The 57671-nt window shown below is 49.6% G+C and carries 59 protein-coding genes (2 of these 59 only partly in view); 43 read left to right on the top strand and 16 right to left on the bottom strand.

The features are described 5' to 3' along the window. The 9 genes from prfB to G006_RS0106595 all read left to right on the top strand — a co-directional run. Window positions 1-355 carry the end of a peptide chain release factor 2 gene (gene prfB, locus G006_RS0106635; RefSeq protein ID WP_026146899.1) on the top strand. Its footprint begins 743 nt before the window's first position, so 355 of the gene's 1098 nt are visible here — the last part of the coding sequence; its start codon lies beyond the left edge, outside the window; the stop codon is at window positions 353-355. Between the two features lie 36 nt (window positions 356-391). Next, window positions 392-622, top strand: coding sequence for a DUF433 domain-containing protein (locus G006_RS0106630; protein WP_020482395.1), 231 nt, complete (start codon window positions 392-394; stop codon window positions 620-622). Continuing rightward, entirely contained in the window at window positions 619-987 is a 369-nt protein-coding gene (locus G006_RS0106625; RefSeq protein ID WP_020482394.1) for a DUF5615 family PIN-like protein, read from the top strand. The genes G006_RS0106630 and G006_RS0106625 overlap by 4 nt, the downstream gene beginning before the upstream one ends. 88 nt (window positions 988-1075) lie before the next feature. Then, on the top strand, window positions 1076-2572 hold the full coding sequence (gene lysS, locus G006_RS0106620) for a lysine--tRNA ligase (protein ID WP_026146898.1): 1497 nt from the start codon (window positions 1076-1078) through the stop codon (window positions 2570-2572). A 54-nt stretch (window positions 2573-2626) separates the two neighbouring features. Next, on the top strand, window positions 2627-3115 hold the full coding sequence (locus tag G006_RS0106615) for a flavin reductase family protein (RefSeq protein WP_020482392.1): 489 nt from the start codon (window positions 2627-2629) through the stop codon (window positions 3113-3115). A gap of 219 nt (window positions 3116-3334) precedes the next feature. Further along, window positions 3335-3553: a Nif11-like leader peptide family natural product precursor gene (locus G006_RS0106610; protein ID WP_020482391.1), complete on the top strand. Its 219-nt coding sequence runs from the start codon at window positions 3335-3337 to the stop codon at window positions 3551-3553. 135 nt (window positions 3554-3688) lie between these two features. Then, window positions 3689-4507: a dihydropteroate synthase gene (gene folP, locus G006_RS0106605; protein ID WP_020482390.1), complete on the top strand. Its 819-nt coding sequence runs from the start codon at window positions 3689-3691 to the stop codon at window positions 4505-4507. After that, window positions 4483-5418, top strand: a complete 936-nt coding sequence (locus tag G006_RS0106600) for a 1-aminocyclopropane-1-carboxylate deaminase/D-cysteine desulfhydrase (RefSeq protein ID WP_020482389.1) — start codon at window positions 4483-4485, stop codon at window positions 5416-5418. The genes folP and G006_RS0106600 overlap by 25 nt, the downstream gene beginning before the upstream one ends. A 101-nt stretch (window positions 5419-5519) precedes the next feature. Continuing rightward, window positions 5520-6572, top strand: coding sequence for a hypothetical protein (locus tag G006_RS0106595; RefSeq protein ID WP_020482388.1), 1053 nt, complete (start codon window positions 5520-5522; stop codon window positions 6570-6572). A 1-nt stretch (window position 6573) separates the two neighbouring features. Here the strand turns inward: G006_RS0106595 and G006_RS0106590 are convergent, their stop codons facing one another. The 5 genes from G006_RS0106590 to G006_RS0106570 all read right to left on the bottom strand — a co-directional run bounded on the left by G006_RS0106590 (window position 6574) and on the right by G006_RS0106570 (window position 10879). Next, on the bottom strand, window positions 6574-6783 hold the full coding sequence (locus tag G006_RS0106590; RefSeq protein ID WP_020482387.1) for a dodecin: 210 nt from the start codon (window positions 6781-6783) through the stop codon (window positions 6574-6576). Between the two features lie 5 nt (window positions 6784-6788). Beyond that, on the bottom strand, window positions 6789-7415 hold the full coding sequence (gene thiE / locus G006_RS0106585; RefSeq protein WP_020482386.1) for a thiamine phosphate synthase: 627 nt from the start codon (window positions 7413-7415) through the stop codon (window positions 6789-6791). Further along, window positions 7412-8197: a bifunctional hydroxymethylpyrimidine kinase/phosphomethylpyrimidine kinase gene (gene thiD, locus G006_RS0106580; RefSeq protein ID WP_020482385.1), complete on the bottom strand. Its 786-nt coding sequence runs from the start codon at window positions 8195-8197 to the stop codon at window positions 7412-7414. Before thiD ends, thiE begins: the two co-directional genes overlap by 4 nt. Next, window positions 8194-10149: a BRCT domain-containing protein gene (locus tag G006_RS0106575; protein ID WP_020482384.1), complete on the bottom strand. Its 1956-nt coding sequence runs from the start codon at window positions 10147-10149 to the stop codon at window positions 8194-8196. The genes thiD and G006_RS0106575 overlap by 4 nt, the downstream gene beginning before the upstream one ends. A gap of 193 nt (window positions 10150-10342) precedes the next feature. After that, the gene (locus tag G006_RS0106570) at window positions 10343-10879 is read right to left on the bottom strand and encodes a transcriptional repressor (RefSeq protein WP_020482383.1); all 537 of its coding nucleotides are present in this window, start codon (window positions 10877-10879) and stop codon (window positions 10343-10345) included. A gap of 180 nt (window positions 10880-11059) precedes the next feature. Here G006_RS0106570 and G006_RS0106565 point away from each other — a divergent pair, with 180 nt between their 5' ends. Further along, entirely contained in the window at window positions 11060-12295 is a 1236-nt protein-coding gene (locus tag G006_RS0106565) for a diguanylate cyclase (RefSeq protein WP_033193912.1), read from the top strand. A gap of 42 nt (window positions 12296-12337) precedes the next feature. On the opposite strand, the gene ppdK is transcribed toward G006_RS0106565, so the two are convergent. Continuing rightward, a complete protein-coding gene (gene ppdK / locus G006_RS0106560; RefSeq protein ID WP_020482381.1) occupies window positions 12338-15076 on the bottom strand; it encodes a pyruvate, phosphate dikinase in 2739 nt (912 codons plus the stop codon). 143 nt (window positions 15077-15219) lie between these two features. Here ppdK and G006_RS0106555 point away from each other — a divergent pair, with 143 nt between their 5' ends. Together G006_RS0106555 and G006_RS0106550 are read left to right on the top strand one after the other, a co-directional pair. Then, window positions 15220-16401 carry an NAD(P)/FAD-dependent oxidoreductase gene (locus G006_RS0106555; protein WP_026146897.1) on the top strand — a complete coding sequence of 394 codons (1182 nt, stop codon included), beginning with the start codon at window positions 15220-15222 and terminating at the stop codon, window positions 16399-16401. 441 nt (window positions 16402-16842) lie between these two features. After that, window positions 16843-18096, top strand: a complete 1254-nt coding sequence (locus G006_RS0106550) for a hypothetical protein (protein ID WP_152428817.1) — start codon at window positions 16843-16845, stop codon at window positions 18094-18096. Between the two features lie 173 nt (window positions 18097-18269). Here the strand turns inward: G006_RS0106550 and G006_RS0106545 are convergent, their stop codons facing one another. From G006_RS0106545 to G006_RS0106535, 3 genes are all read right to left on the bottom strand, one after another. Then, window positions 18270-18533 (bottom strand): Txe/YoeB family addiction module toxin, encoded by a 264-nt coding sequence (locus tag G006_RS0106545; protein ID WP_020482378.1) that lies wholly within the window; start codon window positions 18531-18533, stop codon window positions 18270-18272. Then, a complete protein-coding gene (locus tag G006_RS0106540; RefSeq protein ID WP_020482377.1) occupies window positions 18530-18772 on the bottom strand; it encodes a type II toxin-antitoxin system Phd/YefM family antitoxin in 243 nt (80 codons plus the stop codon). The genes G006_RS0106545 and G006_RS0106540 overlap by 4 nt, the downstream gene beginning before the upstream one ends. Window positions 18773-18951: 179 nt before the next feature. Then, window positions 18952-19497 (bottom strand): flavodoxin, encoded by a 546-nt coding sequence (locus G006_RS0106535; protein ID WP_020482376.1) that lies wholly within the window; start codon window positions 19495-19497, stop codon window positions 18952-18954. Window positions 19498-19928: 431 nt separating this feature from the next. Between G006_RS0106535 and G006_RS0106530 the strand changes: the two genes are divergently transcribed. The 8 genes from G006_RS0106530 to queA all read left to right on the top strand — a co-directional run bounded on the left by G006_RS0106530 (window position 19929) and on the right by queA (window position 26251). Next, window positions 19929-21236: a citrate synthase gene (locus G006_RS0106530; protein ID WP_020482375.1), complete on the top strand. Its 1308-nt coding sequence runs from the start codon at window positions 19929-19931 to the stop codon at window positions 21234-21236. A gap of 18 nt (window positions 21237-21254) precedes the next feature. Continuing rightward, window positions 21255-21431 (top strand): DUF1674 domain-containing protein, encoded by a 177-nt coding sequence (locus tag G006_RS0106525; RefSeq protein WP_152428816.1) that lies wholly within the window; start codon window positions 21255-21257, stop codon window positions 21429-21431. A 39-nt stretch (window positions 21432-21470) separates the two neighbouring features. Beyond that, window positions 21471-21842, top strand: a complete 372-nt coding sequence (sdhC, locus tag G006_RS0106520) for a succinate dehydrogenase, cytochrome b556 subunit (protein ID WP_033193911.1) — start codon at window positions 21471-21473, stop codon at window positions 21840-21842. Window positions 21843-21855: 13 nt separating this feature from the next. Beyond that, window positions 21856-22236, top strand: a complete 381-nt coding sequence (gene sdhD / locus G006_RS0106515; protein WP_020482372.1) for a succinate dehydrogenase, hydrophobic membrane anchor protein — start codon at window positions 21856-21858, stop codon at window positions 22234-22236. 3 nt (window positions 22237-22239) lie between these two features. Next, the gene (gene sdhA, locus G006_RS0106510; RefSeq protein ID WP_020482371.1) at window positions 22240-24024 is read left to right on the top strand and encodes a succinate dehydrogenase flavoprotein subunit; all 1785 of its coding nucleotides are present in this window, start codon (window positions 22240-22242) and stop codon (window positions 24022-24024) included. After that, a complete protein-coding gene (locus G006_RS0106505; protein ID WP_020482370.1) occupies window positions 24024-24806 on the top strand; it encodes a succinate dehydrogenase iron-sulfur subunit in 783 nt (260 codons plus the stop codon). Before sdhA ends, G006_RS0106505 begins: the two co-directional genes overlap by 1 nt. After that, a complete protein-coding gene (locus G006_RS0106500) occupies window positions 24803-25045 on the top strand; it encodes an FAD assembly factor SdhE (protein ID WP_020482369.1) in 243 nt (80 codons plus the stop codon). The genes G006_RS0106505 and G006_RS0106500 overlap by 4 nt, the downstream gene beginning before the upstream one ends. 186 nt (window positions 25046-25231) lie before the next feature. Further along, window positions 25232-26251: a tRNA preQ1(34) S-adenosylmethionine ribosyltransferase-isomerase QueA gene (gene queA / locus G006_RS0106495; protein ID WP_020482368.1), complete on the top strand. Its 1020-nt coding sequence runs from the start codon at window positions 25232-25234 to the stop codon at window positions 26249-26251. Window positions 26252-26271: 20 nt separating this feature from the next. Here the strand turns inward: queA and G006_RS0106490 are convergent, their stop codons facing one another. From G006_RS0106490 to G006_RS27605, 6 genes are all read right to left on the bottom strand, one after another. Further along, on the bottom strand, window positions 26272-26733 hold the full coding sequence (locus G006_RS0106490) for a type IV pilin protein (RefSeq protein ID WP_026146895.1): 462 nt from the start codon (window positions 26731-26733) through the stop codon (window positions 26272-26274). A 183-nt stretch (window positions 26734-26916) separates the two neighbouring features. Further along, window positions 26917-31962: a PilC/PilY family type IV pilus protein gene (locus G006_RS25085; RefSeq protein WP_020482366.1), complete on the bottom strand. Its 5046-nt coding sequence runs from the start codon at window positions 31960-31962 to the stop codon at window positions 26917-26919. Window positions 31963-32014: 52 nt separating this feature from the next. Next, entirely contained in the window at window positions 32015-32515 is a 501-nt protein-coding gene (locus G006_RS28605; protein ID WP_020482365.1) for a pilus assembly PilX family protein, read from the bottom strand. Window positions 32516-32523: 8 nt separating this feature from the next. After that, window positions 32524-33564, bottom strand: coding sequence for a PilW family protein (locus G006_RS0106475; RefSeq protein WP_020482364.1), 1041 nt, complete (start codon window positions 33562-33564; stop codon window positions 32524-32526). Beyond that, a complete protein-coding gene (gene pilV / locus G006_RS0106470; RefSeq protein WP_033194084.1) occupies window positions 33561-34061 on the bottom strand; it encodes a type IV pilus modification protein PilV in 501 nt (166 codons plus the stop codon). Before pilV ends, G006_RS0106475 begins: the two co-directional genes overlap by 4 nt. Next, the gene (locus G006_RS27605; protein WP_026146893.1) at window positions 34052-34612 is read right to left on the bottom strand and encodes a GspH/FimT family pseudopilin; all 561 of its coding nucleotides are present in this window, start codon (window positions 34610-34612) and stop codon (window positions 34052-34054) included. The genes pilV and G006_RS27605 overlap by 10 nt, the downstream gene beginning before the upstream one ends. Window positions 34613-35026: 414 nt before the next feature. Here G006_RS27605 and G006_RS0106460 point away from each other — a divergent pair, with 414 nt between their 5' ends. From G006_RS0106460 to G006_RS0106400, 13 genes are all read left to right on the top strand, one after another. Then, window positions 35027-35389 (top strand): response regulator, encoded by a 363-nt coding sequence (locus tag G006_RS0106460; protein WP_026146892.1) that lies wholly within the window; start codon window positions 35027-35029, stop codon window positions 35387-35389. A 39-nt stretch (window positions 35390-35428) separates the two neighbouring features. Continuing rightward, a complete protein-coding gene (locus G006_RS0106455; protein ID WP_020482361.1) occupies window positions 35429-37507 on the top strand; it encodes a chemotaxis protein CheA in 2079 nt (692 codons plus the stop codon). Window positions 37508-37526: 19 nt separating this feature from the next. After that, window positions 37527-38042 carry a chemotaxis protein CheW gene (locus G006_RS0106450; RefSeq protein ID WP_020482360.1) on the top strand — a complete coding sequence of 172 codons (516 nt, stop codon included), beginning with the start codon at window positions 37527-37529 and terminating at the stop codon, window positions 38040-38042. A 42-nt stretch (window positions 38043-38084) separates the two neighbouring features. Beyond that, on the top strand, window positions 38085-40430 hold the full coding sequence (locus G006_RS0106445) for a methyl-accepting chemotaxis protein (protein ID WP_020482359.1): 2346 nt from the start codon (window positions 38085-38087) through the stop codon (window positions 40428-40430). Window positions 40431-40475: 45 nt separating this feature from the next. Then, the gene (locus tag G006_RS0106440) at window positions 40476-40982 is read left to right on the top strand and encodes a chemotaxis protein CheW (protein ID WP_020482358.1); all 507 of its coding nucleotides are present in this window, start codon (window positions 40476-40478) and stop codon (window positions 40980-40982) included. After that, a complete protein-coding gene (locus tag G006_RS0106435; RefSeq protein ID WP_020482357.1) occupies window positions 40979-41740 on the top strand; it encodes a ParA family protein in 762 nt (253 codons plus the stop codon). Before G006_RS0106440 ends, G006_RS0106435 begins: the two co-directional genes overlap by 4 nt. Next, window positions 41740-42249, top strand: a complete 510-nt coding sequence (locus G006_RS0106430; RefSeq protein WP_020482356.1) for an STAS domain-containing protein — start codon at window positions 41740-41742, stop codon at window positions 42247-42249. Before G006_RS0106435 ends, G006_RS0106430 begins: the two co-directional genes overlap by 1 nt. 24 nt (window positions 42250-42273) lie before the next feature. After that, window positions 42274-43110 (top strand): CheR family methyltransferase, encoded by an 837-nt coding sequence (locus G006_RS0106425; protein WP_020482355.1) that lies wholly within the window; start codon window positions 42274-42276, stop codon window positions 43108-43110. Further along, window positions 43107-43745 (top strand): chemoreceptor glutamine deamidase CheD, encoded by a 639-nt coding sequence (cheD, locus tag G006_RS0106420; RefSeq protein WP_020482354.1) that lies wholly within the window; start codon window positions 43107-43109, stop codon window positions 43743-43745. The genes G006_RS0106425 and cheD overlap by 4 nt, the downstream gene beginning before the upstream one ends. Before the next feature lie 9 nt (window positions 43746-43754). Then, the gene (locus tag G006_RS0106415; RefSeq protein ID WP_020482353.1) at window positions 43755-44816 is read left to right on the top strand and encodes a protein-glutamate methylesterase/protein-glutamine glutaminase; all 1062 of its coding nucleotides are present in this window, start codon (window positions 43755-43757) and stop codon (window positions 44814-44816) included. A gap of 4 nt (window positions 44817-44820) precedes the next feature. After that, complete coding sequence (locus tag G006_RS0106410) at window positions 44821-46023, top strand: methyl-accepting chemotaxis protein (RefSeq protein ID WP_020482352.1); 1203 nt, start codon at window positions 44821-44823, stop codon at window positions 46021-46023. A 45-nt stretch (window positions 46024-46068) separates the two neighbouring features. Further along, the gene (locus G006_RS0106405; RefSeq protein WP_020482351.1) at window positions 46069-46368 is read left to right on the top strand and encodes an STAS domain-containing protein; all 300 of its coding nucleotides are present in this window, start codon (window positions 46069-46071) and stop codon (window positions 46366-46368) included. 72 nt (window positions 46369-46440) lie between these two features. Further along, window positions 46441-47538 carry an AI-2E family transporter gene (locus G006_RS0106400; RefSeq protein ID WP_020482350.1) on the top strand — a complete coding sequence of 366 codons (1098 nt, stop codon included), beginning with the start codon at window positions 46441-46443 and terminating at the stop codon, window positions 47536-47538. A gap of 5 nt (window positions 47539-47543) precedes the next feature. On the opposite strand, the gene G006_RS0106395 is transcribed toward G006_RS0106400, so the two are convergent. Next, window positions 47544-48956 carry a PhoH family protein gene (locus G006_RS0106395; RefSeq protein ID WP_020482349.1) on the bottom strand — a complete coding sequence of 471 codons (1413 nt, stop codon included), beginning with the start codon at window positions 48954-48956 and terminating at the stop codon, window positions 47544-47546. Between the two features lie 322 nt (window positions 48957-49278). Here G006_RS0106395 and G006_RS0106390 point away from each other — a divergent pair, with 322 nt between their 5' ends. The 10 genes from G006_RS0106390 to G006_RS28230 form a co-directional block, all read left to right on the top strand. Further along, window positions 49279-49818 (top strand): hypothetical protein, encoded by a 540-nt coding sequence (locus G006_RS0106390; protein ID WP_026146890.1) that lies wholly within the window; start codon window positions 49279-49281, stop codon window positions 49816-49818. A gap of 25 nt (window positions 49819-49843) precedes the next feature. Continuing rightward, the gene (locus G006_RS0106385) at window positions 49844-50566 is read left to right on the top strand and encodes a tetratricopeptide repeat protein (protein WP_020482347.1); all 723 of its coding nucleotides are present in this window, start codon (window positions 49844-49846) and stop codon (window positions 50564-50566) included. Then, window positions 50566-52524: an ATP-dependent DNA helicase gene (locus tag G006_RS0106380; RefSeq protein WP_020482346.1), complete on the top strand. Its 1959-nt coding sequence runs from the start codon at window positions 50566-50568 to the stop codon at window positions 52522-52524. The genes G006_RS0106385 and G006_RS0106380 overlap by 1 nt, the downstream gene beginning before the upstream one ends. Before the next feature lie 61 nt (window positions 52525-52585). Then, the gene (gene tsaB / locus G006_RS0106375; protein WP_020482345.1) at window positions 52586-53272 is read left to right on the top strand and encodes a tRNA (adenosine(37)-N6)-threonylcarbamoyltransferase complex dimerization subunit type 1 TsaB; all 687 of its coding nucleotides are present in this window, start codon (window positions 52586-52588) and stop codon (window positions 53270-53272) included. Window positions 53273-53373: 101 nt separating this feature from the next. After that, complete coding sequence (locus tag G006_RS0106370; RefSeq protein WP_020482344.1) at window positions 53374-53994, top strand: L-threonylcarbamoyladenylate synthase; 621 nt, start codon at window positions 53374-53376, stop codon at window positions 53992-53994. Between the two features lie 7 nt (window positions 53995-54001). Next, a complete protein-coding gene (locus tag G006_RS0106365) occupies window positions 54002-54655 on the top strand; it encodes a site-2 protease family protein (protein ID WP_020482343.1) in 654 nt (217 codons plus the stop codon). Window positions 54656-54657: 2 nt separating this feature from the next. After that, window positions 54658-55479: a segregation and condensation protein A gene (locus G006_RS0106360; protein ID WP_020482342.1), complete on the top strand. Its 822-nt coding sequence runs from the start codon at window positions 54658-54660 to the stop codon at window positions 55477-55479. A 409-nt stretch (window positions 55480-55888) separates the two neighbouring features. Beyond that, window positions 55889-56587, top strand: coding sequence for an SMC-Scp complex subunit ScpB (scpB, locus tag G006_RS29075; protein WP_051067705.1), 699 nt, complete (start codon window positions 55889-55891; stop codon window positions 56585-56587). Between the two features lie 25 nt (window positions 56588-56612). Next, window positions 56613-57335: a 23S rRNA pseudouridine(2605) synthase RluB gene (gene rluB / locus G006_RS0106350; protein ID WP_081607954.1), complete on the top strand. Its 723-nt coding sequence runs from the start codon at window positions 56613-56615 to the stop codon at window positions 57333-57335. Window positions 57336-57427: 92 nt separating this feature from the next. Further along, a protein-coding gene (locus G006_RS28230) for a hypothetical protein (RefSeq protein ID WP_152428814.1) crosses the window boundary here: on the top strand, window positions 57428-57671 show its 5' portion. 41 nt of this gene lie beyond the right edge of the window; 244 of the gene's 285 nt are visible here — the first part of the coding sequence; its start codon is at window positions 57428-57430; the stop codon falls past the right edge of the window.

The following is a 57671-nucleotide window of genomic DNA, read 5'->3' as shown; positions in this document are numbered from 1 at the left end:
CGCCGGCGGTCAGCACGTCAATAGAACGGAATCGGCGGTGCGGATTACGCACGGTCCCAGCGGCATCGTGACCCAATGCCAGAGCGACAGATCACAGCATAAAAACAAAGATACCGCCATGAAGCAGCTCAAAGCCAAGCTCTATGAGATGGAAATGCTGAAACGCAGCGAAGGTTTGCAAGCGATTGAAGACTCTAAATCCGACATCGGTTGGGGCAGCCAGATTCGTTCCTACGTGTTAGATCAATCCCGCATCAAAGATCTGCGTACTAACGTCGAAACCGGCAATACTCAGGCCGTTTTGGACGGGGCGCTGGATCAGTTTATCGAGGCTAGTTTGAAGAGTGGGCTGTAAATTACCCGCGTATGAGAAAGAGACTGTGAGGTCGACATGAAAAATTTTGATCGTATCACCTTCAACCCGGCTGTCATGGGTGGAAAACCTTGCTTGCGGGGGCTTCGAGTTACTGCCGGTACTATTGTCGGTCTGATAGCCAGCGGTTATACCTTTAAAGACGTCCTCGATCTATACCCGTATTTAGAAGCGGAAGATATAACCGAAGCTTTACGTTATGCTGCTTGGCGATCAGAAGAAGTTGAGTTGCCGCTTGTGGCGGCATGAAGGTTTTATTAGATATGAATCTTTCGCCAGCTTGGGTGCCACTGCTGGTGGAGGCTGGTTTCGACGCCGTGCACTGGATTGAAGTGGGGGCAGTTGATGCTTTAGACACGGAATTATTTGACTGGGCGCGTTCTCAGAATGCTATCGTTTTTACACACGATCTCGATTTTGGCACTTTACTGGCCTTGACCAATGCTGAATCCCCCAGCGTTTTTCAAATACGTACGCATGATGTTTCACCTAATGTTCTCGGATTGCGAGCAATTGGCCTATTGCGTCGCTTTGAAAGAGAGCTAAGCGACGGGGCGCTGATCGTTGCCGATGAACTGCGCGAGAGGGTACGTTTGTTGCCATTGGCGAGATAGTTAGTGTTGTTAATTGATTTTCGGCAAGGCCCATCATCAACTTGAATTCCATAAACCCGATCCATATTTGATTTTACCGATTACCAAAATGTCAGAACTCGAACACGACGAACAAGAACAGATCAAACAACGCCGCGAAAAACTTAATTCTTTGCGTGAAGAAGGTATCGCATTTCCGACCGATTTTCGGCGGAATGTAGTAGCCGGTGAATTGTTGGCCGAATACGGCGAGAAAACGGAAGAAGAGCTGTTGGCTGAGCCGATTCGGGTGAAGATCGCCGGGCGAATGATGACACGGCGCATCATGGGCAAGGCCAGCTTCTGTCATTTGCAGGATATGTCCGGGCAAATTCAAGTTTACGTGGCCCGCGATAATCTGCCGGAAGGCGTATACAACGACCAGTTTAAAAAATGGGACATTGGCGATATCGTTGGTGCCGAGGGCACGTTGTTTAAAACTAAAGTTGGCGAGTTGAGTGTCAGACTGGACGATATTCGTTTGCTGACCAAAGCTCTGCGCCCTTTGCCGGAAAAATTCCACGGCATCGCCGATCAAGAAATCAAATATCGCCAGCGCTATTTGGACTTGATCATGAGCGACGAGACGCGCAAGACCTTTTTGATGCGCTCGAAGATCGTCAATTACATTCGCGAATTTCTGATTGCGCGGGACTTTTTAGAAGTTGAAACACCGATGATGCAAGTCATCCCCGGTGGAGCGACCGCTAGGCCGTTTACCACCTTCCACAACGCGCTGGACATGGAATTGTATCTACGCATCGCGCCGGAGTTGTATTTGAAACGGCTGGTAGTGGGCGGTTTTGAGCGGGTGTTCGAGATCAACCGTAACTTTCGCAACGAAGGTTTGTCGACCCGGCATAATCCCGAGTTTACGATGATGGAGTTCTACCAAGCCTACGCGGAATACGGCGACTTGATGGATTTGACCGAAGCCATGCTGAAAGGCATAGCCGAAGACGTGGTTGGCAATAGCGTTATCGAATATCAAGGCGACCAATACGATTTCGGCAAACCTTTCGCGCGGATGACGGTGTTAGAGTCCATCCTGCATTTCAACCCTGAATTGACGCTGGCTGATCTGACGGCTCGCGAAGCAGCCGTGAAAGTTGCCGAAAAGCTGAAAATTCCGGTTAAAGATAGTTATGGCTTGGGCAAGGTACAAATCGAAATTTTCGAAAAAACCGTCGAACATCGCTTGATGAACCCGACTTTCATTACCGCATATCCTGTGGAAGTCTCACCACTAGCGCGTCGGAACGACAACGATCCGCATGTCACTGACCGTTTTGAGTTTTTCGTCGGCGGCCGCGAAATCGCCAACGGCTTTACCGAGTTGAACGATGCTGAGGACCAAGCCGAGCGCTTCCAGAAACAGGTAGAAGAAAAGGAAGCCGGCGACAACGAAGCGATGCATTTCGATGCCGATTACATCACCGCGCTGGAGCACGGTATGCCACCGACCGCAGGGGAGGGCATCGGTATCGACCGTTTGGTGATGTTGTTCACCAACTCGCCAAGTATTCGCGATGTGTTGCTGTTCCCGCATATGCGTCCTAAAAACTGATTGCACAATCAGACATCTATGCTGTGTTATCGCTATTGGATCTAAGAGAAAATTATGAGCGTTGAAGCCAAACAATTTAAAAATGCCCTTAAATTATGGGCCAGCGGCGTAACGGTGGTTACGACTCAGGGCCGTGACAACCAGCCCAGAGGCATGACCGCGACCGCGTTTAGCAGCGTGTCCTTGGATCCGCCGCAAATTCTGGTCTGTCTGAATCAAGCGACCGATACCGGCGCGGCCTTGCTGGAAAGCCGCCGCTTTGCAGTCAATATTCTTAATAGCGCGCAAGAAGACGTATCCAATCAATTTGCCGGTAGTACCACCCAAGAACAGCGCTTTGCCAGTATCGCCTGGCAAGTGGGCGAAAACGGGGCGCCGATTTTGAGCGAAGCCTTGGCGGTACTGGAGTGCCGGGTAGTGCAACAAGTTCAGGCCGGTAGCCATTGGGTGATTATTGGTGAAGTTGATAGTGTGGTGTGCCGTGAAGGGGATCCATTACTGTATTACCATTCTGCGTATCGCACGGTTGCTACACAAGGCTAAAGATTTACTGTCGTTGGCTATGTCTATACGCTCCGACAATTGTTGTATTTGCTACAAATGCCGCATGAATTGTAGGTGAATAGCTGTCGTTTTTGGCGACACTTTTTTGGTAATACCTTGAACTGCAAACGAAATAACGGCTTTTAAAAAAACTGGCCGTTATTTTGCTTAGATAACTTTGAGTTTTATCCAACCTTCAGAGTTATCACGGAGTTATCAATGTCAATTAAGGTCATCAAAGAATTTTCTGAAAAAGCCAAAGGCGATGAGGGGCTGAAAGAAAAACTGAAAGCCTGCGTCAAGATTAAGGAAATGCTGTTATTGGCTAAGGAAAGCGGGTTCGAAATCGAAGAAGACGAACTGTATCCACCCAACGAACCACAATTTGTTGAAGAGCAGCTTTCAGAAAAACTGGCTAAAGCGCTACTAAGAGTTTAACGATTGAGCGCCATCCCGCCGCCCGGCGGGATGGCAGCCTGCTATCGGCATAGCGTAAAACGGTAGCCGGTAAATTCTAAAAACGACTCGACAACGGTAAACTACGCGTTTGCTGCTATCGAGGAGTTTTCAAATATGTTCAATGCTGTCAATAGTCCCCAACTGATGGGGATACTCAACGTCACTCCCGATAGTTTTTCCGATGGCGGTAAATTTACCGGCGTGGCTGCAGCCATAGCGCAAGCTGAAAAAATGATAACCGAAGGTGCCGATATTATCGATGTCGGCGGTGAGTCGACTCGGCCCGGTTCCGATCCAGTTGCCGCGGATGAGCAAATTCGCCGGGTGGTGCCGGTGATTACTGCGATCCGTGCTGGCTATCCTCAAGTGCAAATCAGCATAGATACCACGTTAAGCCAGGTTGCTTCAGCAGCGGTGGTGGCGGGGGCGAATATCATCAACGACGTCTCGGCCGGTCAGGGCGATCCCAATATGTTGGCTTTTGCGGCATCCGCTCAAGTTCCCATCATACTGATGCATATGCAGGGTACGCCGAAAACCATGCAGGACCAGCCGTATTACGACGATGTACTAGCCGATGTGACCGCCGTGTTGCAACAGCGTATCGCCGAAGCGTTGGCGGCTGGAGTATTGGCAGAAAATATCGCTATAGATCCCGGCATTGGTTTTGGCAAAGGTAAGCAAGACAATATCGATCTTTTGGCGCATTTGCGCAGTTTTGTCGATTTGGGTTACCCGGTGTTGCTGGGCACCAGCCGCAAGCGTTTCATGGGCAGTATCTGCAATGTCAGCGAACCTGCCGAATTAGTCACTGCGACCGCGGTGACCACTGCGTTGGGCGTGATGGCGGGGGTTCAGATGTTCCGGGTTCATGATGTCAAAGCCAACCGCCAGGCTGCGGATGTGGCGTGGGCCATCAAGCAAGCGCAGTGATCGCTCTACATCCGCGTCTGAAGGCTTTGCAGCGCAGTTTGGCCGCAGCGCCGCTGACCAAGATTAACGACCCGGAATTAGCAGACCGGCAGTTGGAATTGTGGATCAAGCGCGACGACTTGCTGCATCCGATTATCTCCGGCAATAAATGGCGCAAACTCAAATATATCCTCAATCATGCCTTATACGCTGGCGCCGATTGCATTGTCAGCATGGGCGGTGCCTATTCGAATCACCTACATGCCCTGGCTTTTAGCGGTAAAGCTTTGGGGCTGAAAACCATAGGCTTTATTCGCGGTGAGAGGCCGCCGCAACTCAACCCGACGTTAAATGATCTGCTTGACTGGGGCATGGAGCTGCGTTTTGTGTCACGTAGCCACTATCGTCAGTTGCGTGGCTATCAAGGCCACGACAGTTTACCGGAACTCCAGCCCGGCCAATATTGGTTGCCGGAAGGTGGAGCCACATACTTGGCTTTGCAAGGCGTTGCCGAGCTGGTCGATGAAATCGAAATCGATTTCGACATACTGGCCGTAGCATGCGGTACCGGCACCACTCTAGCAGGCTTGCTGGCCTCGCCGTTAGCTCAACACGCTATCGGCGTAGCCGCGATGAAGGGTGGCGACTTTCTAATTAACGATGTTGAGCAATTACTGGAAATGCAGAGAATGACCAGTCATGCAGACCGGCGAATTCTAGTGGATTACCATTTCGGCGGTTTCGCCAAAACGACGCCGGTTTTGTTGGCGTTTATGCAGGATTTTCAACGGCGGCACGGCATCGAGCTGGAGCCGATTTACACCGGAAAGCTGTTGTTTGCGCTCTACGATTTAATCCGACGGGACTATTTCCCCGCCGGGCAGCGGATAGTGGCAATCCATACCGGCGGTTTGCAAGGCAAGCGAAATTAATATTCCCGCTCGCTTTACCGGTTAAAAATCAAATAGATATTGAGTCATTACTCAAAATGGTGATAATAGCCGCTGCCTAAAAATAATAAAAAGGTGGCACCGTGGTTGCGCAGATCATTTCATTTCCCGAACAAAAAAGTAGCAATAAACTGGCGGTGTCTTTCCGCTTTTTACTGAGTTTGTACGCAATTGTGCCGCTGTGTTTAGTGGTGCTTTGGTTAGACAAATTCGGCTTTAATTTCGCGCTACGCAATATGCTGCCCAGTAGCCCAACGCATTTTTTATTGTTTCAAATTTTATTCGGTACCCCGCATATCATCGCTAGCAATCTCTTGTTGGTCAGCCACCATGACTATTTGCATGCCTTTAAGAGCAAACTAATCGGCATGACTTTGTTCATCATGGTTTTTTTCGGCATCGGCAGTCTGTTTATTCCTTACCGCGCGCTATACATTATCACTGCCTGCTGGACGGTCTACCATGTTTTGAAACAACAGCACGGCATCGCCAAGGCGGTATGTCGCTTGCCGAGTTGGGCGTTTTACTTGCAGTTGTGGCTCAGCGTCAGTGCCGGGGTTTTTATCTATATGGGCATTTTTCTAAAAAATAGCCTGGAGCCAGCGCAAGCCGCGCTGGTGTTACAGGTTGCCAGCGTGCTGACCGTTGGATTGTTGATTAGCACCTTGGCGTGTCAACGCTATGTGCCCAGCCGGTTTGGGCTGTATTTTCTGTGGGCAAATACCCTGTTAGTCGCTAGCAGTTGGTATGTGTACAGCCAGCAGTATTATTTTCTGGCGATCTTGATGCCGCGCTTGGTGCACGACATTACCGCGTATAGTTTTTACGTGACACACGATGTGAACCGTCACGGCGAACAGCCGCAGAATAGTTTGTTCCGAGCGGCAGCGGTATGTCGATTACCTGTTTGGCTAGTATTGCCCTTGCTGTCTTTTGTTTTGACTTATTTGTTGCAGGCTTATGGCGACGATTTAGTGAATGTATTGTTGCAAACCCTGTTTTCCACACAAATCTACAAAGCCGTAACCTTGGGTTTTCTGGGTTATTTGGCCCTGATGCATTACTACTCCGAGGCCTTTGTGTGGGCCGCCAGCTCGCCGCTAAGACGTTATATTCGCTTTAGCGGCGTCTCATGATCTAATGCGGCAGCGTGTAACCCACTTTAATGGTCACCTGCCAATGCGCTACTTTGCCATTGTCGATATGACCGCGGGTTTCTACCACTTCAAACCAACGCATATTCTGGATAGTCTCGCCGGCTTTGGCGACGGCGTTCTCGATGGCTTGCTGGATGCCTAGGCTGGATGAGCCGGTTAGTTCGATTTTTTGATAGACATGTTCTGGCATGCGGTTTACTCCGGTTGATGGTTGAATAAGGCTTGGTAGGCGCGCGCGGCGCTTTCCGGTTCATGATCGAATATGCCGCCTATCACCGCTAATAAGTCTGCGCCAGCGGCCAATAGCTGTCCACCGTTTTCCGGCAGAATCCCGCCGATAGCGACTATGGGCACACCTATCGATTGTTTGGCGCGTTGCAGACTGACAATCTCGGCGGGTGCAGCCAGAGGTTTCGATCCGGACGGGAAGAAGCGGCCAAATGCCACGTAATCCGCGCCGGCCTGCGCGACACTCAGCGCTTTTTCCACATCGTTGTAACAGGATACGCCGATGATCGCATTGGGTCCAAGCAAGCGTCGTGCTTCGGCAACTTCGCCGTCGTTGCGGCCCAGATGCACACCGTCCGCACCAACTGCCAATGCCAGCTCGATGCTGTCATTGATTAACAGGGGAACATGGTAGGTGCGACATATTGTCAATAATTGACCCGCAAGTTGCTTTGCATCCACCGGATTTTTATCGCGGTATTGAATCACGCTTGCGCCTCCGCGCAAGGCTGCTTCCACGTCTTTTACCACTTGGTTGATCGTTCTGTTTTCGGGCTGGGTGATGGCGTACAGACCACGGCGGGGCATTTTCATCCTTCTACCCAAAATAAGCGATCAGGATTGTATTGGCCTTGACCCGGTCGGTAGGCTGCGGCCAACGATTGCCAAGTGAATTCCTGGGCTTCGCTAACGGCAGTAAACACATCCAGGCCTTGAGCCAGCAGCGCGGCGCTGGCGCTGGCCAGTGTGCAACCCGAGCCGTGATAGCTGTGTGGTAAGCGCTCCCAGTTGAAGGTTTCTTGAAGATTTTCTGGCATGTACAAGCGGTTATGCACCAGCTCCGAGCTTTCGTGCGTGCCAGTGATCAGCACGTATTCGGCCCCCTTACCTTGCAATACACGGCCGCAGTCGCCTAGATCGTCTTGCCCGGATAGGCGGCGAGCTTCTTCGCTGTTGGGGGTTAATAAGGTGGTCAACGGCAGTAGTTGCTCTACGATGATGTCAATCAATTGCTGGCTGGCCAATTCCGTACCACCACCTGCCGTCAGCACCGGGTCCAGTACGACCGGGATGGCTGGGTGTTGCCGCAAAATCTGCGTAATCGCTTCGGCTACGCTTTTGTCGCCGATCAGACCTATTTTGAATGCACTGACTTTAAAGTCAGATAACAGCGTTTGGGCCTGATTGATAATGTCCGCAGGCTGTTGTGGAATCAGCTTCTTGACGTTGCGGCTGTCTTGTTCGGTTAAGGCGGTGATGATGCTCGTTGCGTGACATTGATGGCCGATGATGGCTTCGATATCGGCTTGCACGCCGGCCCCCCCGCTAGGATCGTGGCCGGAAAAACACAGTACCACTGGGCGGTTGCGGCTCATGCGTCTGCTCCTTCCAGTAATTTTAGAAATTCCTGCTCGGTAATCACACTGACGCCTTTTTCGCGAGCGGCGTTGGTTTTGTTGGCGCCCACATTGTCGCCGGCTACCAAATAGTCGGTTTTTGCCGAGACCGAACTACCGACCTTAGCACCTTTGGCTTTGGCTTGTTTGCTCAAGTCGTCGCGGCTGCCTGTGTGCAGGGTGCCGGTGAACACTAAGGTTTTGCCGGCTAGCGGATGGGCGTTGTCGGTAGCCTGGTTTTGCGTCGGGGTGAGATTAAAACCCAGTGACATCAGGCTGTCGAACAAGGGTTTGATCTTGGCAAAGCCTTCCGTGATGACCGCTGCGGTTTTTTCCGCGAAACCTTCGATAGCGACGATGTCGGCTTCGCTTAGATTGAAAATCTCCGCCAAGTTGTAATGCGCCAACAGCCGTTCGCAGTTGCCCAAGCCCATCCGAAACACGCCGAATGCGGATAGGAAGCGCCAGTCTTCTATGGCTTCATTGCGGCTACGGACTAATTGATCAACTAGGTTTTGTGATTGCTTGGGACCAAAGCCCATGCTTTCGAATTCTGCGGCGGTTAAGGCGTAGATTTTGTCGACGCTTCGGATTTCGTTTTCGTAAAGCTTCTTGATGGTCGCAGCCCCGAAGCCGTCGTTGTTTTTCAGCACCCGAAAGAAATGTTCCATGCTATTGCTGATTTGCGCGGGGCATTCCAGGTTGTTGGGGCAGATCAGATAGTCGTTATCCCAAATCAGTTCGTGGCCGCAGCTGGGGCAAACGCTGGGTAATTCCGGCTTGGCGGGACGCAGAACTTCTTCGATTTTGGGTATCACTTCCCCTGAGCGAGCCAAGCGGATCAGCGCACCGGGGCCGATGCCTTTATCCAGCACCATTTTGTAATGATGGGCGGTAGCTCTGGAAAGCATGGCGCCGCTAAGGCGCACCGGTTCCAACTCGGCGACCGGGGTGATACGGCCGGAGCGCGAGGTTTGCGGGGTGACGCCAATGACGTTGACTTCGGCGGTTTCCAGATTTTCTTTGTAAGCCAGTTGCCAGCGGTGATGGTGGCGGGTGGCGCCCATCGCTTGTTTGAGCTGCTCGTCGACGATTTCCAGAATCACGCCGTCGACGTCGTAATCCAGCTTATGCCAGATGTCTTTGACGATGGTTTCGAAGTTGTCGATCAGATCCTGCCAGACGCCGTTCCAGCAGGGCAGGATCGCAAACGGATAAAACACCGCCGCATGATCGGCGATGGCGCGTTCGGCGTGCTCGTCAAGTTCCTTTTCCTTGATGACGCTGGCCTGGAAGTTACGGGCATTGTCGAAAAACTCGGCCAGATTGGCGTCGAAATAACTGCGGCTGACGACGATTTCGCCGGCGCCCAGGCCGCGTTGGCCTTGGTTAGCGACTTGCAAGCCGCGCTCGAATACGCGGGTAATGTCGGTGCCTTTGCGGCCGTCACCACGGGTATACAGCATCTGGCCGTCGTCGTAGGCCGCATAGCCATCGAGTTTGGGGGTGACTTTAAAAATCAGTTCGGCAAAGTTTTTATCCAGTTCCAACGCCGCCTTTTCGATGCGGCCGGCCCAGCGTTCCACCTCGTCGCGGCTATAAGCTTTGTCGGTGGAGAGCATGATGGTCGGCAGATCGACGGTTTTGCCGGCGAATGCCGGTTCTGGCTCGACCGTGTGCAGCAGCGGATGCTCGGGCTGACGTTTTTTCAGTTCAGCCAAATACACAAAATCGTAATCGGTATCGGTGATAATCGGTTCGCCGCCGCGATACAAAGCGTTGGCAATTTCCAGGAATGCGACTAATTCGTTGTCCGTGACGGTATTCAGTAGATCCGCTTGTTCGCACAATTCGCAAAAACGTTGCTCACCAATATCGTTAGGATCTAATGTGGTTTGCAAAAGAATGGCTTTTTGACTGTCGGTAAGCATGCGGGGATAGATGTGTCGGGTAGGGCGGCGATTATAGAGGATAATATCGCAAAAAAAAGGCGGGAGAGAGAACTCGCCCGCCGAAGCATCTATCTTTCAAGAGGATCATGTCGACGGTAGGAAAACGCGTGACATGGGCTTAATATAAAGTTTTCTGCCGGACAAGCGTTGATCTAGGTCAATATTTGTCGGGTTATTGAATAGCCTGTTCTTCCTCAGTATTTTTGGTGGGGTTGCAGGTTTTGCATAAGCCATGAATTTCGATGGTTTTACGTTGCGGTACGAAGCCGGCGTCGCCAAGTTCTTTGGACAGCGCGCTGAGTACTGAAGGTGCGGCGCGTTCCTGCACCGTATGGCACGCGGTGCAGATTAACAATAGTTGATCGTGTTGGGTGCCGGAGCAATGACAGCCGACGAACGCATTTAAACTCTCCACCCGATGAATCAGGCCTTGTTCCAACAGAAAGTCCAAAGCCCTGTAGACAGTCGAGGGTTTTGCGGCATCGTTTACCGGCCTGATTTGATCCAGCAAGTCGTATGCTTTAACCGCCTTATGACTGTTCCAGATCAGCTCCAAAATCTTATGGCGGATGGGGGTCAGTTGCACGCCGCGTGTTAAGCAAAGTTGTTCGGCTACACTTATCGCCTTGTGGATGCATACGTTATGGTCATGCTCGGGTGCCGGGAAGATTGCTTTGTCGGTCATTTTACAAAGGGTGATTAGGTTCATTCATTTTGTGGACGCGGTAAGTTATAGTGCCAGCATAAACAACCCATTTCAAATCGGATTACCAAATAGAGTTTGTGTAATTTTAAGGCGCGCGGTTGAGCGCCATAGTATGGTTGTTTGGCGGTTTCTTGGCAGACTTTTGCGAAGCGGCTATAAGTATTTTTGAGGCAATGGCAATAAATGAGAAGGATTACATTCCTGGTTTATGCAGTGCTATGGATTTTGTTGATTAGCCTGAACCTTTACCAGCAAGTAACGGACACCAAACAGTACGCGCAAAAAATTGCCACGCGGCAGGCCGAGATGTTTTTCGATCACATCGTGCTGATCAGAAAATGGAATGCGTTACACGGTGGCGTTTATGTTCCTATTACTGAAACTACTCAGCCCAATCCTTACCTGGATGTTCCGTACCGGGATGTCGAAACCACGGATGGTAAACGGCTTACTTTGATCAATCCTGCCTATATGACTCGGCAACTCGCTGAAATGAGCGACGACTCGGGCATTGCCTTTCACATCACCGGTTTTAATCCGATTCGCCCGGAAAATCGGCCGGACCAATGGGAGTCTGAAGCGTTGTTGGCCTTTCAACAAGGTCAAAAAAGCGTGAGTAGTATCGGTACTATCAACGGGCAATCTTTTTATCGTTATATGGCGCCGCTTCATGTCGATCAGAGTTGCCTCGTTTGCCATCAGCGGCAAGGCTACAGAGAGGGGGATATTCGCGGCGGCATTAGTGTCAGTATTCCCAGCGCCAGTATCGATGCCTTTGTGAACGAGCGCCTGGAGCATCTGACCATCACTCATGCGATTGTGGTGTTCGTCGGATTGATCGTATTGCTGCTGTCATATTTGGCGCAAGCCAGACTAAGCCAGCGCCTGGATAAAGCCAAAAGCCGTATGCAACTGGCTTATCTGGATTCCCTGACTCTGCTTCCAAATCGTCGTTACTACGATGCCTTTGTAAAAAGGGAATGGAAGCGGGCCTTGCGGCATAAATATCCCATCTCGATGATCATGATAGACATCGATTTCTTTAAGCTATACAACGACAATCTAGGGCATATCGAAGGCGATCATTGTTTGCGGCAAGTGGCCAGAACCTTGAAGCGTTTCTTTAGAAGGCCGGGCGATTTGATTGCCCGTTACGGCGGCGAAGAGTTTTGTGTGGTCGCGGCCTGTGATGCCGAGCAAATCATGGTGTTGGCCGAAATTCTGCGTAAAGCTGTCGAGAATATGCGTTTACCGCATCCGGCTTCTAAAGTTTCCGAATTTGTGACTATCAGTCTTGGCGTTGCCAGTATCGTACCGGGTGACGACCTGTCTTTCGAAAGTTTGCTGCATGCGGCGGATCAGGCACTTTACGATGCCAAGGCCACCGGTAGAAACCGGGTTGGAAAAGGCCGAATTTGAACTGATGGGCCGGGGTTAACCGGCCCTTGCCATGCGGTGTATTTACGAATGTTTTTCCAATAGTTTGGCGTGGGCGGCCGCCAAGCGAGCGACCGGAATCCGCGGCGCCGAACACGATACATAGTTCAAGCCCAGATCATGCACGAAACGAATAGAGCGCGGATGCCCGCCGTGCTCGCCGCAAATGCCGATTTTCAAATCCGGCCGTTGCTGACGACCCAGTTCCACGGCCATTTTCATCAGTTTGCCCAAACCCTCGACGTCCAAGGTTTCGAACGGATTGTCTTCCAGCAATCCGGATTCTTCGTACAGCGGGAGGAATTTGTTTTCGGCATCTTCGCGCGAGAACGAGAAGGTGGCCTGGGTTAAATCGTTGGTACCGAAGGAGAAGAAGGCTGCTGTCACTGCCAGACGGTCGGCACGGGTACAAGCCCGCACTGTTTCAATCATCGTGCCGAATTTGAAGTTGAGCTTGAGTTTGTATTGCGCTTCCACTTCGGCTTGAATTTCGTCAACGTAGGTTTTCACGGTTTTCAATTCCTGTGCGGTGATCACTTGCGGCACCATGATTTCCGGCTCGACCGGAACCTTCTGTTTGACACAAAGTGCCGCCGCTTCCAAAATCGAGCGGATCTGCATTTTGTAGATTTCCGGATAGCTCATGCCCAGCCTGACGCCGCGATGACCCAGCATCGGGTTGACTTCGTACAGCTCCAGCACTTTGTCCAGCATCATTTGTTTTTTGCTGATCGCTTCCAAAATCACGTCTTCGTTAAGCATATTGAACGGCGCCGGCATTTCCGCTGGATGCGCCAACGTATCCAGCGTAACGCGCTGGCCTTTAACGATGGTCAGATAATGTTTCAGCGCGTCCAACTCATCGATCAATTGATGTTCGTTAGGCAAAAACTCGTGCATCGGCGGGTCGAGCAGGCGCACGGTAACCGGGTGCGGCGACATGGCTTCAAACAACTGCTGGAAGTCGTCGCGCTGAATCGGGAACAGCTTGGCCAATGCGGCTTCGCGCTCTTCGGTGTTGTGCGCCAGAATCATATCTACCACCAAGGGTAAACGGTCGGCGGCGTTGAACATGCGTTCGGTACGGCACAAGCCCACGCCTTTGGCACCGTAACTGACGGCCAATCTAGCGGTTTCCGGCGTATCGACATTAGCATGCACACGTAAGCGAGCAATGCTGTCAGCCCAGCCCAGCAAGGTTTTTAGTTCCTCGGAGAAAGAGGGTGGAATAGTCGGAATGCGGCCCAAATAGATATTGCCGTTGCTGCCGTCGATGGTGATTAAATCGCCTTCTTTAATGTGAATGTCGCCAACAATGGCTAAACGGGCTCGCACATCGACTTTAATATCTTCGGCGCCAGCCACGCAGGCTTTACCCATGCCACGGGCCACCACGGCTGCATGCGAAGTTTTACCGCCGCGGCTAGTCAGGATACCCTGTGCGGCAAAAAAGCCATGAATGTCTTCTGGCTTGGTTTCCTCACGGAGCAGGATCAAATCTTGGCCGGTTTTGCCCAAACGCACGGCAGTATCGGCGTCGAATACGCAATGGCCGCAGGCAGCGCCGGGTGATGCCGGTAAGCCCTGGGCAATGGCTTTGACTTCGTGATTGGGAGCCAATTGCGGATGCAGCAATTGTTCCAACATGTCGGGGTTGATCCGCAGCAACGCTTGTTCCTTAGTAATCAGGCCTTCCGAAACCATATCGATGGAGGTTTTTACCATCGCAGTCGCGTTCATTTTGCCGTTACGGGTTTGCAGGCAATACAAAACGCCGCGTTCGATGGTGTATTCGTAGTCCTGTACCTCGTGATAATGCGCTTCCAGCTTATTCCGCAACTCGACCAGTTGCCGGTATTGCTCGGGCATTTCCTTGGCCATTTCCTGCACCGGCTTAGGCGTGCGGATGCCGGCTACCACGTCTTCGCCTTGCGCATTGACCAAATATTCGCCGTACATCTCGTTGATGCCGGTGCCGGGGTTGCGGGTAAAACCAACGCCGGTGGCGCAGTCGTCGCCCATATTGCCGAACACCATCGTGACGATATTAACCGCTGTGCCGTTGGCAACGTCCGGTGTGATGTGAAACTCACGGCGGTAATCCACCGCGCGTCTACCCAGCCAGGAGTTGAATACCGCACGAATGGCGATTTCCAGCTGTTGGTAAACGTCTTCCGGAAACGGCCTGCCGGTTTCTTCATGGACAACGGTCAGGAACAGTTCGCTAATTTCCTGAAGTTGGTCGGCGGTCAATGCCACGTCCGCTTTGATGCCGGCGGCGCGTTTGACGTTGTTGAAATGCACATCGAACTTCTCGTCTTCGATGCCCAGCGCAACCTTACCGAACAATTGAATGAAACGCCGATACGCATCGTAGGCAAAGCGCGGGTCATCGGTCATTTCGATCAAACCGGCCAGGGTTTGCTTGTTCAAGCCCAAGTTTAGAATGGTGTCCATCATGCCCGGCATCGAGATGGCCGAGCCGGAACGTACCGAAACCAGTAGCGGATCGTTGGCGCCGCCGAAGGCTTTACCGCTCAGGCGTTCGATGTCGACGATTTGCTGCCGAACTTCGTCCATTAAATCGCTGGGTAATTGCTTGTTTTCCAGGTAGGTCAGGCAGGTTTGCGTGGTGATGACAAAGCCAGGTGGCACGTTAAAGCCCATTTGTGTCATTTCGCAAAGGTTTGCGCCTTTGCCGCCCAGTAATGCCTTGTTTTTGCCGTCGCCCGTATTGAATGAATAGCTGTATTTTGGAGTCATTATGGCCTTGTCGAAGTGTTGAAGTTGGGTGATGGCTGAGTGAAACGCCTTGAGTACCTTGTTGGCGTCTCGGGATGCCGGGTATTGCGGTTAGAATACCCCACTTTTTACCTATTTTTTCGAGTCATTACAAGTTATGCGCCATGGATAAATTTGATGTCATCATCGTCGGAGCCGGCGCGTCCGGTTTAATGTGCGCCATCGAAGCCGGGAAACGCGGTCGGCGGGTGAAAATAGTGGAACACGCCAACAAGCCGGGTAAGAAAATTCTGATGTCCGGCGGCGGGCGGTGTAATTTCACCAACTACAGCATAGCGCCGGAAAATTACATTTCCAATAACCCGCATTTCTGCAAGTCTGCGCTTAGCCGCTTTACACAATGGGACTTTTTGAGCTTTGTACAGCGCCACCAAATCCCGTTTCACGAACGATTGCATGGGCAATTGTTTTGCGATAACAGCGCCAAGGATATTCTGGATGCGCTGTTGAAAGAATGCGGCCAAACCGGCGTGACGCTGGAGTTAAATTGTCGGGTGGACCGATTGGAGAAGCGCAGCGACGGCGATTTTTTACTGCACACCAGCAACGGTGTGATTTCAGCATCGGCCTTGGTAATTGCCAGCGGCGGCCTATCCATACCGAAAATGGGCGCCACGCCGTTTGGTTATAAAGTCGCTGAACAATTCGGCATCAAAGTCTGGCCGACGCGAGCCGGCTTGGTGCCGTTAACCCTGCAACCGGACGATACACAGCGATTTACCCCGCTGACCGGTATCGCGGTGCCGTGTCGGGCTAGCAATCAACAACAGTCTTTCAAAGAAAACATTTTATTCACCCATCGCGGTCTGAGCGGTCCGGCCATCCTGCAAATTTCCTCGTATTGGCATCCCGGCGAAACGCTGCAACTGGATTTGTTACCGGACATGGATTTGTCTGAAACATTGAAAGAAAAGCGGCGGCAAGGCAGCAAGTTAAAAACTCAAAATCTATTGGCCGAATATTTACCGAAACGGTTATTGCAAGCGTTATTGGACGAACGGCAGTTGGATATAACCGTCGCCAATTGCGCCGACAAAGACCTGAACGCCATAGCGGAAAGAGTGCATAACTGGACCATCAAACCCAACGCCACAGAAGGCTATCGCACTGCCGAGGTAACCGTCGGCGGCGTTGATTGCGATGCGATTTCCTCGAAAACCATGCAGAGTTTGCAAGTGCCTGGGCTGTATTTTGTTGGGGAAGTGTTGGATGTTACGGGGTGGTTGGGGGGGTATAACTTTCAGTGGGCTTGGTCTTCGGGGTGGTGTGCGGGGCAGTATGTTTGAGGGCTGGTTTTAGTTTTTATTCCCTCGGCCCTTATCATGTCGTCGCTCCCGCGCAGGCGGGAGCCCAGTTGCCCACTGGATTCCTGTTTTCGCGGTAATTAGAGCCATTGGGAATTTAGGGTCGGGCTAATGAGAAGTGTCGCTGTCGCGACGGATTGTTTTGCAGTCGGTTCTCGGACCGACAACCGAGACACTTTCTTTTGTGTCGCCAAAAGAAAGTATCCAAAGAAAAGGCGACCCGGATGCCGCTTTGACCCTGCGCGCCGAAGGCTTTGAACGGGGTTTTCCGAAGGGGCATCCCAGCCCCTGCGGAAAACGCGATGCATCCCTGCATCGCCCCTCACGGGCTGATCCGTCCAAAGCCTCCGGTGCTCGGTGCGGCATAACGGGAGAGAACCCCATTGCGCTAATCAAAACCTTCTAATATTTGACGAGTTTGTTTTGCTTCCGCCTTATGCGGGTTACCAGATAATTGAGGAAATTATGCAGCGCTATTCTCCCTATCGAAATATCTTTATGTTCTATCGTGGTGTACAGGAAAGTGATGAAACTGCGGCTAAACAAATCGAGGACAATATTACAAAGGCTCTTATTAATTTACTTGAAAATTCAGTAAAAGAGTTGACTGTCGGTTTGCTCAAGAATCTTGAGTACAATTCAAATGCTGATAAATATTATTTTGATCTGCAAGTATCAAATGATGAAAGTCGGCCTGATGCAGTAATTAGGTCGGTTGATATAAATTTGTCCATTGAGTCGAAATATACAGCAAAATTTAATTTTGAACAGCTTGAAAAGCATAAGCGAAATGTCAAAGGAAGTATTCTTTATATCAGCAAAGACAAGTATCCGGACGATCTAATTCGTAAGTACCAAGATGAACGCACGCATTTTACAACTTGGCTGGGTATTTCTGGGATTTTGTTGGATATTATCAACGATTGTTCCTATGCCAAGTGTAAAAACGATCCGGTCACCCACTTTTTATTAAACCAGTATCTGTCTTTCATGGGGGAGTTAAACATGGCACCTTTTACAGGCTTCAATGCTAGGGATTTTAACGCTTTTTTACCTAAGGAAACTGAAGGCGCCGAGGTTGAGGCAGGTAAAGAACGAAAAAGGACTAATGAAAAATTCGATAATTTTTTATCAGCGGTGAAAGAAAGTCTGATAAGCAAAGATGAGCTTTTTCAAAAACCGGAATTTACATATACGGTTGGGAACCTAGAACAAAAACATATATGGGGATCGCTGAAGTTCTTTGACGGCAAGTTGGTCGATCAAGCTCATATTAGCTGCATTATGAGTGGCTATGAATTCAGTGTGGGTGTCCAAATTGAAGGTGTCAAACCTACTAAAAGAGCAACGGATATTCTTTCTAGCAATCGGGATAAGCTTTTTGAATTGTTGAGTGGTATGGAGGGGTTTATATTTGTAATCAAAAAGAGATACCAAAAACAAGCCTCAAAGTGGGGTAAAGAAAAAGTAGCGGAAATACATCTATCGAAAGAGCATTTTAAAGAAAACGTAGATATGGATTATGTTCTAAAAAAGCTTAATCAATACGACTATATAGAAATACAGATAGTAAAAGTATTTGAACAACATGAGGTCGTTGAGTGTAAAGAAAGATTTATAGAACAATGTGCATCTAATATTAATAACTTATCAAAATTGATAAGAGAATTAAGTTAGGGCAGTAGGGTGCTCTGAAAAACGTGAAGCGCACCGTTCGCGACATATGCCGCATCCATGCATCGGCACATCCTGCATTTTTGGACAAGTACGTTCTAATAATCCCGTTGGTCTTATTTCCCGTGAGGAACCCATTGGAGTTTTTTAGTGCCTTAAACGCTACTGGAGTAGCGTTATTCGTAATGACTCCACAACCGCAAAACCTTAACTTGTCTCTCGCCGCTTAATACTTGATAAATCAATCGGTGCTGAATATTGATACGCCGGGAATAAGTGCCGGCCAAATCGCCCACCAATTTTTCATAAGGCGGCGGATTTTGAAATGGATCGTTTTTTAAAATCTCTAGTAGTGGTAATCCCTTGTCCTTCAGTCCCGCCGCCGCAAGCTTTTTGGCGTCTTTCTGCGCTTGTTTGGTGTAGATGATTTCCCAACTCACCAATCGAGTTCCTTGCTGCATTCATCGGCACTGATTGCCATGCCTTCTAAAATGGATTCGCGCATGCCGGGGACGCTGAGCAAATACAGGGTTTCCTGTATGGCCGACCAATCTTCGGCGGAGAGCAACACGGCGTTGGCGCGTTTGCCGGTGATGGCAATGGGTTGGTGAGATTCAGCGGTTTGATCGATAAGGCGATAAAGGTTCGCGCGTGCTTCACTGGCAGTTAAAGTTTGCATATTTGCACCTTAAACAAGATCGAAAGTTTGATCGTACGTTAAGGCGTACTTCTAGGCAAATTATTTACGTTTCATGATGCTCACGCCGGACATGGGAGCAAGGTTAAACCGCTGTCGCGGTAGCGACACTTAAGCTGCGGAACTATTTACTCAGCAGTGTTTCAATGCCAAATGAACAGTCAATTCAACTTCTCCAACAAAGCCGGCTTCACTTGTTCCAGCCAATCCAGAATCCGGGTTTTGGTCAATTCGGGTTGGTTGTGATGATCCAGCACCAAGCCGACAAATTTGCCATCGACTACCGAACTGGAGTGGGTAAAGTGATAGCCATCCGTGCTCCAAGCGCCGGTCACCTCGGCACCATAAGACCGAACATGGTGATACAAATGAATCAAGGAACTGGCAAAGCGCGCGTAGTATTTTTGTTGGTTACCCAAACCAAACAGGGCAACCCGCTTTCCGGACAAATCCGCCTCATCCAGGCGGAACAAAAACTCTTCCCAGTTGCCTTCTTCGCTGCCGGTGGTTCTGCCGGGTATTTCGCCGACGCCGTAACTGGGCATGCCCAAAATCAAGGCTTTGTAACCAAGCAGTTCTGTTACTGTTGCTTGATTAACATTCACCGGTTCGCTGGCAATTTCGTCGCCCAAAACTCGGTACATGACCTGCGCCATCATCGCTGTCATACCTTTCTCGGTGCCGTAGAAAATTCCAATCTTGTTCATTGTTAAATCTCCATCGAATTGTCTACAAGCAGCAAAGCAAAATTTAAACCATCAGTTATCTTCGGTTCTGAGTTCTCGCTAAGTCGGTAACTTCAACGCTTTGCGGTAGACTGCCCAGTGGAAAGGAGCGAAACAGTGAATAACGTATTTGGTTATCTTTGTAACAATGAAACAGACACACTGTCCTTTGCTTACAAAAATCTGACAGAAATGTTGCAGTGTTTGGCTGATGCATAACGCTTTTTCTGAACCAAGCGGTGTTTTTATCAATCAGCCGAACAATGGCTTGAACCTTTCCGGGTAATAGGAGCTAATCGCTATGGGCTTAAGCTAAAGATGGATCATGGCATAAGCGGTTGGCCTAATCACATTCGCTGTGTGATAATCGAATTCAACTGCTAAGCTTCTGCTAACAGAAAACTGAGGAAACCATGTCAAACGATACTTTACTGGTCAGGCATAACGCCACCGGAAAAGAAGTTGAATATCCGTTGTTGAAGGGGTCTTTGGGTGCAGATACTGTCGATATTCGCTCTTTAAACAAAGATCTTGGGTGTTTTACTTACGATCCGGGCTTTATTGCCACGGCTGCTTGCAAAAGCAAAATTACATACATCGATGGCGATAACGGGATTTTGTTGTATCGCGGTTATCCCATCGAACAATTGGCGGAAAACTGCGAATTTACTGAAGTTGCCTATTTGCTGATGAACGGCGAACTGCCCAATGCCGTGCAGTTGCGCGACTTTAACGAGGAAATCAGCGATAGGGCTATCATCCACGAAGCCTTGCGCAAATTCTTTGATGGTTTCCATTACGATGCCCATCCTATGGCGATGCTGGTGGGTGTGGTGGGGTCCTTGTCGGCGTTTTATCACAGCGATTTGAACATTAAAGATCCTGCCAGCCGCATGATTTGTGCGACCCGGCTGATTGGCAAGATGCCCACCATTGCGGCAGCTTCATACCGGCATTCCATCGGTCGCCCCTTCGTATACCCCCGCATGGATCTGAGTTATTGCGAGAACTTCTTGAATATGATGTTCTCCCGTTCCTCGCAAAATTACATCGATCAGGAACATTACATCGATCCCAATCTGGTCCAAGCACTGAATCTGTTGTTTATTCTGCATGCCGACCACGAGCAAAACGCCAGCACCTCTACAGTACGCATGGCGGGCAGTACCGGCGCCAATCCTTATGCCTGCGTGGCAGCCGGCATAGCGGCGTTGTGGGGACCAGCGCACGGCGGTGCCAACGAAGCGGTTTTGAATATGTTGGCGCAAATCGGTAGCGTCGAAAACGTGCCCAAGTATATCGCCAAGGCCAAGGATCACGACGACCCGTTCCGCTTGATGGGTTTTGGGCATCGGGTTTATAAAAACTTCGATCCTCGCGCTACCATCATTCGCAAAACCTGCTACGAGGTGTTGAGTAGAACCAACACCAGCGACCCGTTGTTTGAACTGGCCTTGGCCTTGGAAGAATATGCGTTGAAAGACGAGTATTTTATCGAGAAAAAACTCTACCCCAATGTCGATTTCTATTCCGGCATTATCTACAAAGCCTTGCACATCCCCGTCGAAATGTTCACCGTGATGTTTGCAATAGCTCGAACCGCCGGCTGGATTTCACATTGGCTGGAGATGATGGAAGAGCCGGCGACGCCTATCAGCAGGCCGAGACAGTTATACGTCGGGCCGCCGCGCCGCGATTATACAGCTGTCAATAATCGCTAAATTATGCAGAAAATCGATATGAAATCAGTACAAGGTACCACGCAAGATCCGCCTGAGAGCGCTAAGACCGAATCCGAGGAGACGCCGTCTGCGGAGCAAGATCCCACCATTCCGACAGAAATTAATGGCCCGAAAGGGCCGGAGCCTACTCGCTTTGGCGATTGGGAGCGTAAAGGTCGTTGCGTCGATTTTTAATAACAAATTATTTTTCAACTTTAAATAACAGGGTAAATCATGTCAGCAAACAGACCACTTTCGCCCCATCTGCAAGTCTATCGATTGCCCTTAACCGGCCTGGTTTCAATCACCCATCGCATGACCGGGGTGTTTCTTTCCATGGGCTTGGTGCTATTTGTTTATGTGCTGTTCGCCATCGCCGTCGGCGAAGGTGCTTACGGTGCCATGCAGGCATTTATGTCGTACTGGTTGTTTAAGCTGGTGTATTGGGGCTTTATTTATGCGCTATTTTTCCATCTGGTGCACGGTATTCGGCATTTGATTTGGGATTTTTGCAAAACGTTCGAGCGCATGACTTTGGATAAATACGCAGTGTACGAACTGATTGCTTCCGCATCGTTGACACTGATTACCTTTGTGGTTTCTTAAAGGAGGGTTGGTTATGGATTACAAAGCAACATTGGAAAAAGCCGCCGATTTTTTCTCGGTACATAGCGGCTCAGGTCATTTTTGGTACCAACGCGTCACCGCAGTGGCCTTGGTGCCGTTGTCGATTTGGTTGATTGTTCTTCTAAACAAGGCCTTAAACGCACCCTATGCGGATACTGTCGAGTGGTTGTCTTCCCCGCTAAACACCTTGGCAATTATCGCCTGGACCGTGGCAGTGGTTTACCACGCCGCTTTAGGCGTGCAGGTGGTGATTGAAGACTATGTGTCTACTATCCCCGTCAGACACTTGGCGATACGCGCCACTAATCTGATTTTTTTAGTTTTAGGTGTTGCGGCATTGCTCGCGATTATCATCATTCTTTTGGCAAGGTAACTCATGGCCTCAGCATATAACATCATCGAACACCAACATGACGTCGTGGTGGTTGGCGCCGGCGGGGCCGGCTTGCGGGCCACTTTCGGCATGGTGGAAAAAGGTCTAAAAACCGCTTGTATCAGTAAAGTGTTTCCTACTCGTAGTCATACTGTGGCTGCACAAGGCGGGATTAGCGCCGCGCTGGGTAATATGGGCGAAGACGATTGGCGTTTTCACATGTACGACACGGTGAAAGGTTCGGATTGGCTGGGCGATCAAGATGCCATCGAATACATGTGCCGGGAAGCGATTCCAGCCATCATTGAATTGGAACACTACGGTGTACCGTTCTCCAGAACCGCGGAAGGTAAAATCTACCAGCGGGCTTTTGGCGGTATGTCCACTCATTATGGCAAAGGTCAGGCACAAAGAACTTGCGCGGCGGCAGACGTGACCGGGCATGCGATTCTGCACACTTTGTATCAACAGGCTTTAAAGCACAACGCCGAATTCTTCGTCGAATACATCGCGCTGGATTTGATTATGGAAGAGGGCGAGTGTCGCGGTGTTCTGGCCTGGTGCCTGGATGACGGTTCGATTCATCTGTTTCGCGGGCATCAAACGGTAATGGCAACGGGCGGCTATGGTCGTACGTTTCTATCTTGCACCTCGGCGCATACGGTTACCGGCGACGGCAATGGCATGATCTTGAGAGCCGGTTTGCCTTTGCAAGATATGGAGTTCGTGCAATTCCACCCAACCGGTATCTATGGTTCCGGTTGCTTGATGACTGAAGGTGCGCGCGGGGAGGGTGGTTATTTGACCAACTCCGAAGGCGAACACTTCATGGCTCGTTACGCCCCGCATGCTAAAGACTTGGCTTCACGCGACGTAGTCAGCCGGGCCATTACGGTGGAGATTAACGAAGGACGCGGCATCGGTCCCAAGAAAGATCATGTGCATTTGCATTTGGAGCATCTCGACCCGGCCATCATCCATGAGCGTTTGCCCGGCATCACCGAAACCGCCAGAATTTTTGCCGGTGTCGATGCGACCAAGCAACCGATTCCGGTGTTGCCGACCGTGCATTACAACATGGGCGGCATTCCGACCAACTACAAGGCCGAAGTCGTTACGTTGAAAGACGGTAACCCTGATTATGTGGTGCCGGGCTTGATGGCGATCGGCGAAACTGCCTGCGTTTCGGTGCATGGCGCCAATCGTTTAGGTTCTAACTCTTTGTTGGATTTGGTGGTATTCGGCCGGGCGGCGGCGATTCGTTGCACCGAGTTGATTAAACCGGGCATGCCGCACAAGCCGTTGGCAAAAGACGTCACGGATCACGCGCTATCGCGTTTCGACAAAATCAGAAATGCCAATGGTAGCCGCACAACCGCGGAAATCCGTATGGATATGCAAACCACTATGCAGTCTAAAGCGGCGGTATTTAGAACTGAATCCACGCTACACGAAGGGATCAAGGCGATAGGTGAGATTGCCGCATCGTTTGACGATGTCAAAGTGGGTGATAAGTCACTGATCTGGAATACCGATTTGGTGGAAACACTGGAACTGGATAACCTGCTCGGTCAAGCGCAAGTTACTATTACTGCCGCCGGTAATCGTCAGGAAAGTCGCGGTGGTCACGCACGCGAGGACTATCCGAAACGCGATGACAAAAACTGGATGAAGCACACTCTGACCTGGCGGGAAGACAATAAAGTCAAAATAGACTACCGCCCCGTCCACCTGTATACGCTCACCGACGAAGTCGAAGTCGTTGCGCCTAAAGAGAGGGTTTACTAATGGTTGAATTTACACTGCCCAAAAACTCGGTGATTAAAAAGGGTAAAACCTATAAAGCCGATGGCGCTAACAACGTCCGTCATTTTGAAGTTTATCGCTGGGATCCTGATTCCGGGGAAAATCCGCGCATCGACACCTATGAGATCGATATGGACCAATGCGGACCCATGGTGCTGGATGCGATTCTCAAAATTAAAAATGAGATCGATAGCAGTCTGACGTTTCGCCGCTCCTGCCGCGAAGGGGTCTGCGGCTCGTGCGCGATGAACATCAACGGCAAAAACACGCTGGCGTGTACCAAAGCGATTAGCGACTATAAAGGTACTGTGAAAATATTCCCGTTGCCGCATATGTCGGTGGTCAAGGATTTGGTCGCAGATATGACGCATTTCTTTGAGCAATATAGTTCTATAAAGCCCTGGTTAACCACCGAGTCCGCAGCACCCGAGAACACAGAACGTCTGCAAAGTAGAGATGAGCGGGCTAAGTTGGACGGCCTGTACGAATGTGTACTCTGCGCTTGCTGCTCAACCAGTTGCCCAAGCTATTGGTGGAACAGCGATAAATATCTCGGACCGGCGATTCTATTGCAAGCATATCGTTGGTTGGCCGACAGTCGCGATGAAAATGATAAAGAGCGTCTGGATGAACTCGACGAGTCGTTTAAATTGTATCGCTGCCACACCATCATGAACTGCACTGATACTTGTCCTAAGGGGCTTAATCCGGCCAAGGCCATTGCCGAAATCAAGAAGCTGTTGGTAGAACGCGATCATCTGTGAGCGAAAACATCAATAAACTGCGCTGGCGTTGCCGGCGCGGTACCCTTGAGCTGGATTTGATGCTGCTCAGGTATTTAGAAAATCGTTATCTCGCCGCCGAGCTTTTGGAACAGCAGACATTTTTGCGAATGCTGGAACTTGAAGACACGGAGCTGATGCGATACTTGATGGGTGAACAATTGCCGAACGACGACAGTATGAAAAACCTGGTCTTGGTAATAAGGGCTTTGCCGGTTTAAGCTTTGCTAAAATGCTATCCGGACTGCTTATAGATGATTGAGGCTACAATCTGGCTTCAAAATCGATGCTTTCCATCATACAAACTGATCTAACGTATTAAAAAACCTCAAATAAATTCTCCTTTACCTGTCTTGTGGCTGATAAAGTCCCAAGATTGTTCAAAAGTCATTTAAATACTATTCGGAATGAAAAAGAGCGACTTTAATTACCAGTTGCCGGAGCAACTTATTGCCCAGTATCCGCTGCCGGAACGGAGCGCCAGTCGATTGCTACGTCTGGATAGACAAAGTGCGGCAATTACAGACTGCCAGTTTGCCGATTTTGTCGACATGATAAGCAGCAACGATTTATTGGTTTTTAACAATACCAAAGTAATGCCGGCTCGCTTGTTTGCACATAAGTCAAGCGGCGGTAAAGTCGAAATATTGATCGAGCGTATCGAGGATGCTCATACAGCGCTTGCTCATGTTAAAGCAAGTAAGTCGCCAAAGACCGATGCCTTGTTGACCTTGGAGAATGGCGCGGTATGCAGGGTTATGGGTAGACATAACGATTTATTCAGGCTGTGGTTTGAAGCGGAAGCAGGCTTGTTGGCGCTATTGGACGAAGTAGGGCATATGCCGCTGCCGCCCTATATTAGTCGTGTTGACGAAGTGAGCGACTTGGATCGTTATCAAACCGTATTTGCCGAGCAATTGGGTGCCGTGGCGGCACCCACTGCCGGCTTACATTTCGATCAAGCAATGTTGGATCGCTTAGATCAAAAAGGCGTAGCGCGCAGTTTCGTCACTTTGCACGTCGGCAGCGGCACGTTTCGCCCGGTACGCGTCGAAGACTTATCCGAGCATGTGATGCATAAAGAATCTTACGCCGTCTCGCAAGCTTGCGTGGACGCGGTAAATCAAGCAAGGGTCAGAGGTGGTCGGGTCGTGGCTATAGGTACCACGGCGGTAAGGGCTTTAGAGTCAGCGTCACGCAACGGCGGTTTGCAAGCTGGATTCGGCGATACCGATTTATTTATTACGCCAGGGTACTCGTTTAAAGCAGTGGATGCTCTGCTGACCAACTTTCATTTGCCGGAGTCGACATTGCTAATGTTGGTTTCGGCATTCGCGGGTTATGACGCAGTGATGAACGCGTATCGGCATGCTATTGATCAGCGGTATCGATTTTTCAGCTATGGCGATGCGATGCTAGTTATCTGAGCGCTTGCTCAGCCAGGGTTTTATCTGCTCCAACATGTGGAGGCATCTAATGTTGCGCTCGCTACTGTTTTGCTGCCGGTATTGTCTATTAATAAGGTACCGCATTTGTCACTGGCTTGGGCTCCGGCCGGAACCGCGCTCAAGGTATAGCTACTAGCACTGGCGCCACTAATAGTTACCGTGTAAAAGCCGGCGGTTTCTGTTGGGATCGTATAGATCGATGGTGTCCCGGTATCGCCGGTTGATGACCCACAACCGGTTACCGCAGTTCCTCCCGCAGCGGCGTCACAAAAGGTATTGGCTTCCGTAAAACGTCGCTCCATGGCATTGGTTAGTCCGAGCAATACGCCTTTGACATCCGCTCTTCGCGATTTGCGTACACTCTCTTGATAGCCAGGTATCGCGACGCCTGCAAGTATGCCGATGATCGCCACTGTAACCATTAACTCTATAAGAGTTACGCCTTGTTGTGTTTTGTTCATTTTAATTTTGACCGGTTTGGGTTTTATCGTTTATTGAAATATGTAAGCCTGTTATCTCATATCGGTTTAATTCAGTGAATACAGGCAAATTCGTACGACTAAACCCCGATTAACCAAAAGTCACAGGCATTAAATTCTTAGTATCAGACTAATTCCAAAATAAGTTCTCAACAACTGAGCTATCTATCTCAATTGGCGCCAAGAAGTTCTTTTGCCGCCACCTCCTCCTCCGCCAGGGGTAGTTGGGTTTTCTTTAAATTTCATTTTGTCGATGCTCTCGCTACCTGATCCGATACCAATATTCCCAACAAGGCTAAGATTCTTATGTATACCAATGCCCATGTCAAAGCCAGTAGCGGCAACTAATTTGCCATTAATTAGCATAAGGTCATTTACGTCAGCTTTACCATCATTACCGAATAGATCGAAAGAGGCTGTAGAGGGGCGTTTACCTGTGATTGCCTCCACAGTCATGACGCGGCTCACACCGCCGCCCGAACATGGGTCAGCACTCGGAATCATTGTCGAGAAAATCACTAAATCTAGATACATCACCGGTGGACTAACGACTCTTTCACCTTGAGCGATATTCGTGGGCTTAAGGAGGTTCATAGCCCAGCCCTTTTTAAGATTGGCTGCATTGCACGTGGTGGTGGGCGTATCGTCGTCCGTTGATGGAATGGTTGCCACCGAGTAACACACAGTATTTCTAGAGCTTACCCGTACCACGCCTGTACCCTCTACGCCGGCAGAGTTTTTGGGTTTACCCTCATATGTGATAGTTTGCTCTTGTAGTTTCGCTCTGTCGGTGATTGCCCCAGAGTTGTCATCCCACAGGCCGTAAAAAGACTGAACCTGTGGACTTGTCGGTATGACGTTGTCAGTAGTCTCAAAATATTTGCCTGTACCAAAATACACCATAATGCCACCGGTTTGCTCTGAGCCAACTGCACCAACACTAGGTTTTCCGGTAATCGGTTGACGGTTTGCCGATGTGCATGATGTGCCTGTTGTGGTGCAGGCGACGAATAGTGGCGCGCCACTGTTAGCAATAGTCCAACTAGTTGCGGAGGTCGTGCCTACGTTGAATTTCCAAAGGTTCCCGTAGAGATCCCCGGCGTAAATGGTGTCTACAATTGTGTCCCCGTCAGTATCAACCGCCTTTGGTGATGACAGACCATTTTTTTGTGCGGCGTCACCGACTCCGGTATCAAATTTTTTGATTAACGCGCCTGTTTTGGCATTCAATACAAACAACACTGCCTTACCCGCGTCGCTGTTATAACCATTCGCAACGATAACGGCCCAAGTGCCGTCTTTCATTCTTGCGATAGCGGGTTGACCTATTGTATAACCTAGGTCATTGTCATCCGCGTTAGAGAACTCCCATAAAACGCTGCTGGCGCCAAACGTATCCGGATTAGTGACGTCGAGCGCGAATGCGGCCCTGCCTCCGGCCCCCGTGACACCTGCGAGAAGGGTATGCCAGCTCGAATCGTAATACACATCGCCAAAGCTTGATATGCCGTCAATAAAATATTGGTGGGCATATGTAAGCGATGTCAACTTGCTTAGTTCCGGGAATAGAGCATTCGGAATATAAGCAAAAACCTCCGTACCGCCAGTGGTGATCGAGCCGGAGTTCTTTTTGGCGTCGAACCCATGCATCATGCCGTCATTGGCACCCACGTAAATCATAGGTCTGCGATTTTGGTAACTCGTGCTGGCGCGAAACGAAGTGTAGTCGCTACCTTCTGCTCCGGGTAGTGAACTGTATCCGAAGTCATCGGTTCCAACATAGACCGGGTCGGAGTTTACGATGTCACCGAGCTTGTTGGTAGCAATCGTGCCATTAGCGAGATCGGTGCTGTTTTCAAGGAAAGTGCCGTCAAATTTCTTGATTCTGTTTCTAAAGTTTCCGCTGCCCAAGCGCTGTTCGTTTGTGTTATCCCCGCGCAACCAATTGAGCCGTAACTCACCTTTGCCGTCAGCAGTACCCGATATTTGGTTTAAATAGTCCTGCTGCGAACTGCCTGTTGGCGCGGTGGTTAAGTTTGCCCATCGAAACTCTATACCGCGTGGAGCACTGGTTAACGTTGGGTTGAGGGTATAAATTTTGCGGCTACCCGGTGTCGGTAACTTTGTAGCAGCGTCCCAGTTGAGATTGTTTGTTTCCAGTACGCCAGTAGTGTCATTGATCGGGATCGCCAACAAATGTCCGCTCCAGTCTCTTGGATCGAATTTGGCTTGATAAACCAATGTCCCGGTATTTAATTTTGCGGTATTGGCTGCTACCGCAGAAGAAGAGCTCACGTTGCTGAGTATTTTGGCGAAAGCTTTTCCCAATTGTTCGGAAAGTTTACCTGCATTGGTTACCAGAAAATATCCGTCAGGAGTACCATTTTTATCTTCGTCCCATTCATTTTGGTCAAGAATGTTGTCTTTGTTTTTGTCGTTTACGCCCCATTTTGCCGCGTACCAGAGCGGGTCGTGTTTGACAAAGCTCGCTGAGGTGGTGGTGCCTACGGTAAATGTTCTGGATGCCGTGAGTGGTAAAGAGACGCCATCAGCCCAAGTACCACCAGGAAACTGACCTGGAGGTGTATCAAGAAAATAATCTTTATCATTTTCTCCGGCATCGGGTTTGTCACGTACTTCCAGGTAAACGCCGTCCTTGGTGGTACCGGAAATAACGTAACCCATGTGTTGGGTTATGCCGCCCGCGGCATAGGTTGAATTCAGATCGACCACTACTTGATTTGATGCATTAACAGTGAATGTGTATTCCACAATCGCATCCATATCATGATCAGCGGCTTGCTCGACGTCCTCGTAATTTATACGGAATTTTCCGTACGGGCGTCCGCCGTTAATGGAGGTATCTTTGTTGCCTGGAGTAACACCCGAGACAGGTTCTACAGTGTTGACAATCTTTTCCACATAAAAGTCTACAATCTGATTGGTGGGTTGAAAGCTGGTTGAGGTCGAGGTGATGCTGGACCCCGCTACGGATTTCGCGAACGGTACCAAGGTTACTATCTTGCCGTTGACCGGTATTTCGATTCTGGGGAGCGGCGAAGCCAATGCGACGGCCAACGTATCGGTTTTCTGATCGCCGGTAGCGGTGTTTAGGTCGGTTTGTCTGCCGTACAAAGCAATGCTGCCGGCATAAAAGCCACCTAATTTGGTGGGTTCTTCCGGCGCTAAGCCACGGATATTTTTAAAGCTGCTTGCCGATTTTGCCGTGGGGGCACCGTCGCTGATAATCCCCGATTGACCGATAAAAATATTGCTCGATTCGGATTCGTTACCCCATATTGTATCGGCTAAGGTCGATACATTCAGACCAGACAAATCACCTGAGAACGACGAGTCAAAATAGCTGCCGGGCAACTGATTGGTATCGTAGGATGCGTTTATATCGCTTATAACCAGTTGCATCGGTTTCGCACAGCTCAGATATTTACCGCCTGTATTTGAATATGGATCAAGCCAAGTCGGCAAAGGCAATCCTAGTGTTGCATCAGGGGTATCCGTGGCTGTTATGGAGTAGGCTGAGGTGGGGGCTGCTTTACCGGCAAAATAGCGTAATCCCTCGTACATCATTTCGGCTATAGGGTTACCCCATTCTGCTGCTTCACCTTCCGTTATTGCACGCGTGGTAATCCATCCAGAAGCGTAAGCGTGATCCGAGTAGTTGAAGGTGTTGATACGTAGGTTATTGATTGTCTTTACGATACCGTTGGTTGTGGTAAATATGCCTGTGGTAGGGTCTACTTCGTTAGTAAAAGATTCTATGTTTTTCCTGAGTACGCCGCCTGAGGTGTTCTTTTTATAAGACCCAGTTAGCAAGCCAAACGCCATCGAGTCGTTTTCGCCGTAGGTGTGTAGCAACCCGGTGGGTTTATAGATTGTGGTTGATCCACTTTTGTAGGCTTTGCAGTTGGCTTCCAATTTGCCGGTTTCGCAGACGTTAACATTGACACTGTAGTCGGTGATGCTAGAGGCGGTATTCGAGGTGTCCCAGCGCAATACGAAGCTGTCGTCGCCGTAAGCCTCCTCGTGGTGGTATTCAATATCGTAAGCGACACCAGCGGTGAGATGAATAGTGCCATTATTAGTATTGCAATTGCAGACGCCATGGCCTCCGTAATATCCTGCCACTACCGTACCGTTAATCAATACTTCTACTGCATCGTCGCCATCTACCGAAAATTTATAATTGAGACTGGCAGGAACAGTGATTTTTCCTTTTACAACGGTTAAATAACGTTCGGTACGTTCAGGATTACCATTGGCCTCCAGTCTAGTCATATTGTCAGTGCGGCGTAAGTTACCGGTGGTGCCGTAATTAGTAACAAATGTTGCATACTCCGCAGCGCTCGATGGATGGGCGGGAGCAGTATCTCCGGTTCTATAAGTTTTTCTCTCCAAATTGCTGAATACTATATCGGGAACTACCGACCAGTTAGAGCTACCCGTGGTTGCACAGGCTGTACGGCTGCCGTTATCGCAATCGCTACCGGCCACGGGCCGTTCGATGGAAACCCATTCCCAAACGCGGTAGGAAGTATCATTTAAGACGCGCATCAGGGGTTGGCCGGTGTAACTTAAGGACACATTTGCAAATAGGTGGCTTTTCCCCGTAGCGGGCTCGGCCAACGGTGTGTAGTCTGAGATAAGGTATCCCGGGTTATTGCTAGGATTGTATTCCTTACCCCATGAATGGGCATCTTGAGGGATAAATGAGCGCTTAAGTACGGTCTTCGAGGTGGTGTCGTCGCCTCGGTAACCGCCGTATAGTACCTTGCGGAGAGCGTCAATACGCGCGGTTGTAATGTAGTTAAGAAAATCACCGCTCCAGTCGCCGTCCACCGATGAACAGGTTTTATCAGTAGCTGATGGTGTTTTTGCTTTCGGTGTAAAGTATCCTCCGTCGCTGTCCACGTAATCGTAACAACGATGCGAGTCGAAATACCCGAAGTAGTCGATGCTTGGTTTATAGCCAACGTCAATTAACCCATCGCCGTTAAGGTCAGAGGCATCGTTATAGGCTTCGTAATAGAGCTTGTGGTCGCGGCCCATGGTAAGCATGACGATAGGCGGAACGCTGGAGGTTAGAAATAAGGGTTGTTGAGAAATACCTGCCGAAGCGTTGAGCCCTGGTACCAATGTCTGAGACAGAATCAGCAAAAAATAGGCTTTTACTTGGAGTTGCTTAGTTTTCATGATTTTGCCCTCTGCGTGTTTCTGTCTGAAAATAAATAGTCGGTGTGACTAACTAAATTTGGTAAATAGACTGAAGCATGACGATAGTGTCTGCTGTGCCGCCGGTTGCTCTGGCGGTAATTCGATAGTTATGTGTGCCGGGGCATGCCGCTGGTGCGGGTAAGCAGCCCAAATCTTCGATTATGTAACGGGGATTAGCGCTGAGGTTTGACAAAACGCCCGTGTAAAGTACCGAATCATTGTCGTCCCAACTTATGCTGTCCCAAACTTCCGAGGTTTCCGCAGTAGCGGTATTGCAATCTTTATCGCGAGGTTTGAATCTGCCGGCGGCTTGGCTGCAGGTATAGGCATGTGTATTTAGCCAAGTTTCCCCGGCTTGCAAGGCGGACTCCGCCGCTTGAAAGGCAAGATTACGGTCACGCATATTGCCGGCCATTTTTTCTTCCAGACTGGTGACATTGGTGCCCGTCACGCCAATGATCGTCAGAAGCATCAGTATGATTAAGCTGACGATTAGCACCGCACCCGTTTGTTTTATTTTCGACTTATTCATGGTGCCACCTATTGCAACCGATTACGCACTGCAAGCGTCGCGTTGAACACGCGGCGAATTCGCCGGTCACCTGGGTTAATGCCAGTGTTCCCGTTGTAATCGTAAGTGAGGGTCTGCGAGGCTAGGTTCTCGCTGGTGCGCGCCAAGAGCGAGATACGCACGCTGGCGACATCGGTGATATCGGTGACGTTAGCTGCGGTTTTATATTGGTTGGCTACACCGTCGGCATCGGTATCTTCGCCATAGAGAATTTGCAGGTTTTCTATGCCATCCAATATTTCAACAGGATTGGCGGCACTTGCGGCCTTGGTGTTGTCGTATCGCCAAAGAGCCGGTTCGCCGCTTGCGCCTGGGCGGATGAAATAGCTGTATGCGCGGTACGCAAAGACTTCCGAGCTGGTTTTGTAGCACGGTGGGGAAGCGCAAGTTGCCGGCAAAGACACCGCATTGTGCTTTATCAGTGTCGAGGTAGTGCCTGTGGTGGCCCGGAAAAGGTCGGCGTTGCTACAGCTGGATATTAAAACCGGATCACCATCAGCTATGCCGCAGGTATTGGAACTGGAAATTTGTATATCCGAGGTTGCGCTTGCCATATCTGCTGACAAATAACCGCCGCAACTTTCACCGAAAACTACTGTTATCACATCGGTGCCAGGGGTAATCGGAGTGGTTAAACCTGACAAGGCAGCCGGTAAGGCTGGGGACCAAGTGGCTGTTGCCGGCGATGCCTCACTGCCGTTGTAGCCGACGATAATAGAGGCGGGCGTTGGTGCAATAATCGGCGCGGCGGCCGTATTGGTGGGTGTTAAATCGGTGATGGAAATACAGCCTTGAAAACCGCTTAAGCGCAAGTCTTTGCTGAGTATTTCCAACGCATAACGGCTGTTTTCTTGTAACCGGGATAAGCCTTCCTGCATCCCGTAAGTCTGCTTCGCGTTAACGAAAATCTTAATTACCCCGCCTAATAGGAATGCGCCTAGAAGCAGCGCAATCATAATTTCTATGAGAGTCATGCCTGTTTGCAGGAAATAGATCTGATTTTTTTTCATGGCTGAAAACTCATTACAAACCGTTGCGTCGCAGCCCCATCGTGGTCGTCATCCCACCAGATTTTTACTGCATACGCATCGCCTATCCCGTCGCAGTTGTGTGCGGATTTTGAATTTCCGTCCCCCGGGGTTTTGTCCTTACAAACCACACCTTCGCCGCTAGGTAATTGATTTCTTAACTGGTCGTTCCATTGTTTTAAATCGTAACCAGCCATTTGTGCGGGTGTGCAAGTGTTCGCCAAGCAATTGTTATTGGTTTCTGCTTGATTGTCGTAGTTACCCACAGCATTTGCTCGTACTCGGTCAGCTATATCGTAAGCAAGCAAAGTGGCCTGTGAGCGAAAATATGCACTTTGATTGTTTCGCAGGCTTGTGGATTGCAAGCCAGCCAGGCCAAGCAATCCTAGCGCTAGAATAACCACTGCTATAAGGACTTCAATCAGTGTGAATCCATGGTTATGATTTACGGGCTGTCCGCTTAGGTTTCTCAAGGGCATGTTCCTGTCGCCGCTGATGTTCTCGGGCGTCCAATAGGATTGATGACAATTGTTCGCTGTGGCATCGATGTTCCTGAATCGCTGCATAAGGTGAAAGTATCACCAACGCCGGCTTTACTTAAGCCATTTGGCAAATATGCCGCATAATCTTTATATGAGCTATTGCCTGTTCTTAGGGTTAAATTTCCTGGTAAGGCCGAATAGGTTTTTAAAAGACAATCTTCAGTCGCTTCACACAGCGTGGAATTTCCGTTGTCTGAGAATGTATTGTTGCCATCCCTATCCACAAAAATATCCCAACCGCTTTCCCACTGTGTACTAGTTGCTCCCTTGCGTCTTACGGTCACTTGTAAGCCCCGCTTAACGGCCTCGCTTCGCGCCAAATTCAATGCGGTGACTAATTCGTTCGCTGATGTGGTTAAACGGTTGTTGCTGATAATCGATGTAAAGCTTGGAATTGCAATACCCACCAGAACGCCGGCGATAGCGATGGTCACCATCAGCTCGACCAGCGTGAATCCTTTAGATGTTTCGGTGAATAATTTTTGCATAATTTATTGGATTGTGACTCACGTGGTTGGGCGGAAATGAACTCAAACTCTGTTGCTGTTATTTGCCGCTCCGACCTATGAGAAGTTCATTTCTACTGCGCGAACGGGGAAGCGGTGGCTCGTCAAAATCGAATTTGAAGATAGCACAGGATTTAACAAAGTTATGCGAGTTAAACCACAATCGCAATGTGAGTGTTTTCAGATATTCGCCCAAAATGGCGATCTCCGCAATGAAGCGTCTTAGATTTTTAAAATGAGTGTTTTTCGGCAAGATCAGCTTTCTCTAACTACAATCTTAACGGAGCTTAGCTACAATCACAGCAATGTAAAATTCTAATCAGGTGAACTGGCAATCGCAGTTTGCACGGGTTTGACAGTTTTAAATTATGATCGATAAATTTGGAGGAGAAAATTGTGGCAACAATTCTTGCTGTAGACGATTCCGCATCAATGAGGCAGATGGTGGCGTTTACCTTAAAAGGCGCGGGTTATAACGTGGTGGAAGCTGTTGATGGAGCGGATGCCTTGAACAAAGCCAAAGCGCAAGCTTTCGATTGCGTGGTTACCGATGTGAATATGCCAAACAAGGACGGAATTGAGTTGATTAGAGACTTACGCGCTTTGCCCAACTACAAGTTTACGCCAATGTTGATGCTAACCACTGAGGCGGGAACGGATAAAAAGCAGCAGGGCAAAGATGCCGGTGCAACCGGCTGGATAGTGAAGCCATTCAATCCAGACCAGCTCTTGAAAACGATCAAAAAAGTGATGGGCTAAATATCCGCCTCTTCAGAGACATCAGCACCGGGTAATTCTATGTCAATCGATATGGCGCAATTTCATCAGGTTTTTTTCGAAGAAAGTTTCGAAGGGCTTGACGCGATGGAATCTGGATTGCTCAATCTTGATTTGGGGGATGTTAACGTCGAAGACATCAACACCATTTTCCGCGCCGCGCATTCTATAAAAGGCGGTAGCGGGACTTTCGGTTTTACCGCGGTTTCCGACTTTACCCATGTCATGGAGACCTTGCTCGATGAAATGCGCGACGGCCGTAGAAAAATCACCCAACCCGCGGTTGATGTGTTGTTGGGGTCAGTCGATTGCCTGCGAGATATGCTGCAATCGATACAAAACGGTAGTGAAGTAGACCAATCCGATGTGGCTGAGCATAAATTAGCCTTGGATAGCGAACTGAATAACGCTGTTCCGAACATTCCCTCGGCTGGAAAACAGACAGCAAAAGCCTCTACGGTTCTGTCTGCTGATGATGTTAAGCAAATAGCGGGTTGGGTTATCGCATTCAGTCCGCACTTACATCTATTGAAGACCGGCAACGAGCCGGTACGGATGTTTAGGGAATTAGCGTCGCTGGGGAAGTTGACCACAACCGCAGACTTGCAAGGCGTGCCGAATCTTTACGATTTGGATCCTGAAGAGTGTCATTTGTCGTGGAAGTTGGAGGTGTCGGGCGATATCCCGGAAACGGAAATCGACGAGATTTTCGATTGGGTTGAGGACGATTGCGATTTGGCTAAACAACCGATCTACAAAACGTCCACAAGTTCTACACAAGCCGATGTGTCAGCAGACATAGCGATAAAACCCGTTACAAATAGCGTTGCTAGAGAAATAAGCGCTGAGTTTACAAGTACCGAAGAATCCGAGGCCAATGCGGTAGACCGTAAAAACGGTAAAAAAGAGGACGCAAAAGCCGCACCGAAAGGTTCAAGTTCCATTCGTGTGGATACTAGTAAAATCGATACCTTGATCAACATGGTCGGGGAGTTGGTCATTACGCAATCCATGCTCAGTTTGTTAGGTGAACATTTCGAACTTAATAAATTGGATCAATTGAAAAACGGTCTTTCCCAGTTAGAGCGACATACCCGCGAGCTGCAAGAAAGCGTGATGAACATTCGCATGCTGCCTATCAGTTTCGTGTTTAGCCGTTTCCCGCGATTGGCGCATGATATCAGCAGCAAACTCGGCAAAAAAATCGAACTTAAATTGGTGGGTGAAAACACCGAAGTGGATAAGACAGTTGTCGAATTGCTCAGCGATCCTCTGGTTCATTTAGTGAGAAACAGCCTGGATCATGGCATTGAAATGCCGGATGTCAGGCTGGCGGCCGGAAAGCCCGAAACGGGTACGGTGACTCTTGAGGCCTATCATCGCGGCGGCAATATCGTGATTGAAGTGACTGACGATGGTAAAGGCCTCGACAAAGATAAATTACGGGCCAAGGCAATTGAAAAGGGTTTGATCGATCCCGATGCAATCTTAAGCGATAAGCAAACATACGAGCTGATTTTTATGCCCGGGTTTTCTACGGCCGAAAAGCTTACCGATATTTCCGGTCGCGGCGTAGGCATGGATGTGGTACGACGTAATATCCAGGCCTTGGGCGGCAACATAGAAATCCTTTCCGAGTTGGGCAAAGGATCAACCATTTCCATTCACCTCCCACTCACTCTGGCTATCCTTGATGGGCAGTCGATTGCGGTTGGCGACGAAACCTACATATTACCTTTGGGTTCTATTATCGAGTCACTCCATGTCAAGGAAGACAGGCTCAATCGAGTGGCGGGCAAAGGGGAAACTTTCCTGTTACGCGGCCAATATCTGCCGATTATCAGAATGCATCAAATTTTTAACGTACCCACCGCGAAAACCACCAAGCTAACCGAAGGTTTAATTGTAGTTGTCGAAGGGCAAGGTTTGCGTTGCGGATTGTTCGTAGATGATTTACTTGGGCAACAGCAAGTGGTGATCAAGTCGCTGGAAGCGAATTATCGACGGATTGAAGGTGTATCTGGTGCAACTATTCTGGGTGATGGTTCCGTGGCCCTGATTCTTGATATCCCCGGTCTCGTGCGTTTGTCCAATCAATAAACCTAATCTAAAGCGTGTCATGTCGGAAATAATCGAACACAGCATTACAGACCAGCAAGATGCCAAGCGGTTGGACACTAGTTTGCAGTTTTTAAGCTTTACCTTGGGCCAGGAAGAATATGGTGTAGATATTCTAAGAGTTCAGGAAATTCGCAGTTGGGAACCGGTATCGCGAATTCCTAATGTGCCTGCTTATGAAAAAGGCGTAGTCAATCTCCGCGGCGCGATTGTGCCTATCATCGACTTACGTGAGCGCTTTCAACTGGGACACAGTGACTATTCGCCTCTGACGGTAGTTGTGGTTTTGCAAGCGCGTATGGCCGATAAAACCAGGATCATCGGGGTTGTGGTGGATTCTGTTTCAGATGTTGTCGATGTGAATAAAAAAAGTATCCAAAGCGCGCCGAATTTTGGTGCAAAAGTCAGTACTGAATTTATCAATGGCCTGGTTTCAGTAAACGGCCGAATGGTGATGCTGTTGGATGTAGATAAATTATTAAAACTTGATGGCCTGGATGGTGAAGATGAAAGTTGAAAAAAGAGCTGTTTATGGCTGGGTTGTAACGGAGGATATGCAATGAAACTCAATCACCCTGTGACCGATCGCGAAGTCTTAATGAAGCCAGGCACCATTTTGGTCACGCGCACCAATTTGAAAGGCATTATTACCTATGCAAACGACGCTTTTATCGAAATCAGCGGCTTTAGCAAGGATGAGCTTGTGGGGGCTAATCATAATATGGTTCGCCATCCTGACATGCCGCCGGCAGCATTTGAAGATTTATGGACTTGTTTGAAGGCTGGACGCCCTTGGACCGCACCCGTTAAAAATAGGACCAAGACCGGAGATTATTACTGGGTAGAGGCAAACGTTACACCGGTGTTCAAGAATGGCAAAGTACAGGAATACCTGTCGGTTCGTTACGCGCCATCCAGGGAGCAAATTCAGCAGGCAGAATCCTTATATGAAAAACTGAATGCCAATAAAGCCACAATAAGGCCCAAGGGAATTAGTGCGGTAATCAAGAAATTATTGGAATTGGGCCTGTGGAAAAAAGTCGGGATTATCTACCTGATCTTTTTGTTGCCGACAATCAATTCCATTTACGACCATTACATGGAACAAAAGTACCCGGAGATGTTCCTGTTTTTGGGCTTGGCGGGATTTGCCTCAATATTGGGATACTCTGTGATTCGTAATGTCGTCAAGGCTTTAGAGAAGTCGATTAGTATTTCCTATCGCATGGCGGATGAGCAATTCCGGAATACGATAGATTTGGACCGTGGTGATGAGATCGGCGATTTCTATCGGGCTTTATACGGCATGCAGGTTAAATTGAATTCTGATTTGGCATATTCCAAACAAGTAGCATCAGAAGCGATGCGGATTAAACAAGCGCTCGACAATGTGCAGTCCTGTGTCATGGTGGCTAACAATGATTTAGACATCATTTATATGAATAAGACCGTGGTGGAAATGTTTCAAAATGCCGAAGCGGACATTCGTAAACAATTGCCTGACTTCAATGCCAGCAAGCTGATGGGCGCGAATATCGATCAATTCCATAAAAAACCCAGCCACCAACGCGGCCTTTTGGCAAATCTATCCAGCACGTTTAGTTCGGCGTTAGTGATTGGTAGTCGACACATGAATATTGTTGCCAATCCGGTTAATAACGACGAAAACGAGCGTATCGGCATCGTGGTCGAATGGTTGGATAGAACGCATGAAGTAAAAATCGAGCAGGAAATTGCCAGCATAGTGGAGGCGGTCAAGGCCGGTGAATTGTCCAGCCGGATCGAGATGGCCGATAAACAAGGCTTTTTCGAAACGCTTAGCGAAGGCATCAACGAACTAACCGATGTTATCGAAAACGTCTTCAGAGATGTTGGCAGTACCATGCAAAGTATGGCCTCCGGGGATTTGACCAATCGAATCACCAGTGATTACCAGGGCGTATATTTAAACTGTAAGAACGATATTAATACCACCATCGATAAACTGAACGAGATTTTCGGTCAAGTTAGCGAGTCCGCCCATTTTATTAATAACTCATCCCAAGAAATTGCCAGCGGTAACAACAATTTGTCGCAACGCGCCGAACAACAGGCCGCGAATTTGCAGGAAACTGCCGCCAGCATGGAGGAACTGACCAGCACTGTGAAAAATAATGCCGATAATGCCCAGCAAGCCAATGCAGTAGCTAATAACGCCAGAGAGTTGGCTGAAAAAGGTGGGAATGTGGTTAAGGCTGCGGTTTCTGCGATGCAGGAGATCAATGAAAGCAGTAATAAGATCGCCGATATTATTAGTGTTATTGATGAAATTGCCTTCCAAACCAATTTGTTGGCTTTGAATGCGTCAGTGGAAGCAGCTAGAGCAGGCGAGCAAGGTAGGGGCTTTTCAGTCGTTGCCACAGAGGTGAGAAATCTGGCACAACGCAGTGCCACTGCGGCCCGGGAGAGTAAAGAGCTTATTCAAACCAGTGTGCAAAAAGTCAGAGCTGGCACCGAGTTTGTGAACGAAACCGGTAAAGCTTTGAACGAAATTGTGGCTGGTGTGCAAAAGGTAGGGGATATTGTCGCGCAGATTGCCGACGCAAGTGTCGAGCAATCTGCGGGAATAGGCCAAGTGAATCAGGCAGTAGCGCAAATGGACGAAATTACCCAACAAAACGCGGCGTTAGCCGAAGAAGCATCCGCCGCCAGTGTTTCAATGAGTGACTTGTCGACCAATATGGTCGAAATGTTGGCGTTTTTCAAAACAGAAAAAAAATCCGGGCAGCAAAAAGTTGTTCATCATGCCGATAGTTCCAGCGTCGTTCGTGCAGAGGCCAATAGAGCGGCACCATCGCAACCGGTTCGTCAGCCGAGTAGTTTTAAGCAAACCTCCCAAGCCGACGACGAATGGCAGGATTTTTAGCGGAGTTGCTTGATTGACCAAACCATTAGATAGGGAATAGCCGCCATGACAGCCGATTTAGAATCCAATCAGCACGTTGAGCAATTTCTAACTTTCGAGTTAGAAGGCGAAGCATATGGCATCGAAATTTTGAAAGTCCAAGAAATCAGAGGCTGGGAGCCGATTAGAAAAATTCCCAATACGCCTGATTTTGTTAAAGGTGCGTTGAATTTGCGCGGTTCCATTGTGCCGATTGTCGATCTGCGCGAACGTTTTCAGATGCAAAAAGTTGAATATACGCCGGTGACGGTCGTTATTGTGATGAGTGTCAATACTGCTTCGGGTGCTTCGGTGATGGGCATCGTCGCCGATGCGGTATCGGATGTGTTGGATATTAAACTGTCCGATATAAAAGAAGCGCCGAATTTGGGTTCGAGAATCAATACTCAATATATGCGCGGCATGTTCGTCGGCAAGAAAAATATGGTGATGTTATTGGATGTCGATAAGCTTTTAAATCCGGAGGAGTTTGTCGATATTGCCGGGCTTGCTGCTATGTCAGAGGGTAAATGAGCGCGAGGATTGTAGCGGTCCTTAATCAGAAAGGCGGGGTAGGAAAAACCACAACTTCGGTCAATTTGACTCACGCGCTGGCTAAACTGGGTAAGAAAATTACGGTGATAGACTTTGACCCACAGAGTCATTTGGCCGTTTCGCTTGGTTCGGTAGATCCGCAAAAGAGTGGGATTGATAAGGTTTTGTTGGAAGGCGTAAGTCTCGCGGAGCAATTAATTCCGGTTAGAAAGAATCTGAATTTGGTGGTTGCCGGCCCTAGATTGCAGGAAATTGAGCAATTGACGGATGGTGGGGCCAGACGCGGCGATCTCCTCCGCAGCGCTTTGCTTGATGGCAATCGCGATGAAGATTTTATCTTTATCGATTGTCCACCTTCTTCTGGGGTATTGGTAGCCAATGCCTTGTTTGCCGCCGATGAAATATTGGTGCCGATGACCAGTGATTATCTAGCATTACAAGGATTGTCGCATTTGGTGGGAACCATCAAGAAATTCGAAAGCGCTTTGAAAAGGCCCTATAAATTTTCTCTGGTCATGTCCAGGTATATTCCGACCAGACGTATTTCAAAGGAGGTGTTGAGTGTCATACAAAAATACTTCCCAGGGCAAATTTTGGCGACCACCATTCGGGAAACTGCCTTACTTGCCGAGTGCCCCAGTTTCGGTAAAACCATTTTTGAATATCGCCCCGGCTGCCGTTCCGCACGAGATTTTACGGCACTTGCTAAAGATTTTTTGGAAGGGAGAATGATGTAATGGCGGAACAAGATGAAGATAGTTTGATCGGTTACGATCCTTTGGCTTGGATGCATCGATCAGATTTCAAGCAAGACTCACAAAAAGCCGAAGCTGCCGAATCAGCAGCGGATAGTTGGACAGAACTTGCGAGCCCGACAGAAGTGTCGTCAAACCTTGAGATGGACCTGAGTCAAGTGCCGGCCGATGTTTCTGAGCTATCTACGTCCGAAGGTGAGAGAGCGGTTTTGGTATTGGAGCCGGTACTGAATATTCAAAATGTGGCGGTTCTCCACCAACGCCTGACGCAGATGCTCAGCAATTTTGAGGCTATCGATATCGATGCTTCCGGTGTGACGATGATAGATACTGCGACTTTGCAACTGTTATTGATTTTAAAGCAAACCGCAATTGGCTTGCAGAAATCCATTTCTATCGATTTTCCTTCCGATAAATTTATTGAAGCATCGGAGTTGTTGGGGATTGCCGAAATGCTGGAAGTTGATCAGGCGGCATCCGGCTTCTTTTGATGGGGCACTACCCGAATATACAAAATGAAAGAAAAAGCGCGCGAGTTTGAATATACCCAAGCAGATTTTGATGTTCTAAGGAAAATATCCAACCAATATTCCGGAATCTTGGTGCCGGACGATAAATTTGACATGTTTTATTCGAGGTTGTCGAAACGGGTTCGCATGCTGGGCTTCACCAGCTTCAAACAGTATTGTCACTATTTGAAACACAACCCGGATACTGAGTTTACTGAATTTATTAATGCTGTCACCACTAACCTCACTTCTTTTTTTCGCGAAAATCACCACTTTGAATATTTAAGCAAGACGGTTGTACCGGGTTTGCTTAAAAAACATGCCGGGACTAAACAGATTAAAGTTTGGTCCGCAGGTTGCTCAACAGGTGAGGAGCCTTATTCTTTGGCGATGACCTTGAAGGAAAGCGTCCCGGCTGATTGGACTGTAAATATTCTGGCTACCGATCTTGATACGAATGTTTTGGCCATCGCCGCAACCGGCATTTACATGGCTGATCGCGTGACAGGAATAGCCGAGCAACGCCTCAAACGCTGGTTTCAAAAAGGAGTGGGTGGACAAGCGAACAAGGTGCGAGTTAAACCGGAATTGAAAGAATTGATAGAGTTTAAACAATTGAATTTGATGCAGGAGTGGCCCTTGAAAGGGTATTTTGATTTTATTTTTTGCCGAAACGTTTTGATTTATTTTGATCGGGAAACCAAGGCGATGTTAGCGAATCGTTACTGCGGCTTATTGGAGGAGGGCTCATATTTGTTCATTGGCCATTCAGAATCCTTGCATCAGCTCGATACCGGATTCAGTTTGGTAGGTAATACTATCTACAGGAAGTCGAGTAAGTGAGTCATGTGCCCCATGTGGAAAGATCGCTTATCGCCGGCTTCGAAAATGTCAATCGGTATTGGGATCAAGAAAATCAAATAGTGGCGGCAAAATTGATGCCCGGTGACTACTACGTCACCAAACAGGATGAAATGATTACTACCGTGCTGGGTTCTTGCGTGGCAGCTTGTATAAGGGATGTGGTGACCGGCGTCGGGGGGATGAATCATTTCATGTTGCCGGAGACCAGTAAAAGTCGTTTGAACGACAGAGACGAAGCCGTCGTTGGCAATGCCTCGCGCTATGGCAATTACGCGATGGAACATTTGATCAATGCTATTTTGAAAAATGGCGGTAAGCGTAAAAACTTGGAAGTTAAGTTGTTCGGCGGCGGCAAAATCATCGCTACCCTGGGTGATGTGGGAGCCAGAAACATTCAATTCGTTTTGGATTATGTGGATACTGAAGCGTTGAATCTGGTTTCTCATGATTTGGGCGATATTTATCCGCGTAAGGTGAATTTTTTTCCGCACACCGGACGGGTCAGAATGAAAAAAATTAAAGATTTACACAACCAAACTATCTTCCTGCGCGAGAAGCAATATAGTTCGAGTATCAAGGACGCACCGGTTGAAGGTAGCGTAGAGCTATTTTAGGAAACCAGGATGACAAAAATTAAGCTATTGATTGTTGATGACTCGGCATTAATTCGCCAAATGCTGACGCAAATTTTTAATGAGGCAGGCGATATTGAAGTAGTCGGCACGGCTAGTGATCCGATTATTGCTAGGGAAAAAATAAAGGCCTTGAATCCCGACGTATTAACGTTGGACGTAGAAATGCCGCGAATGGATGGCCTCACATTTTTACGTAATTTGATGCGCTTAAGGCCTATGCCGGTGGTCATGATTTCAACGTTGACCGAAAAAGGCGCCGAAGTGACCCTTGATGCGTTGGCGCTCGGCGCGGTTGATTTTGTGGCAAAACCAAAAGTCGATGTCTCCCATGGCTTACGAGCCTATGCCGATGAGATTATCGGTAAAATCAGGATGGCCGCTCAGGCAAAAGTCAAAGCTTTGGAAACCAATCGGGTTGATGTCCCTACCCTTAGTTCAGTGAATGAGAATGCAATTGGTACGATGAAAAAGCATTTCAAAACGACTCATAAAATCGTGGCGTTGGGTTCTTCAACGGGCGGCACCGAAGCGGTCAAGGAACTGGTGAAAAGTCTGCCGAGAACGGCGCCGGCGATTGTCATTACCCAACATTTGCCCCTCGCCTTCAGCGCTTCGTTTGCCAAACATGTAAACGAGGCTTCCGACATGACTGCCTGCGTGGCTAGCGATGGGCAGCTGATATTGCCCGGAAATATCTATATAGCGCCAGGTGATCAACATCTCATGGTTGTGAGAGATGGCGCTCGTTACGCGTGTCGCCTTGATGATGGTCCACCTGTCAACAGACATAAGCCTTCCGTGGATGTTCTGTTTCGATCAGTTGCCGAAAATGTTGGTAGCAATGCGGTTGGGGTTATGTTGACGGGCATGGGGGCGGATGGTGCCAGAGCCATGCTTGAAATGCGTGAGGCCGGAGCCATCAACATAGTGCAGGATGAAGCATCCAGTATAGTTTGGGGTATGCCTGGCGAAGCCTACAAACTGGGGGCCGCGCATCATGTGTTATCCTTGGGGAAAATAGCGGAAAAAATCCTGGCCCTGGTGGATTGAAGATATGTTGCAGTTCCTAAAAGATAACGCGCTCCTGGTTTTATTCACGCTGGTAGTTTTGTTATTGCCTTTGTTTTCGTCCAATGCGCTGGTTTATTGGCTAGCGGCCCCAATTGCAACGATATTGTGGATGGTCAATGCATTTCGTGCTCAACGTGCGCAAGAGTCAGCCTCGACAAATAGCAAGGAGCTAAGCGAAGCCGAATTGGTGCGTGCGATTGATGACTATTTATTACATCTGAAAGATTGTATTGACCAAGAAGCATCCTATTTCCGCGCGGAATTGGAACAGCTCAAATCCATGCTCGCCGATGCGGTGAGCACGATGTCCAACAGCTTCAATAGCTTGGCTAGTTTGACGTCCGGGCAGTCATCGATAGTATATTCGTTGGTAAGTGATCTGGAAGGAAGTACCGACAAAGGGCGTAGTAGTCTCAATTTCACGAGTTTTGCCCAGGAAACCGATAATGTCTTGCAGTTTTTTATCGACCATATTCTGCAAATCAGTAAGCAGAGCATGGAGATGGTTGCGGTTATCAATGACGTTGGCGGCCATATGGCTCATGTCGAGAAACTGTTGGGCGATGTGCAAAAAATTGCCGATCAAACCAATTTGTTGGCGCTGAATGCCGCCATCGAAGCAGCCAGGGCAGGAGAAGCCGGTCGAGGTTTCGCGGTGGTTGCGGGAGAAGTGCGGAATCTATCGAAAAATTCCGATAAGTTCAGTGAAGAAATTAAGCGCGTGGTAAAGGCTTCCAAGGATAATATCCACGAAGCGCAAACCATGATTGAAATAATGGCCTCCAAAGACATGAACGTGGCGATTAGTTCCAAGGCCAGTATCGACAAGATGATGGATGATATCGCCGTCATTAATGCCAATATCTCCAGCAATGTCGGCGAAATTTCCCAATTGACAAATAAAATTGAGTTCAGTGTCGGTAATGCCGTGCGAGGGCTGCAATTTGAGGATATGGCTCGGCAATTGATCGAATATTTACAGTTCAATTTACAGCATTTCGGCTCGCTATCCGACGAGGTAAGCATAGGGTTGGGTGTATTTAAAACGGGTAGCGATGCAAATTGGCGCGATCAATTACAGCAAGGTTCTGACCGTTTGAAAATCATGAAGCAGCAGTGGCAAGTCAGAAAATCGCATATTGTTTCGCAATCTTCCATGGACGAAGGCGATGTGGACCTGTTTTAACGTAAATGTATGGCAATGACATGATAATTTGTGAGGCTAGAGAATATGGGTATTGAGGCACGCGTTGATGCGGGAGTGCTGTCGATTAAAATAAGCGGCCGGTTCGATTTCGGTGTGCACAATGAGTTTCGCGAAGCAACCAAGCTGGTTGAAAATGGCGTAAAACTGATAGAGGTGGATTTGAACGGCACTGAATACTTAGATAGCTCTGCCCTTGGGATGCTGTTAGTTCTACGAGATAAGATGGCTGGCGATAAGTCGGCCATACGGATTAAAAATTCGCGTACCGAAGTGAAAAAAATTTTGGAAATCGCTAATTTTGATAAATTATTTACACTGTCCTGAGCAATCCCGCTTTTTTATATAATCTAATGGCGCGATCAAACCGGCAACGGGTTGCGTAGCCGCCAACACTCCATGAACCAACAGACTGACTTTTCCAGTTCCGATTTCATTAGAAATTTTTTCCAGCGATTTCTACCCAATTCCCAAGTTGTTTCCCTAGCCATAGTTTTGCTGGGCGGCTTTTTATTGATATACGGCTTGCTGGATTTGCTGATGCCGGTCTTCGTGGCGATTGTGTTGGCGTATCTATTGGAAGGGCTGGTGGTTAAAGCCGAACAGCGCCAATTGGGGCGTTTAGTTTCCGTGCATCTGGTGTTCTTTGCGTTTATGGCTGCGCTGGGCTTTGTGTTGTTCGTACTAGTGCCGATAGTGTCCGAGCAAACAGTGCAACTGGTGCAACACATTCCGGAAATTGTCTCCAGCACCCAAGCCGAAATTATGCGTTTCCCTGAGCGTCATCCCGAACTCATTTCGGAAGTTCGAATTCGGGAAATCATGTTTTCCATTCAGCAAGACTTGCTCAAGTATGGTCAGGATTTAATCTCCGGCTCTGCTCAATCGTTTGTAGGATTGGTGGCGGTGATTATTTATTTGTTTTTGGTGCCGTTGATGGTGTTTTTCTTTCTGAAGGATAAACAGGTTTTATTAGGTTGGTTTGTGCAGTTTCTGCCGAAGGATACCAGTCTCAGCTTGCGGGTCTGGCATGAGGTGGATAGGCAAATCGCCAATTACGTTAGAGGCAAATTTCTTGAAGTGTTTATCCTGTGGGCGATCAGTTACATAGTCTTCTGGTTGTTGGGCTTGAATTACGCGATGTTGCTTGCGGTACTGATGGGATTGTCCGTGATGATTCCTTATGTCGGCGCGACATTGGTGACTTTTCCGGTGTTGGCTGTGGCCTACGTTCAGTGGGGTGTGGGTGGCAACGATCACTTTATGTACGTATTTATCGCTTATTCGGTGATTCAGGCTCTGGACGGCGTGATATTGGTGCCGTTGCTGTTTTCTGAGGCCGTAAATTTGCACCCTATCGCCATTATTGTCGCCATTCTGTTTTTTGGCGGCTTGTGGGGGTTTTGGGGGGTGTTTTTTGCGATACCCTTGGCCACGCTGGTTAAAGCGGTGTTAATGGCGTGGCCAAAGGCTGAAATCAGTCAAGCATTAGTCTGATAGCTTTACAAATTGTCCGATGCAAAATCCGCCAGCCGCGAACGCTCGCCGCGCCGCAACGTAATATGGGCGCTATTCGGCCAGGATTTGAAACGATCAACCACATAGGTCAAACCGGAGCTGGTAGCGGTTAGATACGGCGTATCGATTTGTGCCAGATTGCCGATGCAGATAATTTTTGTACCCGGTCCTGCCCGGGTAATCAAAGTCTTCATCTGTTTAGGCGTCAGATTTTGCGCTTCGTCGATAATCAAATAGCGATTCAGAAAAGTCCGTCCGCGCATAAAGTTCAGCGAACGAATTTTTACCCGGTTCATCATCACGTTTTGCGAAGCGCCTTGCTCCCATTCGGTCGTGCCCGAGCGACTGCCCAGCAATTCCAGGTTGTCCATCAACGCCCCCATCCACGGCGCCATTTTTTCTTCTTCGGTGCCGGGTAAAAAACCAATGTCTTCACCAACCGGCATGGTCTCCCGCGTCATGATGATTTCCAGATAGAGTTTGCTTTCCAGCGTCAAAGACAGACCGGCCGCCAGTGCCAGCAAGGTTTTACCGGTGCCGGCCGAGCCAATCAGCGTGACGAAATCGACGTTGGGGTCGAGCAGGGCGTTCAGCGCAAAGTTTTGCTCGCGGTTTTTGGCGGAAATACCCCAGATGCTATTGTGTTTGGTGCGGTAATCACGGGCCAATTGCAATACTGCGGTGCCGCCTTCGCGGCTTTTCACGATGGCTTCGAAATTATCTTCGCCTTCCATATACAGATATTGGTTGGGATACCATTCGGCCACCAGTGGGCCGTTGACGCGGTAATAGGTGTTATTGTTTTCCTGCCACGATTCCATCTTGCCGCCGTGCTCTTCCCAGAAGTCGCTGTCCAGCGCCATCGTGCCGTTGTACAACAGATCTATGTCTTCGATGGTTTGATCGTTATGGTAATCCTCGGCATTGATTTGCAGCGCCGCCGCTTTGATGCGCATGTTGATGTCTTTGGAGACCAGGATTACATTCACATCCGGGTATTCCTTGCCCAGCGCCAGCACAATACTCAGGATGGAATTATCGGCAATTTGCCCGGGCAGGTCGGCGGGGAGTAGATGCGAGAATTGGCGGGTTTGAAAATACAGACGGCCATCGAATTCGCGTTCGCCGTTCAGTGAATGTTCAATGCGCGAAAGCGGCAAGCCGGCGTTGATAGTTTGTTGATCGGCATCGCGGATTAGTTCGTCTAAAAAGCGGCTGACCTGGCGGACGTTGCGCGATACATCGGATAAGCCTTTTTTGGCGTGATCCAATTCTTCCAGCACCACCATCGGAATGAAAACATTGTGTTCTTGAAAGCGAAAGATGGACGTTGGGTCGTGCATCAGTACGTTGGTGTCCAACACGAACAATTTTTTGCCGGCGGATTGAATATTCATATTATCCTTATAAAAAGCGTGGAAAGGTGGTTTCAACAGAAACCCGGTGCTGCGCTGAATGTATTTCTACTCTATCTGTGGAGTTATCGTCAACCGAGCTATCGCTTGAAGTGTGTGCGATAAGTGCCGGTGCCATGGACTTAAAGAGTAGTGCGATCTCTTCGTCAATTCCGGTTTTTATAAAAACACAAGCCTCAATAATCGACTACTCTCCAGATTCTCTATACTTAAGCCGTCGTCATTGGTTGTGTATAGTCGGTTACAATAGAGCACATATGTCGCGACAACTTAATTTGTATCGGTATTTTTAGGATAGCTATTTATGACATTCTCACCCTCAAGCCAGCCAGACTTGGATTGGAGCCAGATTAGGGAAACCATCAAACTGTTGACCGTCTCGGTTGCTCAGGTTGAAGGCAGTATGAAAGCCGGCGACGAGTCGGTCTCAGCCTTGGCCGACTCGTTTACCGGTATGGTTGAAGAGATGAAAAATATCCATGAGATACTGAGCGGTTTTCAGCAGAGCGAGAGCCGCGACCAAGCTTTGGCGCATTGCGAGGCGACCCAGCATAAAATCTATTCGGCGATTGTGGCGTTCCAGTTTTATGATCGCCTGCAGCAATGCTTGCAACACGTGTCTAACAATCTAAAAGGCTTGTCGATCATCATCGATACGCCGCACAGGTTATATAATCCTGCCGAATGGTATAAGTTTCAGGAAAGCATTCGTAACCAGTACACTATGGAATCTGAAAAAGTGATGTTTGATGCTATCCATCAGGGTAAAAGCGTCGATGAAGCGCTAGCCTTGTTTCAACAAGCGAATCAGCAAAGCGACGATGATGAAATCGAACTGTTTTAATTTTACTTGGCTACTTAAATCGTAAATGAAAAAAAAATCTCTGTTAATTTTGTGCCCTCTGTTACTGATATTAACGGCGTGTAGTAATCCAGGCTCAGAACCGCCGGTGGCGGGAAGTGTACCGGCCAAAAAAGCCCCGTCTAAAAAATCGGCGGCAAACAAAGTACCTGCGGCCACTGCAAAAAAACCGGCGTCTACCCCCGATACCGCGACCTATCCCATCGAAAGCGTTAGCAATAACTTTAAAGATGAACCGAATCTGCCGACCTTTCGCGCCGAGCCGTTGATGCCGCCGGCCGATATTCCGCCGCCTGCGCCAGCCAGTCCGGCTCTGACAGCACCCGCTCCCGCGGCGGTGGCTACGGCAACTGCGCCGGCACCGAGGTTTGTCATAGAAGACGCGCGCATCCCCAGCGGCACGCCGCCGGCGGTGGTGGCTTTAATTAGCGAGTCCGACCGCAGCCGCAACAGCGGCGATCTCGATGCGGCGGTGGTGGTGATGGAGCGCGCCTTACGTATCGATTCGCGCAATCCGACCCTGACCTATAAACTGGCGCAGCTCAGAATCAAGCAAAATAAACCGCAACTTGCCGAAGAGTTGGCCGGCAAGGCGGCTCTGCTGGCTGGTGGCGACCTCGATCTGAAACGCAAAAGCTGGTTGCTGATCGCCGAAGCCCGGCAAATGCAGCAAAATTCCCAAGGGGCCAGAGAAGCTAAAGCCAAAGCGGACAGCTTTTTCGGTCGCTAGTGGCTCAGAGTTCCAATCCGGCGCTGTCGAGCGCCGCCGCAAAATTGGCGGATATTTTCGGCGAAGGCGGCGCCTTAGCCGAGATTATCAACGGCTACTCGCCGCGCGCCGCGCAAATAGAGATGGCTGAGCAGATTGCTTATGCCATCGAGTCGCAGCAAAATCTGATTGCCGAGGCCGGGACCGGTACCGGAAAGACCTTTGCTTATCTGATTCCCGCGATTCTGTGCGGCAAGAAAGTCATCGTGTCCACCGGTACCAAAAATCTACAAGACCAGTTGTTCAACAAGGATTTGCCGGTGATACGCAAAGCCTTGAGCAAACGGCCATTCAAAGCCAGTTTGCTGAAGGGCCGCGCCAATTATTTATGCACCTATCGATTGGAACAGGCTTTGAATTCCGCGTTCGGTTACAGTCAGGAAGATGCGGCGGCCCTGGCACAGATCAAAGCCTGGTCGAAACGCACCAAGGCAGGCGACGTCTCTGAAGTAGCCGATGTGCACGACGGCGATCCGGTCTGGTTTCACGCGACTTCGACCACCGACAATTGTTTGGGTCAAAATTGCCCCGATTATGCCGACTGTTTTCTCACTAAAGCCCGCAAACAGGCTCAAGAGGCTGAAATCGTCGTCGTCAATCATCATCTCCTTTGCGCCGACTGGTCGATTCGCGAAACCGGTTTCGGCGAATTATTGCCCGATGCCGAAGTAGTCGTCATCGACGAAGCGCATCAACTGGCCGATACCGCCTCCAATTTTTTGGGGGTGACGATCAGCGGCAAGCAATTAGTCGATCTAGCCGACGACAGCCTGGCCGAGTATTTCACCGACGCCAAGGATATGCCGGACCTGCGCACAGCTTGCGAAGACTTACAGCACGAAGTGAAGGATTTGCGTTTGGCGTTTGGCCTGGAACTGCGCCGCGGCGACTGGCAAGACATCGAAACCAATCCCAAAATCGCCGGCGCGTTGGAATCCTTGCAAAAGCAACTGGCGCGCTTGACCGATCAATTGGAACGCGCCTCGGTGCGCAGCAAAGGTCTGGAATCCTGTTTCGACCGGGCCGAAGCGCTGGACGCGCAACTGGAAACGCTGATCAACGACAAGGATGGACAGTGGATTAAATGGTACGAAACCTACAGTAAGTCATTCACCCTCAGCCGTACGCCGTTGGACATCGCCAAGGAATTTCGCAGCTTCATGGCCCGGCATAAAGCCACCTGGATTTTTACCTCGGCAACCCTGAGCGTGGCCAACAATTTCGTGCATTTTTCCAAGAATCTGGGTTTGAGCGGAGCGCTCAGCCAGAGCTGGGAGAGTCCGTTCGATTACCCGAACCAGGCATTGTTTTATCATCCCAAAGGCTTGCCGCAGCCCAGCGATCCGGACTTTACCGACAAAATTGTCGAGTTCGCCTTGCCGGTGCTGGAAGCCAGCCGGGGCAGGGCGTTTTTCCTTTTCACCAGTCACCGGGCCTTGCAGCGGGCCGCGCAATTGCTGGAAGGTAAGCTCGATCATCCAATTCTGGTGCAAGGTACTCGTTCCAAGGGTGTGTTATTGGATCAATTTAAGGAATTGGGCAACGCGGTATTGTTGGCAACCGCCAGTTTCTGGGAAGGCGTAGACGTACGCGGCGACGCTTTGTCTTGCGTGATCATCGACAAACTGCCGTTCGCTTCGCCGGGCGATCCGGTGCTGAAAGCACGCATGAATGCGATGGAAAAGCAGGGCCGCAACCCATTTTTCGAGCATCAACTCCCCAGCGCCATCATTATGCTGCGCCAGGGAGTGGGCCGCTTGATTCGCGACGTCAACGACCGCGGTGTGCTGATGGTCTGCGACCCCAGATTATTGAAGCGCTCCTACGGCCAAATGTTTTTAGATAGCGTGCCGGCGATGAAGCGCAGCCGCGAGATCGAGGATGTGCGGCGGTTTTTTGCGTTGGATGAATCACATTGAACATTGCGTAGGCCGGAATAAGCGTTAGCGTTTCCGGCATCTTGTTGACAGAGGTACAGATTTGAAATTATTGGCAGTAGAAACCTCCACCGACGCCTGTTCGGCGGCTTTGTTTATCGATGGCGAGATTAGCGAAAAATTTGCCGTCGCGCCGCGCGAACATACCAAATTGATTTTACCGATGATCGACGAATTGATGGCCGATGCCCAGCTCAAACCGCAACAACTGGACGCTATCGGTTTGAGTCGCGGGCCCGGTTCGTTTACCGGTGTCAGAATTGCCGGCGGCGTGGTGCAGGGCATTGCGTATGGTGCCGATTTGCCGGTGGTGCCGGTTTCGACGTTGGCGGCAATCGCCCAAGATTTTTTTAATCGTCGCGCCGATGCTGAGCTGGGTTTTACGGCGATGGATGCACGGATGAACGAGATTTTTTGGGGTGTGTATCAACGTAACGAATTAGGTTTGGCGGAGTTATACGGCGCGGAAGCCGTGACGCCCGCCGGCGACGTGATATTTCCCGATCGCGCTGGCTTTGGCGTCGGTTCCGGTTGGGACGTTTATGCGGAGCAGTTGGGCCAACGTTTAGCCGAGCGTGTGCTGGGAGTTGAGGTCGAAGTCTGGCCGCGTGCCGGCTGTGTCGCGCAATTGGGTGCTTACGGTTTTGCCAATGGTTTGGCCGTGGCTGTCGAGCAAGCCATGCCGGTTTATCTGCGCGATAAAGTGGCAAAAAAACAATCGGAAAGATAAGTGAGCTAGCCTCTTTGACCCGCCGCTAAAACTGCGTCGCGACGTTTTTAAGTGCCTTCTAAGGTACAATAGCGTTTTACCTAAGCCGATATTTTTAGCCCATGGCGCAATATTTCGAAATTCATCCGAAAAACCCGCAGCCGCGCTTGATTCAACAAGCCGTTAATATTTTGCGGAACGGCGGGGTCATCGTTTATCCCACCGATGCTTCCTACGCACTGGGCTGCCAGATTGGCGATAAGGCGGCGATGGATCAAATTCGCAGCCTGCGCCGGCTGGATGATAATCATAACTTCACGCTGTTGTGTACCGACCTGTCGCAGGTTTCCAACTTTACCAAAATGGGCAACGAAGCGCATCGCTTGATCAAAAAGCTGACGCCCGGCCCATTTACGTTTTTACTGGATGCCACGCGAGAAGTGCCGCGCCGTTTGCAGCATCCGAAAAAGAAAACCATAGGCGTCAGGATCACTGATCATCCGGTGGCTCAAGCCTTGGTCGAGCAGCTTGGCGAACCGTTGTTGACATCCACCTTGATGATGCCCGGCGATAGCGAGCCTTTGGCCGATCCTTACGAGATCAGAAAAAGGCTGGAAAAAGACTTGGCCCTGGTGATAGATGTCGGGGTGATCGAATATCAACCCACTACCGTAATCGCTTGCGGCGACAAGTCGATTGACATTATTCGACAAGGTATCGGTATTGCGCCGATGTTGGAGTGAAACAGCCATGATGGACGAATTAACCCTGATACAAAGGATCGTAGTTTGGATTTTACCGGTGATTTTTGCGATTACCGGTCACGAGGTGGCGCACGGTTGGATTGCGAAGAAGTTGGGCGACAACACCGCTGCCGACCAAGGCCGCTTAACGCTGAATCCTCTCAAACATATTGATGTGTTGGGCACGCTGATTATTCCCGGTTTATTGTTGCTGACCTTTACCGGTTTTGTGTTCGGTTGGGCCAAGCCGGTACCGGTCGATCCTCGCGCGTTTAAAAAGCCGCGCCAAGCCATGGCGATCGTGGCGGTAGCCGGTCCTTTATCCAATTTGTTGATGGCGGCGGCCTGGGCTTTGCTGGCTAGAATCGGCGTGATGCTGGAAATCGAATATATCTCCTTCCCGTTGATCTACAGCGGTGTTGCGGGGATCAGCATCAATTTGGTTTTGGCTTTGATCAATCTTTTGCCTATTCCGCCGTTGGATGGCAGTCGGATTTTATCCGGATTGCTGCCGGAATATTGGGCTTGGCAGTACAATCGATTGGAACGGTTTGGTTTTATTTTTTTGTTGATATTACTTGCTACCGACGTGTTGCAATATTTGCTGGCTTATCCAATGTACTACGCCCAACAATTATTTTTTAGTTTGGCGGGCATGTAGTTTTGAACGAAGTAGCATTACCGGTTGAATCCGCGCTGCCGCCGCTGGCGCTGGTTCAAGGCCAGCCCTATCAGGATTTACCGGACGATCTCTACATTCCGCCGGATGCGCTGGAAGTCTTTCTGGACGCGTTCGAAGGACCGCTGGATTTGTTGTTGTATTTGATTCGTCGGCAGAATCTGGATATTCTCGACATCCCCATCGCCCAGATTACCAAGCAATATATTGCCTACATCGACATGATGGAAAATATGCGTCTGGAACTGGCCGCCGAATATCTGGTGATGGCCGCGCTGCTGGCGGAGATCAAATCGCGGATGCTGCTGCCCAGACAGCCGGAAAGCGAGGAAGAAGAGGAAGACCCCAGAGCGTTTTTGATCCGTAAATTACAGGAATACGAAGCGATCAAAAAAGTCGCCGAAGAAATCGACCTGCTGCCCAGAAACGAGCGCGATACCTTTGAATTCGCTGTCGACACCTCGACCGTGGATGTTAAGCAAATTCTGCCGGATGTGCAGCTCAACGAACTCCTGCTGGCCTTCCAGGATATATTGAAGCGTGCCGAGAGGCTTAGCCACCATCAAATAACCAAAGAACCCCTATCAGTCCGTGAACGAATGGCAGCCATTTTGGAAAAACTTAACGGAGCAAATCAGCTCTCTTTCGCAGCGTGTTTTACCCGAAGTGAAGGAAAAAACGGAGTGGTTGTCGCGTTTCTTGCCATCCTTGAACTCTCCAAGGAACGCATCATCGACATCTTCCAGCCCGAACCTTACGCCGGTATCCAAGTTAGAATCCGCGTCGATAGCGGCACCGGGGACTGATTCACAGTTAGCCGAAACCGTCGTCGATGATGTTATTCCCGCAGCCAAACCCAGAACGCCCCGCAAACCTCGCAGCAGGCCCGAGCCGGTCACGATATTCGTGCCGGTCAAGCGGCGCGCCGTGCGTTTTCCGGCTATCTGGGCTAGCGAGCCGCGCGTTGCGGTTTTACCAGCCATTGAGCCAAGCGAACCAGTCGCTGTGCCCAAGTTTCGGCGGAGAACGGCGCGCCTGCTGCCAGCTTGGCAGACTAGTTGGCAGCCAGTTGCGCCGGAGGCTACGGCCGTTAGCGAGGCTAGGCGCGCAACCCGCTTGCCGCAGCGCTGGTCTGAGATTATTCGCGCCAGCACTGTCGAACCCATCCTGGTTGAACGCCACCGATTACAGCCCGACATAATTAAAGAGTGCGACATGAACACCAAGCGCATTGTGGAAGCCATTTTGTTTGCCGCCAATCGGCCGATGACGATTAAGCAGATCCAGGAAACCTTTCCGGAACTGGAGCAACCCGATACTTTGTCGGTGCAAATGGCCCTGGATGAAATCGCCCGCGACTACGCCGACCGGCCGATTGGACTGCGGCAATTGGCCAGCGGCTACCGGTTTCAGGTGCGCGAAGGTCTGTCGCCTTACGTGACGCGCTTGTTCGAGGAAAAGCCCGCGCGTTATTCGCGCGCGTTGTTAGAGACCCTGGCCATCATCGCCTATCGCCAGCCGGTGACACGTGGTGAAATCGAGGATATTCGCGGCGTCAGCGTAAGCAGTTCCATCATTCAAACCCTGTTGGAGCGCGAGTGGATTCGCGTCATCGCCCATAAGGAAGTACCTGGCCGGCCGGCCTTGTTCGGCACCACCAAACAATTTTTGGATTATTTCAATTTAACTACATTGAGCGAATTACCGACGCTGGAAGAAATCGTCAATTTCGATTTCGGCAATTCGCCTCAACCGCAACCTGAGCAGGACCACAGTGAAAGACCGCAAACCGCCGAGATCGAACAACCCGTCAGCCCCGCAGGACAAACGGGCCCAGAAACCGCAGTCTCGGAAACCGAGTTCGACGCCCAAACCGAAGCCGGCCTCGGCGCCGAAAACCTCACCCTCCACTAAAGCCGCGCCTGCCGGCGGCGAGCGCATCCAGAAACTCCTGGCTCGAGCCGGCGTTGGGTCGCGCAGAGAAATCGAGCGCTGGATTGAAGAAGGCAAACTCACCGTCAACGGTAACCCGGTGCAACCGGGCTATCACTTAAAGCCCGACGACCATCTGCAAATCAATGGTCGTGTCGTCAAATGGGAAAAATACGCCGAGCAACCGACCCGGGTGCTGGTGTACCACAAACCGGTCGGCGAACTGGTCACCCGCCGTGACCCTGAAGGCCGTCCGGTAATATTTACCCAACTGCCGCGCCTGCAAGTCGGTCGCTGGATCGCCGTCGGTCGCCTGGACATCAATACTTCCGGCTTGATTTTAGTCACCAATAACGGCGAACTAGCCAACCGTTTGATGCACCCGTCGCGCGAAGTCGAACGTGAATACGCGGTGCGGATCTTGGGCGAAGTGGACGATGCCATGCTGGCGCGCCTGAAACAAGGCGTGGAACTGGAGGACGGTCCGGCGCATTTCGAAGACGTCAGCTTTTACGCTGGTGAAGGTGCCAACAAATGGTTCTATGCCACGGTGAAGCAGGGGCGTAACCGTTTGGTGCGGCGTTTATGGGAATCTCAAGGCGTTAAAGTTAGCCGCTTGATTCGGGTCCGTTACGGCGATGTGAGTTTACCGGAGCGGGTTAGGGCGCATTCGTTTTATGAGTTGGAGGCTAAGGAATTGCAAGGGTTGATGGAGTTTGTGGGGTTGTAATCGGTTCGTTTTATTCATTTTTGGAGTTTCCATAAACACGAGTCTTTGTCTTTGAATCACATAAAGACGTTACATTCACTATTAGAGGTTCTATGTCAGCTCGCAGTGATTTAACAGGTTTTGCGGCGCTGCTTGGGGAAAGCTTTTCCTCACGGATAGACCTGCTTACGAAAGTACTCCTGGATGCACATTACCCATCTCTCGTAGCCTATAAAGAACGGCTTTTAGCTGAGACCATTCGCAACTATTTGCCGCGATCAGTGGAGGTTGGTACCGGTTTTGTATTGTTTCCGCATGAGGATATTTCACCACCAGGCGGACATTTAAACCACGATC

This window comes from Methylomonas sp. MK1, from assembly GCF_000365425.1.
Taxonomy (GTDB): domain Bacteria; phylum Pseudomonadota; class Gammaproteobacteria; order Methylococcales; family Methylomonadaceae; genus Methylomonas.
The sequence above is the reverse complement of the archived record's forward strand: the minus strand, read 5'-3'. Positions and strand labels throughout refer to the sequence as shown.

Bases quoted from the DNA above. Each gene is read 5' to 3' on its own strand.
- G006_RS0106630 (WP_020482395.1), top strand. From the start codon at position 392: ATGAAAAATTTTGATCGTATCACCTTCAACCCGGCTGTCATGGGTGGA.
- G006_RS0106625 (WP_020482394.1), top strand. From the start codon at position 619: ATGAAGGTTTTATTAGATATGAATCTTTCGCCAGCTTGGGTGCCACTG.
- lysS (WP_026146898.1), top strand. From the start codon at position 1,076: ATGTCAGAACTCGAACACGACGAACAAGAACAGATCAAACAACGCCGC.
- G006_RS0106615 (WP_020482392.1), top strand. From the start codon at position 2,627: ATGAGCGTTGAAGCCAAACAATTTAAAAATGCCCTTAAATTATGGGCC.
- G006_RS0106610 (WP_020482391.1), top strand. From the start codon at position 3,335: ATGTCAATTAAGGTCATCAAAGAATTTTCTGAAAAAGCCAAAGGCGAT.
- folP (WP_020482390.1), top strand. From the start codon at position 3,689: ATGTTCAATGCTGTCAATAGTCCCCAACTGATGGGGATACTCAACGTC.
- G006_RS0106590 (WP_020482387.1), bottom strand. From the start codon at position 6,783: ATGCCAGAACATGTCTATCAAAAAATCGAACTAACCGGCTCATCCAGC.
- thiE (WP_020482386.1), bottom strand. From the start codon at position 7,415: ATGAAAATGCCCCGCCGTGGTCTGTACGCCATCACCCAGCCCGAAAAC.
- thiD (WP_020482385.1), bottom strand. From the start codon at position 8,197: ATGAGCCGCAACCGCCCAGTGGTACTGTGTTTTTCCGGCCACGATCCT.
- G006_RS0106575 (WP_020482384.1), bottom strand. From the start codon at position 10,149: ATGCTTACCGACAGTCAAAAAGCCATTCTTTTGCAAACCACATTAGAT.
- G006_RS0106570 (WP_020482383.1), bottom strand. From the start codon at position 10,879: ATGAACCTAATCACCCTTTGTAAAATGACCGACAAAGCAATCTTCCCG.
- G006_RS0106565 (WP_033193912.1), top strand. From the start codon at position 11,060: ATGAGAAGGATTACATTCCTGGTTTATGCAGTGCTATGGATTTTGTTG.
- ppdK (WP_020482381.1), bottom strand. From the start codon at position 15,076: ATGACTCCAAAATACAGCTATTCATTCAATACGGGCGACGGCAAAAAC.
- G006_RS0106555 (WP_026146897.1), top strand. From the start codon at position 15,220: ATGGATAAATTTGATGTCATCATCGTCGGAGCCGGCGCGTCCGGTTTA.
- G006_RS0106540 (WP_020482377.1), bottom strand. From the start codon at position 18,772: ATGCAAACTTTAACTGCCAGTGAAGCACGCGCGAACCTTTATCGCCTT.
- G006_RS0106535 (WP_020482376.1), bottom strand. From the start codon at position 19,497: ATGAACAAGATTGGAATTTTCTACGGCACCGAGAAAGGTATGACAGCG.
- G006_RS0106530 (WP_020482375.1), top strand. From the start codon at position 19,929: ATGTCAAACGATACTTTACTGGTCAGGCATAACGCCACCGGAAAAGAA.
- G006_RS0106525 (WP_152428816.1), top strand. From the start codon at position 21,255: ATGAAATCAGTACAAGGTACCACGCAAGATCCGCCTGAGAGCGCTAAG.
- sdhC (WP_033193911.1), top strand. From the start codon at position 21,471: ATGTCAGCAAACAGACCACTTTCGCCCCATCTGCAAGTCTATCGATTG.
- sdhD (WP_020482372.1), top strand. From the start codon at position 21,856: ATGGATTACAAAGCAACATTGGAAAAAGCCGCCGATTTTTTCTCGGTA.
- sdhA (WP_020482371.1), top strand. From the start codon at position 22,240: ATGGCCTCAGCATATAACATCATCGAACACCAACATGACGTCGTGGTG.
- G006_RS0106505 (WP_020482370.1), top strand. From the start codon at position 24,024: ATGGTTGAATTTACACTGCCCAAAAACTCGGTGATTAAAAAGGGTAAA.
- queA (WP_020482368.1), top strand. From the start codon at position 25,232: ATGAAAAAGAGCGACTTTAATTACCAGTTGCCGGAGCAACTTATTGCC.
- G006_RS0106490 (WP_026146895.1), bottom strand. From the start codon at position 26,733: ATGAACAAAACACAACAAGGCGTAACTCTTATAGAGTTAATGGTTACA.
- G006_RS25085 (WP_020482366.1), bottom strand. From the start codon at position 31,962: ATGAAAACTAAGCAACTCCAAGTAAAAGCCTATTTTTTGCTGATTCTG.
- G006_RS28605 (WP_020482365.1), bottom strand. From the start codon at position 32,515: ATGAATAAGTCGAAAATAAAACAAACGGGTGCGGTGCTAATCGTCAGC.
- G006_RS0106475 (WP_020482364.1), bottom strand. From the start codon at position 33,564: ATGAAAAAAAATCAGATCTATTTCCTGCAAACAGGCATGACTCTCATA.
- pilV (WP_033194084.1), bottom strand. From the start codon at position 34,061: ATGCCCTTGAGAAACCTAAGCGGACAGCCCGTAAATCATAACCATGGA.
- G006_RS27605 (WP_026146893.1), bottom strand. From the start codon at position 34,612: ATGCAAAAATTATTCACCGAAACATCTAAAGGATTCACGCTGGTCGAG.
- G006_RS0106455 (WP_020482361.1), top strand. From the start codon at position 35,429: ATGTCAATCGATATGGCGCAATTTCATCAGGTTTTTTTCGAAGAAAGT.
- G006_RS0106450 (WP_020482360.1), top strand. From the start codon at position 37,527: ATGTCGGAAATAATCGAACACAGCATTACAGACCAGCAAGATGCCAAG.
- G006_RS0106445 (WP_020482359.1), top strand. From the start codon at position 38,085: ATGAAACTCAATCACCCTGTGACCGATCGCGAAGTCTTAATGAAGCCA.
- G006_RS0106440 (WP_020482358.1), top strand. From the start codon at position 40,476: ATGACAGCCGATTTAGAATCCAATCAGCACGTTGAGCAATTTCTAACT.
- G006_RS0106435 (WP_020482357.1), top strand. From the start codon at position 40,979: ATGAGCGCGAGGATTGTAGCGGTCCTTAATCAGAAAGGCGGGGTAGGA.
- G006_RS0106430 (WP_020482356.1), top strand. From the start codon at position 41,740: ATGGCGGAACAAGATGAAGATAGTTTGATCGGTTACGATCCTTTGGCT.
- G006_RS0106425 (WP_020482355.1), top strand. From the start codon at position 42,274: ATGAAAGAAAAAGCGCGCGAGTTTGAATATACCCAAGCAGATTTTGAT.
- G006_RS0106415 (WP_020482353.1), top strand. From the start codon at position 43,755: ATGACAAAAATTAAGCTATTGATTGTTGATGACTCGGCATTAATTCGC.
- G006_RS0106410 (WP_020482352.1), top strand. From the start codon at position 44,821: ATGTTGCAGTTCCTAAAAGATAACGCGCTCCTGGTTTTATTCACGCTG.
- G006_RS0106405 (WP_020482351.1), top strand. From the start codon at position 46,069: ATGGGTATTGAGGCACGCGTTGATGCGGGAGTGCTGTCGATTAAAATA.
- G006_RS0106400 (WP_020482350.1), top strand. From the start codon at position 46,441: ATGAACCAACAGACTGACTTTTCCAGTTCCGATTTCATTAGAAATTTT.
- G006_RS0106395 (WP_020482349.1), bottom strand. From the start codon at position 48,956: ATGAATATTCAATCCGCCGGCAAAAAATTGTTCGTGTTGGACACCAAC.
- G006_RS0106390 (WP_026146890.1), top strand. From the start codon at position 49,279: ATGACATTCTCACCCTCAAGCCAGCCAGACTTGGATTGGAGCCAGATT.
- G006_RS0106385 (WP_020482347.1), top strand. From the start codon at position 49,844: ATGAAAAAAAAATCTCTGTTAATTTTGTGCCCTCTGTTACTGATATTA.
- G006_RS0106370 (WP_020482344.1), top strand. From the start codon at position 53,374: ATGGCGCAATATTTCGAAATTCATCCGAAAAACCCGCAGCCGCGCTTG.
- G006_RS0106365 (WP_020482343.1), top strand. From the start codon at position 54,002: ATGATGGACGAATTAACCCTGATACAAAGGATCGTAGTTTGGATTTTA.
- scpB (WP_051067705.1), top strand. From the start codon at position 55,889: ATGAACACCAAGCGCATTGTGGAAGCCATTTTGTTTGCCGCCAATCGG.